The following is a 56489-nucleotide window of genomic DNA, read 5'->3' as shown; positions in this document are numbered from 1 at the left end:
GCTCGAGCACGCCCGCCGCCCCCACGACCGCCGTCGACGCCGCCCACGGGCCCGCCGACGTCGCGTTCGCGCAGGGCATGATCCCGCACCACCGGCAGGCCGTGGAGATGTCGCAGCTCGCCGCCACCCGCGCCGCGTCTTCGCAGGTCAAGGACCTGGCTACACGCATCGAGGCCGAACAGGCCCCGGAGATCGACCAGCTGACCGGCATGCTCGCGGCCTGGGGCGCCCCCGCTGATCAACCGATGAGCATGTCCGGCATGGCCGGGATGATGGGTCCCCAGCAGATGGCCGAGCTGGGCGCCCTGTCCGGGCCCGCGTTCGACCGGGCGTTCCTGACGATGATGATCGCCCACCACCAGGGCGCCGTGCAGATGGCCCAGACCGAGCTGGCGCAGGGCAGCAACCCGCAGGCCAGGCAGCTCGCCCAGGCGATCATCACCGCCCAGCAGGCGGAGATCGCCGAGATGCAGGGTCTGCTTCAGGCCTGACCCGGCGCCACCGTCACCTCGTCCTCGCCGCGTTCGTACGCGGCGAGGGCGGCGTGCACGACGACCTCCGGGGACTGCCAGCGCGCCGCGGGGAGGTGCCCGGAGTCCTCCCCGGCGCGGGCGTGGAACGCGGTCCGGGTCCGTCCCGGCCGCACCACCGTCAGCCCGATCCGCCGTCCGGCCGCCTCGTGTCGTGCGGCGCGGGAGAACGACTCCAGGTACGCCTTGCCCGCGGCGTAGGTGGCGAGCGCGGGGTCGTCCCGGCCTGCCGCGGTCGAGGAGACGTTGAGGATGCCGCTGCCCGGGACCATGACGCGCAGGGCCGCCGCCGTCAGCCGGGTCGGCGCCAGGACGTTGAGCAGCACCGACGCCTCGAGGTCGGCCGGCGTCTGCCCGCCGAGCCCCCCGAACGTCGTCGCGCCGGCGTTGTTGACGAGCAGCCCGACCCCGTCGAGCAGCGCCTCCACCCGCGCCAGGTCGGCGGGCACCGTCAGGTCGGCGACCACCACCCGAACCGGCACGGGCAGGGTCGCCGCGAGGCGGTGCAGCGCGGTCCGCGACCGGGCGACCAGCACCAGCGGACACCCCCGCGCGGCGAGCTCGCGGGCGAACGCGGCCCCGATCCCCGACGACGCCCCGGTGACCAGCGCCGTCGGACCGAGCGGGCGCACGGACGGCGGTGCCACGGGGAGCGGGGTCATCGTCATGATCACCACCGTGCGGCCGACGACGGGCCGGGGACCAGTGGACGATGGTCCCGGTACCCCGGTCCGCGGGCCCGAGCTGCGTAGTCTCGCCGTCGTGATCGGAGAGGTGGACGCGGCGCCCGCCCCCACGTCGACGCCGCCGCCGGCCCCCGTGCGCCGTCGCCTCTTCCGCGCCACGGCCCCTCGTCTGGTGGCCGGCTTCACCCTCGCGGGCGCGCTCGTGACGCTCGGGCTCGCCGTCGCGATCGCCCTGGTCGCCCGCGACCAGGCGACCGACGTGGCGATCGACCAGGTCACGCAGCTCGCCTCGGTGACCGCCCACGGGGTGGTGGAGCCGCGGCTCTCCGACCGGCTCCTCGACGGGGACCCGGAGGCGATCGACGCGGTCGACGACGCCGTGACGCGGGCCGTGCTCGGTGACTCCCTGATCCGCGTCCTCGTCTGGGACCGGGACGGGCGCATCGTCTACAGCGACGACCGCCGCGAGATCGGTGACCGCTACCCGCTCGCCACCGACGAGCGCCGCGTCCTCGACGCGAACGACGAGGCGGCCGGCGTCGCGGAGGACGGCTCCGGGGATGGCAAGGTGCTCGAGGTCTACCACGCGATCCGGACCCCCGGCGGCACGCCGCTGCTGTACGAGGCCTACTTCCGCTACGACGCCGTGGTCGACGCGGGATGGGACGCGTGGCGGTCCTTCGCCCCGCTCTCGGTCGGCGCCCTGCTGCTCCTGCAGCTGGTGCAGGTGCCGCTCGCCGTCGTGCTGGCCCGCAAGCTGCAGCGCCGGGAACGGCAGCGGGAGCGGCTGCTGCGGCACGCGGTGGAGGCGTCCACGGCGGAGCGGCGGCGGATCGCCCAGGACCTCCACGACGGCGTCGTCCAGGAGCTCACCGGGATCACCTACGGGCTGGACGCGAGCCGGCTGCGGGGCGGGTCCGGGTCCGCCGTGGTCTCCGAGTCGGCGACGCGGCTGCGGGAGAGCATCGGGTCGCTGCGCACGCTGCTCGTCGACATCTACCCGCCGAACCTCGCCCAGGAGGGCCTCGGTTCCGCCCTGGAGGACCTGGCGGGCGGTCTGCGGCGGCGGGGGGTCGCGGTGACGACGAGGCTGCAGGCCGTCGACGCGGTCGGGCCCGCCGAGGCGGCGCTGCTCTACCGGGCGGCGCAGGAGGCGGTGCGCAACGTCGTCACGCACGCCGGCGCGACCACCGCCGCGATCACGCTGGTCGCCGACCTCGGCCGGTGGCGGCTCACGGTGGCGGACGACGGGCGCGGGTTCGACCCGGCGGACGCCGCGGCCCGGGCGGCCGACGGCCACCTGGGGCTGCGGTCGCTGACGGATCTGGTCGACGACGCCGGCGGCACCGTCGAGGTCCGCTCCGTCCCGGGGGCAGGCACCACCGTCGGGGTCGAGGTGCCGCGCTCGTGACCCGTGTGCTCGTCGTGGACGACCACGCCGTCGTCCGGCAGGGACTGGTCGCCCTGATCTCCACCGTGGCCGACCTCGAGGTCGTCGGCGAGGCCCGTGACGGCGACGAGGCCGTGGAGCGCGTCGAGGCGCTGCGACCCGACGTCGTGCTCATGGACCTGTCGATGCCGGGCACCGACGGGGCGGTGGCGACCCGGCGCCTCCGCGCGGTCGCGCCCGACGTCCGGGTCCTCGTGCTCACGTCGTTCGCCGACCAGCGCCACGTCCTCGCGGCCCTCGACGCCGGCGCCGACGGCTACCTGCTCAAGCACGCCGAACCCGAGACGATCCTAGAGGGCCTGCGGCAGGTCGCCCGCGGGGAGGCACCGCTCGACGGCCGGGCCGCCCGCGTGCTCCTGAGCTCCCGGTCCGACCCGCCGCGCACCGTCGACCTCACCGACCGCGAGTCCGAGGTGCTCCTGCTCGTGGCCGACGGGCTGGGCAACAAGCAGATCGCCCGCCGCCTCGCGATCACCGAGCGGACCGTGAAGAACCACCTCACGCACATCTACCAGCGGCTCGGCGTCACCGACCGCACCCAGGCCGCGCTGTGGACGGAACGTCACCTGCGTTCGTGACCGTCCCCCGGCCGCACGGTGACCTCCTCCTCGCCGCGCTCGAGGGCGTCGAGCGCCGCCTCGGCCACGGTGTCCGGGGACTGCCAGCGCCACGACGGCAGATCCCCGGACTCCTCGCCCGAACCGTTCGTGGAACGCGGTGCACGTACGCCCCGGGCGGACCACGGTCACCCGGATCCCGTGCTGCCCGGCCTCCGGGCGTGCCGCCCGCGACAGGGTCTCCAGGTACGACTTGCCCGCCGCGTACGCGGCGATCGCCGGGTCGTCCCGACCGGCCGCGGTGCTCGACACGTTGACGATCCCGCTGCCCGGCGGCATCGCCCGCAACGCCGCGGCGGTGAGCCGGGTCGGGGCGAGCACGTTGAGCAGCACCGACTCGTCCAGGTCCTCCGGGGCCTGCTCGCCGAGGTCGCCGTAGGTCGCGGAGCCCGCGTTGTTGACGAGCAGGTCGACCCCGCCGAGCTCGGTCTCCACGCGCGCGAGGCCCTCCGAGGTCGTCAGGTCGGCGACCAGCACGCGCACGTCGACGTCCAGCTCCGCCGCCAGCTCGGCGAGCGGTTCGGCGGAGCGCGCGACGAGCAGCAGGGGGTGCCCGCGCGCCGCCAGGGCACGGGCGAAGGCGGCGCCGATCCCCGAGGAGGCACCCGTCACCAGCGCCCGATTCGTCACCCGACCGGGTGACCGTCAACGGCGGCCGTCAACCACCGCGCGCAGCACACCGCGGATGTCGTCGGCCATCTGCGCGCTGCTGTGGTGCTCGGTGACCCACGCCCGGGCCGCCTCCCCCATCGCGCGGGCCCGGTCCGGGTCGTCGAGCAGCGACCCGATCGCCTCGGCGAGGGCGTCCGGGTCCTCCGGCTCGACCAGGATCCCCCGCGACGGGTCGACGAGCGCCTCCATCGCCGCGGTCCGGGTGGCGACGACGGGCCGCCCGCTCGCCGCCGCCTCCAGCACCACCGTCGACCCGCTCCCCCGCGTCGTCGGGTGCAGCGCGAGCGCGACCACCGTCGAGCGGCCGTACATCGCCCGCACAGCGCCCTCCATGCGGCGGCGGTGCACGACGCCGAGCTCGTCCGGGACGTCGACCCCGGCCATCGTCGTGCCGATCTCCAGCCGGACCCGTCGTCGGGACGAGAGCCGGCGGACCGCCTCGACGAGCAGCGGGTGGTCGCGGGCCTCGTCGTCACCCACCCCCGCGACGAGCGGCGTCGCCTCCGACCACGGCCGGGGCGCGAAGAAGGTCGTGTCGATCCCGAGCCGGCACGGGTGCACGCGCGCGGGGTCGAGCCCCCACCCCTCGACGAGGTCGGTGTACATCCCGGGTCCGAGGGTCACGATCCCGGCGAAGCGCCGCAGGGCCGTCCCGACGACCGCCCGCGCGGCCCGGGTGTACGTCTCCGGACCCTGCACCCAGACCAGCCCGGACACCACGGGCGGCCCGCCGGGGAGCAGGACCGCGGGGAAGCCGGTGCGCTCGTCCATGGTGTAGACGACGTCGGCGTCCCGCCGGGCCTGCGCCCCGAGCAGCTCCGCCACCGGCTCGTACCCGTCGAGCCGGTTGCGGACCTTGCGGGCGACCCAGGCCGCCCGGCCGTGCAACGGACGGCGGAACCCGAGCTCCACGTCGTCGGCCTCGGCCAGGTGGTGCAGGCCGTAGGGCGTGCGGTCGGGGATCTCCCCGCGGGCGTTCGCCGCCGTGTGCGCCTCGACGTCCGACTGCTCCGGCAGCTCCACCCGTATCCGCATCGCGGTCGATCAGATCACGAGCCGATGGCGTCCAGCTCGGCCACGGCGTCGGCGGGCAGCTCGAGCCCCGCACCCGCGACGTTCTCGCGCAGGTGGTCCACCGACGACGTGCCCGGGATGAGCAGGATGTTCGGCGAGCGCTGCAGCAGCCACGCGAGCGCGACCGCGAGCCGCGACGCCCCGAGCCGCTGCGCCACGGCGTCCAGCTCGGCGGACTGCAGCGGCGAGAAGCCGCCCAGCGGGAAGTAGGGCACGTAAGCGATGCCCTGCTCGGCCAGCGAGGCGACGAGGTCGTCGTCGTGGCGGCGGGCGATGTTGTACGGGTTCTGCACGCAGACCACGGGTGCGATGCGCTGCGCGGCGGCGATCTGCTCGGCGTTCACCGTGGAGAGGCCGAGATGGCGGATCTTGCCCTGCTGCTGCAGCTCCGCCAGCGTGCCGAACCGCTCTTCGATGGGCTCCTGCGGCTGCGGGGTCATGGTGTCGTCGCCGCCGGGCATGCGGAGGTTGACGACGTCGAGGGTCTCCAGCCCGAGCCGCTGCAGGTTGTCGTCGACGGCCTGGCGCAGCTGGTGGGGCTCGAGCGCCTGCGGCCAGCCGCCCTGCTCGTCGCGGAAGGCACCGACCTTCGTGACGATGCGCAGGTCGTCGGGGTAGGGCGCGAGCGCCTCACGGAGGATCTCGTTGGTGACGTGCGGGCCGTAGAAGTCCGACGTGTCGATGTGGTTGATGCCGAGCGCGACGACCTCGCGCAGCACCGCGATCGCGGCGTCCCGGTCGGCCGGCGGACCGAAGACGTGCGGGCCGGCGAGCTGCATCGCCCCGTAGCCGACGCGGGTGACCTCGAGGTCGCCGAGGTGGTAGGTGCCGCCGGGCAGTTCCGTCGTGATGGACATGGCCCCAGGCTGCCCCGCGACGCGGGACCCTGCGAGAGGAACACGTGTCCTGGGACCGCGGGACCCACCCACCCGTCGGGACGGCGGTCCCGACGGCGGGTGGTGCGAGCCCTAGTTGACGGCGTCGATCGGCGCCGAGCAGGACTTGGCGCTCGTCGCGGCGTTGCCGTGCTTCGCGTCCGAGAAGATCGGCAGCGACAGGACGTTGTCCTGGACCGGCACCTGGACGCCCGCGGCGTTGACCGGGACGTTGTTGTTGCAGGCGTTGATCGGCGTGTTCGGCGCGAAGTCGCTCGAGTTGATCAGACCCTTCTGCACGGTGCCGTGGTGGCTGCCGTGGTGGTCACCGTGGTGGTGGCCGTGGTGGTCGCCGTGCGGGTTGTCGCCCGCGAACGCCATGCCGGCGCTCGAGAGCAGGCCGGTGGAGATGACAGCGGTGGCGAGCACGGTGCGACGCAGCGTCGACATAAGACCTGCACGTCCTTTCGGAGATGTTCGGAAGACGTGTCGACAACGGGTTGCGACATGTGTGGGACACGGTTTCCGGACGCGCTCCCGGCTATCGGGTGACCGTCGTCGACCCAGCGTCGACCGCTGGTCCGCACCGTCACCCGACGGTGCCGCGCCGGGGCGGGGGGCTGGTCACGCGTGGTGTGATGACGGTGTGCCCCACGTCTCCACGGTGGTCGCCCGTCCCTGGCGCGAGGTCTACGACTACGCCGCCGATCCCGCACACCTGCCCGCGTGGGCGGCGGGCCTCGCGTCGGCCGCGCTCGTGCCCGGCGACGACGGATGGTGGACCGCCTCCTCGCCCATGGGCACGGTCGGCGTCCGGTTCTGTGCGCGGAACGACTTCGGGGTGCTCGACCACGTCGTGCGCCTGCCCGACGGCACGGAGGTGCTCAACCCGATGCGCGTCGTCCCGTGGGGCGACGACGCGGAGGTGGTGTTCAGCGTCCGTCCGCGGGCGGGGATGAGCGAGGACGACGTCGCGGCCGACGTGGCGGCGGTGGCGGCGGACCTGGAGACGCTGCGGGGTCTGCTGGAGTCGTGACCGGTGCGCGCATCTCCGGCGCGTGCCACCGCTGACGCCGAGGTGCCCGCGCGTCGGTGGCCGATCCGTGTCACTCGACGCGTCGGAGGGGCCACCGACCCGTCGGGCGGCCGAGCATGATCCGGGCGCCCGCCGAGGACGGCCGTCGGCGGGGTGAGGAGCGACGTCCGGCGTCCGTCCTTCGGACTTCGTGAGCGTGTCGCAGCACGGCTTGCGCGTGTCGCGCACGAGCTGGCGATCATGGTCCGGGCGGACCACCGCCCCGGCCGTGGGGAGCACGACCGGGGCGGGGTGGCGGGAGGGTCAGCCCGCCGGTGCGGGGGCCGGAGCCTGCGGCGCCTGGCCGTTCGGCGCGGCCGGAGCCTGCGGCGCCTGGCCGTTCGGCGCGGCCGGAGCCTGCGGCGCCTGACCGTTCGGCGCGGCCGGGGCCTGCGGCGCCTGGCCGTTCGGCGCGGCCGGGGCCTGCGGCGCCTGGCCGTTCGGCGCGGCCGGGGCCTGCGGCGCCTGGCCGTTCGGCGCGGCCGGAGCCTGCGGCGCCTGCCCGTTCGGTGCCGCCGGAGCCTGCGGCGCCTGCCCGTTCGGCGGCGCGGGCGGCTGCGGGGCGCAGCGACCGGGACCACCGGCCGGCCCACCGGGGCCACCGGGTGCTGCCGGGCCGCCCTTCGGCCCACCGGGCCCACCCGGGCCGGGCGCACCGGGACCCCCCGGCCCACCCGGCCCACCCGGCCCACCCGGCCCACCCGGCCCACCCGGCCCACCCGGCCCACCGTCGGGTCCCTGCTGCGAGGCCATTGCCACCGGCCCGACGCCACCCGGACCACCGGGGCCCGACAACGAGGTGCCGAGCGGGGTCGCCAGGAGCACGACACCCGCCACCACGAGGCCGAGCACGAAGGCCCCGACCGTGCCGAGGATGCCGAGCGCCCGGCCCCGTGGCCGTCGCTCCCCCGCCGAGTCCCGGAACCGGGCCCAGCGCGACCGCTGCGGCACCGGCTCCACCGGCGCGGTCTCCGGGTCGTAGTCGCTCATCGCACGTCCTTCTCGTCTCGTTCGTCCCGCGATCCGCGGCTCGGCACCGACGATGGGGAGCGGACCTGAAGCCACCCTGAGGTCGTGGGGGCCGCCGCCGTTCCTCAGCCAGGCTTCAGCGACTTCAGGCGCACTTCAGTCGCGCCTGGTGGGATGGCGCACCATGGCTGGTCACACGGATCCGAACGCGCCACGGGTGCTCGTCGTCGAGGACGAGGCGACCATGCGCGAGTCGATCGTGCGGGCGCTCGGCCGTTCCGGGCACGTGACCCGCGGTCTCCCCGACGGCGGATCGCTCGAGGAGACCCTCGACGGCTTCCGACCCGACCTCGTGATCCTCGACGTGATGCTGCCGGGGCGCGACGGGTTCGACCTGCTGACCGTGGTCCGCGACCGGACCGACGCCGGCATCGTCATGGTCACCGCCCGCGACGCGCTCGACGACCGGCTGCGCGGGCTGGACACGGGGGCCGACGACTACGTCGTGAAGCCGTTCCTGCTGGAGGAGCTCACGAGCCGGGTGCGGGCGGTGCTGCGCCGGCGCGGCCGGACGCCGACCGCGCTCGTCGTCGGGGACCTCGTCATCGACGAGGAGGCGGGCGTCGCGACCCGCGCCGGGGTGCCGCTGAAGCTGACGGCGACCGAGCTGCGGCTGCTGCGCTACCTCGCCGAGCAGCGCGGGCGCACGGTGAGCAAGAACCAGATCCTCACCCAGGTGTGGGGCTACGACGCCTACGACCCGAACCTCGTCGAGGTCCACCTCTCCGCGCTGCGCCGCAAGCTCGAGGCGCACGGCCCGCGGATCGTGCACACCAGCCGGGGACTGGGTTACACGCTGCGCGCGAGCGACGCGACCGAGGCGGACCCGGCGGGAGCCGCACCGTGACCGGCCCGCTCGCACGCCTGCGTCGTCGGGACCCCTCGGCCGTCCCGGCGCGCTCCCTGCGGTTCCGGGTGACCGCCACCGTCGTCGCGGTGATGGTCGTGACGCTGCTGGTGGCGGGGATCGTGCTGGACCTCGTGCTCTCCGCGGCCCTCGAGCGCGACCAGCAGGACCGCCTGAGCGAGCGGGCGGCACGCGTCGACCAGCTGGTCGCGCAGCAGGTGCCCGCCGACGACCTCGTGGGCCTGCTCGACGGGCAGGGCGTCAACGCGGTGCGCCGGCAGGCCGACGGCGCCGTCCTCGAGGGCGTGCCCGCCCCGCCCGCCCCGCCCGGCGGCGGGCCGGGCGGTCCGCCCGGGGGCCCGCGGCCGGGACCACCCCCGGCGCGCTCCGGCCCGACGCTGACGATCACGAAGCCGCTCAGCGACGGCACGGTCATCGTGCTCTCGGCCGATCCCGGCGACGTCGAGGCGGTGGAGTACCGGCTGCGCGGGGTGATGGTCGGCGTCGGCATCGTCGGGGTGGTCGGGTCCGCCCTGCTGCTGTTCAGCGGCGTCACCGCGGCCCTGCGCCCGCTCGACGGCATGACCCGCGTGGCCCGCGCGATCGCCACCGGGGACCGGGGGCGCCGCCTGCACCCCTCGAGCGCCGACACCGAGATCGGCCGCACCGCGGCCGCGTTCGACGAGATGCTCGACGCCCTCGACGCCGCCCAGGCCCGCTCCGACGACGCCGCCCGGCGCGAGCGGGCGGCGGCCGAGGAGGCCCGCCGGTCCGAGGCGACGACCCGCCGCTTCCTCTCCGACGCGGCGCACGAGCTGCGCACCCCGCTCGCCGGGATGCAGACGCTCGCCGAGACGCTGGTCCGGGACTCCGACGAGGACCGCGAGGTCCGCGAGGAGCTCGCCATCGCCCTCGTGCGGGAGACGTCGCGGGCCTCGGCGCTCGTCACCGACATGCTCGACCTGGCCCGGATCGAGGGCGGCCAGGCGCTGCGGCGCGAGGACGTCGACCTCGTCGCCCTGGCCCGGGAGCAGGCCGACCACCTGCGGCTCGTGAGTCCCGACCTCGACGTCGAGGTGGCAGCCGACGGACCCGTCGTCGCGGCGATCGACGCCGCGAAGGTGCGCCGCGTCCTGGTCAACCTGCTCGACAACGCACGACGTCACGTGGCCGTGGACGGCGCGGTGCGGGTGGGGGTGTCGGCCCTGCGGGACGTGGGCGACGGCAGCGGGCCGGGAGGACGCATCGTGGTGCACAACGACGGCGAGGCCATCGCCGAGGAGGACCGGGACCGGGTCTTCGACCGGCTCGTCCGCCTGGACGAGGCCCGGGCGCGCGACGGGGGCGGGGCCGGGCTGGGCCTGTCGATCGCCCGTGCCCTCGTCCGCGCCCATGGTGGGGACCTCGTCTACCGCGCCGCCCCGGACGGCTCGGACTTCGTGGTGACGCTGCCGCTCGCGCCGGTGCCCGCGGGGGACCCGGTCGTCGTGGGGTGAGTGGGCGGTGAACCCGCTGGGCCACGTGCGTCCCGCTGTTGGTTGAAATGGGTCCTTCCCCCGATCGTGGCAGCGTCGTTACTCTTCGGTGACGTCCAACCAGATTGCCGTCGGGGGTGGGATGGACCGGATCGGCGAGTACACCTGGAGTCCCGGCGTCGACCGCTGGGAGTGGAACGACGCGATGTTCCACCTGCTCGGGTACGCCCCGGGCCAGGTCCGGCCCAGCCGCGCGCTCGTCGTCGCGCATAAGCACCCCGCCGACCGGGCGCAGGTCGAGCACGTGATGGCCGACGCCTGCAGCAACCGACTGGCGTACACCCACCGACATCGGATCGTGTCCGTCACCGGCGAGATCCACGAGGTGACCGCGATCGGCTACCCCGTGGGCGCCCGCTCCGAGGCGCTGCGGCTGCACGGCTACCTCGTCCACCTGGCCACGCACCAGCCCTCGGCCTCGGCCGCGCGGGCCGCCGGCGCCACCGCCCGCCCGCCGTTCCGCCCGGAGCCCCCGCGCACGGCGGGTCCGCCCACGGTGCCGTTCACGATGCCCGACCCGGCCGCCGCGGCGCCGTGGGCGCTGGACGTCTCCCGGGAGCACGACCGGCTGCTGGTGCGCGCCATCGACGTCCTCGCCGAGCTCACCGAACTGCCGCAGGGCGCCGCCGCCGCGCTGGTGGCCCACCTCGCCAACGCGACGGCGCTGCCGCTGATCGTGGTGGCCGAGCGGATCCTCGCGATGCGCCTCGACCCCGACGTCCGGGGGCTGGGCGACCTGCTCGAAGGTCTCGCCCTCCTGGACCTGCCCGACTGACCAGGCCGTGATCGTGATGGAGGTCGCATTCGATCTCCACGGCGTTTAGCGTGACCGTGAGCACATCGTCGTCGCTCGGAGGTCTTCTGATGCGAGCACCGCGCCACGTCCGCCTCACCACCCCGCTCGTCCGCGACGGCGGCGAGCTCCGGGAGGCGAGCTGGTCCGAGGCCCTCGACCGGGCCGCGGCCGGCTTCCGCGGGGTGCCCGGCGAGGCGTACGGGATGTTCTCGTGCTCGAAGGCGAGCAACGAGCTGAACTTCATGGCGCAGAAGTTCGCGCGGGTGGTGATGGGGTCCAACAACGTGGACTCCTGCAACCGCACTTGACACGCTCCCAGCGTCGTCGGTCTGACGGCGGTGTTCGGCGCCGGTGGTGGCACCAGCGCCTACCAGGAGGTCGAGGAGACCGACCTGGTGCTGCTCTGGGGCTCCAACGCGCGCGAGACCCACCCGATCTACTTCCACCACGTGCTGAAGGGGCTGCGGCGCGGGGCCGAGATGTACGTCGTCGACCCGCGGCGCACCTCGACCGCGCGGTGGGCGAAGGGCCACCTGCCGCTCGACGTCGGGACCGACATCGCGCTCGCCCACGGCATGGGCCGCGCGATCCTCGACGCCGGGCTGGAGAACCGCGCGTTCATCGAGCGGGCGACCACCGGGTTCGACGAGTACCTGCGGGCCGTGGAGCCGTGGACGGTCGAGCGCGCAGCGCAGGTGACGGGCGTCGACCCCGACCTCATCCGCGAGACCGCGCTGGCGTTCGCCCGCGCCGACCGGGCGCAGCTGTGCTGGACGCTCGGCATCACCGAGCACCACAACGCCGTCGACAACGTCCGCGCCCTGATCAACCTGGCCCTGCTCACCGGACACGTCGGTCGCTGGGGCTCGGGCCTGGTCCCGCTGCGCGGACAGAACAACGTGCAGGGCGGCGGCGACATGGGGGCGATCCCCAACAAGCTCCCCGGCGGCTACGACGTGGCCGACGACGCCCACCGCGCCCGCTTCGACGCGGCGTGGGGCAGCTCGATCCCGCCGGTCAAGGGTCTGCACCTGTCGCAGATGTTCGAGGCGATGGAGCGCGGCGAGATCCGCGCGGCCTACGTCGTCGGGGAGAACCCCGCGGAGTCCGAGGCCGACGTGGCGCACGCCCGGGCGCTGCTCTCGGGGCTCGACCACCTCGTCGTCCAGGACATCTTCCGCACCGCGACCGCCGAGCTCGCCGACGTGGTGCTGCCCAGCTGCGCCGACTGGTGCGAGTACGAGGGCACCGTCACCTCCTCCGAACGCCGGGTGCAGCGGGTGCGCAAGGCCCTCGACCCGCCCGGCCTGGCGCGGCCGGACACCGAGATCCTGTGCGACCTCGCCCGGCGCCTCGGCCACGACTGGGGCACGCCGAGCGCCGAGGAGGTCTGGGACGAGCTGCGCTCGCTCTCGCTCGACTGGCACGCCGGGATGTCCTACGCACGGCTCGAGGCCGAGGGCGGGCTGCAGTGGCCGTGCCCCTCGCTCGACCACCCGGGCACCCCGACGATGCACACCCGGCTCTGGGAGCGGGACCCCGCGCTGCGCGGCGCGCCGGCCCCGTTCGCGCCCGTGGAGCACGCGGGCCCGCTCGATGAGCTCTCGCCGGAGTTCCCGCTGCGGCTCACCACGGTGCGCCGGCTCGACTCGTACAACTCCGGGGTGCAGACCGGCGGCTACGCCTCCCCGCTGCGCCGCGACGAGGCGCTCTGCCTCGACGCGACCGACGGGGCGGCGCTGGGCCTGCACGACGGCGAGCGGGTGCGGGTCATCTCGCGGCGCGGTGCCGTGGAGGCGCCGGTCCGGTTCGACGACGCGGCCCGCCCGGGGCTCGCGTTCATCACGCCGCACTTCTCCGAGCAGGTCGACGTCAACCTGATCACCAACGAGGCGTGGGACCCGCAGTCGGGCACCTCGGAGTTCAAGGCGACCGCGATCCGCATCGAGAAGCTGTCCGTCACGGCCCGTGTGCCCGTGGCCGGCTCGTAGGAGGTACAGGTGGACCTGGTCCTGCTGCCCGACGCGGCGACCGAGGCCGAACGGGCGGCCGTGGACGTCGTCGTCGGGACGGTGTCGGAGCCGCGGCGGGACCTCCTGCTGCCGGCCTTCCACGCCGTCATGGACGAGATCGGCTGGATCAGTCGCGGCGCGCTGTCCTACGTCTGCGAGCGGCTGCACGTGCCGCCGGCCGAGGCGTACGGGGTCGCGACGTTCTACGCGCTGTTCTCGGTGACCCCCCGGGCGCCGCGGGTGGCGCACGTCTGCGACGACGTCGGGTGCGCCGCGTTCGGCGGCGAGGACCTCTGCCGCGCCATGGAGGAGCGCCTCGGCGCCCCGGGTGAGCGCGACGACGTGACCTGGACCCGGAGCCCCTGCCTGGGCCTGTGCGAGCGCGCCCCGGCGGTGTTCCTGCAGTGCGCCTCCCAGCGTGAGGGGCACCCTCAGGCCGGTGGAGCGCTCGGATCCTCCCCTCACGACGAGCGCGACGACGGCATCGAGCACCGCCAGATCGCCCCCGCCGACGTCGACACGGTGCTCCGCGCCCTCGACGGCGAGGACGTCGACGGCCCCGACCCCGTCGTCAGCACCCCGCAGGCCGGGGCGCCGGACCTCGAACTGCTCGCGCGCGTCGGGGTCGTCGACGCGGGCGACCTCGACTCCTACCGCGCCGCGGGCGGCTACACCGGGCTGCGCCGGGCGCTCGCGGTCGGACCGGCCCGCGTGGTCGACGAGATCACCGTCGCCTCCCTGACCGGCCGCGGCGGGGCGGCGTTCCCCACCGGCACGAAGTGGGCGGCCGTCGCGGGCTCCCCCGAGCCGGAGAAGTACCTGGTCTGCAACGCCGACGAGTCCGAGCCCGGCACCTTCAAGGACCGCGTCCTCATGGAGGCCGACCCGTTCGCGCTGGTCGAGGCGATGACGGTCGCCGGGATCGCGGTCGGCGCGCGCACCGGCTACCTCTACGTCCGCGGCGAGTACCCGGCCGCGGAGCGGGCCCTGCGGCGGGCGGTCGCCGAGGCCCGGCGGCACGGCTACCTCGGCGACGACGTCATGGGCTCGGGCCGGGTCTTCGACATCGAGATCCGGCGTGGCGCCGGCGCGTACATCTGCGGCGAGGAGACCGCACTGATGAACTCGCTCGAGGGCCGCCGCGGCGAGCCCCGGGCGAAGCCGCCGTTCCCCACGGTCGCCGGGCTGTTCGGGAAGCCGACGGTGATCAACAACGTCGAGACGCTGGTCAACGTGCTGCGGATCGTCGCCGAGGGCGGGCCCGCGTTCGCCTCGGTCGGCTCCGGGCGCTCCACCGGGACCAAGCTGTTCTGCCTCTCCGGGGTCGTGGCCCGGCCCGGCGTCTACGAGGTGCCGATGGGGACCACGCTGCGGGAGCTCCTCGAGCTCGCGGGCGGGGTGCCCCCGCGACTGCGGGCGATCCTCCTCGGCGGTGCCGCGGGCTCGTTCGTCACGCCCGACCAGCTCGACGTCCCGCTCACCCTCGAGGGCACGCGGGAGATCGGCGCGACGCTCGGCTCGGGCGTGGTGCTCTGCTTCGACGACGCGACGGACTTCGCTGCCGTGCTCCGGCGGATCGCCGGGTTCTTCCGCGACGAGTCGTGCGGGCAGTGCGTGCCCTGCCGGGTGGGCACGGTGCGCCAGGAGGAGGCGCTCGCACGCATCGTGCGCGGGCGGGAGATCGGCGGGCGCACCGTCGAGCTGCAGCTCCTGCGCGACGTCGACCGCGTCATGACCGACGCCTCCATCTGCGGGCTCGGCCAGACCGCGGCGTCCGCGGTTCGCTCGGCCCTGCAGCTCGGCCTGATCGGAGAAGGCTCGTGACCGTCGTCGACCTCGGCACCATCCGCCGCCTCGTCAGCGTCACCGTCGACGACGTCGAGCACCGCGTCCCCGAGGGCGCGACGATCATGGACGTCCTCGACGACGCGGGCGCGGACACGCCACGCCTCTGCCAGGCGCCGAACCTCACGCCGGTCAACGCCTGCCGGGTGTGCGTGGTCGAGGTCGAGGGCTCCCGGCCGCTCGTCCCGTCCTGCGCCCGGCGGGTCGAGGACGGCATGGTCGTCCGGACGGACACGGAGCGCGTCGCGCACAGCCGGAAGATGGTGCTGGAGCTGCTCGCGAGCGCCAACGACCTGTCCGAGGCCGGCGACGACGTCGCGCGCTGGCAGATCGAGTACGGCGCCGACCCGGAGCGCTACGGCCCGCCCGGTCCGCCCGCCGCGGCCGGCGAGCGCGGCAACCGGCACGCCGGGCACCACAGCATCCCCGACGGCGAGACGCGGGCGACGGTGGCGCAGCCGGTCACCGTCGACAACGACCTCTACGTGCGTGACTACGCGCGCTGCATCCTCTGCTACAAGTGCGTCGAGGCCTGCGGCACCGACGCGCAGAACACGTTCGCGATCGCCGTCGCGGGTCGCGGGTTCGACGCGACGATCTCGACGGAGTTCGCGGTCCCGCTGCCCGACTCGGCCTGCGTGTACTGCGGCAACTGCATCGGCGTGTGCCCCACCGGGGCGCTCAAGTCGGTCGCGGAGCACGAGCGGCGCGAGGCCGGGACGTGGGACCCCGAGGGCGAGACGGTCACGTCGACGATCTGCTCGTTCTGCGGCGTCGGCTGCACCCTGGAGCTGCACGTCCAGGACAACACGATCGTCAACGTGACCTCGCCGCACGACCACTCGGTGACCCACGGCCACCTGTGCATCAAGGGTCGGTTCGGGTTCCAGCACGTGCAGAACGTCGCAGGTCCTCCGCCCTGATCTTCGTCCCGTTCGTGCCGGACGTCGTCGGCATCTCGTCGATGACGTGCACGGCCGCGGGGACCTTGAACGCCGCCAGCGTCGCGGCGCACCAGTCGCGCAGGTCGTCGGGGGACGCCGGGGCGTCGAGGGTCACGAACCCGACCGCCACCGACCCGCCGTCGGGACCCTCGATCCCGACGACCTTCGCGGTGTGCACGGCCGGGTGCGCCCCGAGCCGCAGCTCGATCTCCGCCGGGTCGACGAGGAAGCCGCGCAGCCGCAGCGCGTCCCCGGCCCGGCAGACGTAGACGAACGCGCCCTCGTCGACGACGACGCCGAGGTCGCCGGAGCGGAACCAGCCGTCGTCGGTGAACACGTCCGGCGACGACCCGAGGTAGCCGTCCACCACGTTCGGGCCGCGGAACTCCAGCTCGCCCTCGACGCCCGGCCCCGCCTGCACACGGACCTCGATCCCCGGGTGCACCACGCGCCCGCCGCCCGCCCAGCGCTGCGGGGTGGGCTCGGACAACGGCCAGGTCGCCGCCAGCGCGAACAGCTCCGAGGAGCCGTACACCCCCGCCGTCGCGACCCCGAGCTCGTCGGCGAGCCACGCGGCCAGCTCCTGCGAGCGCCCCTGGAAGTCGGCCACGCCCCACCACCGCCACGACGACAGCTCGCGCGGCCGCGCCCGCTGCGCCTCGGTCAGCCGCAGCACCAGGTCGTCGCCGCTCGCGAGGTGCGTGACGCCGACGGCGGCCATGTCGTCGAGCGTCGCGTCGGCGTCGAAGACCGGCTCCAGCAGCGCCGCCCCGCCCGCGGCGAGCCCGGCCAGCACGGCGTTGTAGCCGAACACGCCGGACAGCGGCAGGGCGCCGAGCACGACGTCGTCCTCGGTCAGCCCGAGCGCCGCGGCGCCGGCGACGGCGTGGGTCAGCACGGCGGCGCCGGTGTGCGCCGCCAGCTTCGGGAGCCCGGTGGACCCCGACGTCGTGAAGGCGACGGCGAGCCGGTCCGGGTCGGAGGGCTCCGGCTCGGGCCCGTCGGTCCGCTCCGGCGTCCACGTCGTCAGGCCCCCGACGTCCGGTGTGGTCCCGTCGCCCCGCACGAGCGCCACCTGCGGCCGCACCCCCGAGCCCTCGACGGCGGCGCGCAGCCGGGCCGCGAGGTCGAGGCCGTGGAACCCGTGCGCGAGCGCGACGAGCACCGGCCGCGCCCGGGCCAGGACGTGCGTGGCCTCCTCGACGCCGTAGCGGGTGTTGATCCCGACGACGTGGGCGCCGCGGGCCGCGACGGCGCACTGCCAGACGAGCGCCTCGGTCCAGTTCGGCATCCACACGGCGACCGCGTCGCCGGCGGACACCCCGCGTCCGCGCAGCTCCTCGGCCAGCGCCCGGACCCGCTGCCACAGCTCGCCGCGGGTGACCGCGACGAGGCCGTCGTCGGTGCGCTCGTGGATCGCGACGCGGTCGGGGTCGCGCCGGGCGAGCCGACCGAGGAGGTCGGGCAGGTCCGCCGGGCGCGGACCCGGCGCCGGGAAGGGTGCGACGTCGCGCTGCTCGGTCATGCCGCCTCCGTGCCCGCCGTCAGGTCCCGCAGCCAGCCGTCGAGGACGGCGGCGAAGCCCGGGATCTCCTCCATGGGGTAGTGCCCCACCCCGTCCAGCACCGTGCACAGTGCGCCGGGGATGCGCGAGGCCGCCCACCGCACGCGCTCGACGTCGAGCCACAGGTCGTCGGCGCCCACCACCAGGTGCAGCGGGCAGGCGATGGCGCCGAGCTGGTCGCGGAGGTCGTGCGACGCCCACCCGAGCAGGTCGGAGTTCGAGACGACCGGGTCCTCCCGACGATGCATCGTCGCGATGAGGCGCGCCCGCTCCGGGTCGGTCGCGCGGCCCACGACGGCGAGCGTGCCGAGCTCGGTACGGTCCGCGCGGCTCGGGGCCGCCACGTCGACGAGTTCCCGACGGAGGCCGCGGGGGCTGGGCGAGCCCCCGGTCCAGGCGTCGGCGGCCATCGCGACGACCGCGGTGAGCCGGTCGGAGGCCCGCACCGCCAGATCCAGCGCGATCTTGCCGCCGATCGAGCAGCCGGCCACCGCGAAGCGGTCGAGGCCCAGCTCGTCGGCCAGGGCGAGCAGCCAGGCCGCGTAGGTCCCGAGGTCGTCGACCGGGCCGCCCGGCGCCGGTTCGGAGCGCCCGTGCCCCGGCAGGTCGGGGACGACGACGCGGTGGCCGGCCTCGACGAGGTCGGGGACGACGTGGCGCCACTGGCCGCCCGACTGGCCGGCGGTGTGCAGGCAGAGCACGGCGGGCGCGGTGGGCTCGCCGTGCTCCTCGACGAAGGCGAGGGTGCCGTCGACGGTCCGGTAGCCGGTCATGCGATCGCCCGCGCCGCGTCGACGACGAGGTGGAGCGCGCGGGTCAGGCGCAGGTACTCGTAGCCGTCGCCGGTGGCGGAGAGCCGACCCGTCATCGCGAGCCGCAGGAACGGGTTGTCCGGCGCCTCGACCAGCTCGAGCCAGGTGGACGCGTCGGCGACGAGGGTGAACGTGGCCCCGTGCGGTGCCCGTCGGCTCACGTCGATCACCGCGCCCCGGTAGACCCGCAGGTGCACCTCGTCGTCGTCGCAGCGCAGCCCGATCGTGCCGTCCCAGGTCTCCAGGACCGTGGCGACCTCCGGGTCGAGCGCGTCGACCAGGGCCCGGCCCCAGCCGACCGTGCCGAACGCGCGCCGGTCGTCGTCGGGACCCGGGGTGCGGGCCGTGACCAGCGCGGTCGTCGTGCCCTCCTGGCGGGTCACCCCGTCGTCGCCGACGAGGCGCATGTGGCGGGTGACGGTGCCGCGGGTGCCGGACCGGGTGCGCCGCACGCGCAGGATCGTGAGCTCGAGGTGGACGACGTCGCCGACCCGGATCGGGGCGCGGTAGCTCCAGTGCGTGTCGAGCAGGCCCGCCACCGCCTCGCCGTGCAGGCCGAGCGACTGCATGAGGCCCATCGCGACGGCGATCCCGAAGGGGCCCTGCAGCATCGCCGCGGGCCCGGTGTGCAGCGGGTGGTCGTCGCCGGAGAGGCGGGTGAAGGCGGCGAGGTCGTCGGCGGTGACCGTGCGGGTCGCGCTCGTGAAGCGCTCGCCGACGACGAAATCCTCGAGCCACCGGCCGGTGCCTGCTGCGGCCTGGACAGCGGTCACGCGCACTCCTCCTCGACAGCGACACACGAACGATCGTTCACCACCGAAGCATCGGGCCGATCCGCCGTCAAGACCGCTAGCCTCGTCGTCATGAACGCCCGTTCCCCCGCCACCCTCGTGGCGGACACCGGCCGCGGGAACGAGGCCGCGATCCTCAACGCCGCGCTCGACGCGTTCGGCGCCCAGGGCTTCCACGGGGCCTCGATGCGCGACGTCGCGAAGCGGGCCGGCACGAGCCTGTCGAACCTCTACAACTACGTGCCGAGCAAGTCCCGGCTGCTCGCCGAGGTGCTGCGCCGGGCCAACGACGAGCTGGCCGCCCGGCTGCGCGCCGCGCTCGAGGACGCGGGCGACGACGCGGCCTCCCGGATGCGGGAGGCGGTGCGGGCGTACGTGCGGTTCATCGTGGACCACCAGGTCGCGATGGTCGTCTCGACGAACGAGGTCCGGTACCTGACCGGCGCGGACCGGGCCGCGCTGGTGGCCGAGCGGGACGCCACGCAGGCCGTCTTCGAGGGCATCGTCGCGCAGGGCGTGGCCGACGGGACCTTCACGACGCCCTATCCGGACGACGCCGCCCGGACGGTGCTCACCGCGCTGTCCGCGGTCTCGGGCTGGTACCGGCCGGACGGCCGGCTCTCGCGCGGCCAGCTCGCCGAGCAGCAGGCGCGGTACGCCCTCGCCCTGCTGGAGGCCCCGCTCGCGCACTGACCCTTGCCTGACCGCGACCGCACTCCTACGTTACGAACGATCGTTCGTACCAAGACGGGTGGAGGCACGCCGTGACGGCAGGGACCGAGATCGCTCCCGCGAAGATGCGGCGGCTCGCGGCCGCGGCGGTCTTCGCGACGACCCTCGAGTGGTTCGACTTCCTCATCTACGCGACCGCGGCGGCGCTGGTGCTGGGGCCGCAGTTCTTCCCGTCGGCCGACCCGGTGGCCGGCACGCTGGCCTCGTTCGCCACCTTCGCGGTCGGCTTCGTCGCACGGCCGGTCGGCGGGATCATCGCGGGCCACGTCGGCGACCGGTTCGGGCGCAAGCCCCCGCTCGTCGCCGCGATGCTCGTGATGGGTGTCGCGACCTTCGCGGTCGGCATCCTGCCGCCCTACTCCAGCATCGGTGTCTGGGCGCCGATCCTGCTCGTCGTCGCCCGACTGGTGCAGGGCCTCGGCGTCGGCGCCCAGTGGGGCGGGGCGGCGCTGCTGCTCGTCGAGCACGCGCCGGAGAGGCACCGGGGCTACTACGGCAGCCTCGTCCAGACCGGTGCGGTCGCCGGCGCGGTCCTGGGCAATCTGTTCTTCCTGATCCTCACCGCCACCATGGCGCCCGCCGCCTTCGACGCGTACGGCTGGCGCATCCCGTTCCTGTCCGGGCTGGTGCTCATCGGCATCGGGGTCTACGTGCAGCTGAAGATCGAGGACACCCCGGTGTTCCACGAACTGCGCGAGCGCTCGGCCGCCGCGGCGCGGGAGGCCGGCGTCCGCAAGGCGCCGCTGGTGCAGGCGGTGCGCCACCACGGGCTCGCCATCGTGCAGGCGGCCGGCGCGTTCTTCGTGGTCAACGCGGTCTTCTACATCCTGATCTCCGGCATCCTCGGGTACGCGACGACCGAGGTCGGCATGTCGCGGACGTCGATCCTCGTGTGCGTCATGGTCGCCGGGCTGTCCCAGCTGATCACGATGCCGTTCTTCGGGGCGCTGACCGACCGGATGGGATCGCGCAAGAAGCTCTACCTCGTCGGCTGCGTCTCGATGGCGGTGTTCGCGTTCCCGCTGTTCTGGCTGATCGACACCGGCTCGGTGCCGCTGGTGCTGCTCGCGCTGCTGATCGCGTTCACCATCCACGCCACGATGTACGGGCCGCAGGCCACGCTCTACGCCGAGATGTTCCCCGCCGACGTGCGCTTCTCCGGCGCCTCCCTCGGCTACCAGGTCGCCTCGGTGCTCGCCGGCGGGCTCGCGCCGTTCATCATGACGGCGCTGCTGGCCGCCACGGGTGCGTCCTGGTCGGTCGCGGTGTACATCATCGCCTGCGCGGCGATCACGTTCGTCGCCGTCGCGTCGATCCGTGAGCGCTTCCGGCGGAACCTCTACGACGTCTCGGAGACCGAGCGCGCCTCCGTGCCGCGGTAGGAGGGGTACTCCTCTCCCGAACGGACCAGCTCCTCACGTCCGCATAACGTGCCGTGTCCGCCGTCGTTTCCCGGTGCATGACGAACGCAACGACCCGGGCGGCGGCGTTCGTCGCCGTCGTCGTCACCGGGCTGGCCCTGCTCTTCTCCGGCGTCGCCAACGCGTGGGAGCACGGCAACGGCAACGGCACCGGGGGCTGCAGCTCCGGCAGGGCCGTCGGCAACGGTGCGACGCTGCTGAACACCTTCGAGTTCAGCCTCTGCCAACGGAGTGCGGACAACCGCGACGTGACCGGCTACTTCCAGGCCGCCGCACCGCTGACGGCGAACATCGTCGCGCCGCGGGGCCCGATCACCTGCGCCGACGTGCAGGGCAGCGACGTGTCCTTCTACTACCCCTTCGGCGCCGGCAGCGTGCCGCCGCCGAACCCGGCCCTGACCGGCATCGTCATCTACGCGCACGACGGCGGGGCGACCGGCGACACGATCGCCTTCGCGCCGGTCAACGCGGGCCTGATCCCCGACTGCTCCTTGACGAGCCCGCTCGTCACCGGCCTGAAGCTGACGGCCCTCCCCGTGGCCACCGGCGGGATCACGGTCACCCCGCGCGCCTGACCCCGCACGACCGACCGGAGCCTCGGGGACGCCACGTCCCCGGGGCTCCGGCACGTCGTCACCCCGACGCACTGACCGCCCGCAGGCGCCGGTTCTCCCGCTCGAGCTCCTCGATGCGCGCCTGCAGGCCCGCGACGCCCTGCTCGATCTCCTCCACGGTGAAGCGCGGCGTGATGTGCTGCGGGCAGTTCCAGGCGAGGCCCTCGACGTCGACGACCAGCAGGCGCTCGACCGCGCCGTCGGTGCGCAGGTCGGCGAGGCGGGCGGCGAGCTCGGGTGCCTCGTCGATCCGCACCGATCGGGCCCGTCCGAGGACCTTGAGTCGGGTGCGCGTGGCGTAGCGCATGAAGAACAGCGCCACCCGGTCGTCGGTCCGCAGGTTCCCGGCGGAGAGGTACTGCCGGTTGCCGCGGACGTCGGCGAGCGCCAGCGTGTGCTCGTCGAGCACGTGCACGAACCCGGGCGGGCCGCCCTTGTACTGGATGTAGGGCCAGCCGTCGGCGTTCACGGTGCCGAGGTAGAAGCCGTCGAGACCGGTGACGAACTCCGTCTCGACCGGCCCCAGCGCGTCGGGGCCGGTGTCGCCCCCGGCCAGCCGGCGGTCGTTGGCGGCGAGGCTCCCGTGCTCGTCCTGGACCTCACGGACGGGGGCCGTGCACGTCAGGTGTGCGTACCGACTCATCGGACTCCTCCTGTACATACCGGTCGTTACAGAGGCGACTGTACATACCACTCGGTACAGTCGGGGACGTGAGTACGCGTGAGGACCTCGTCGAGGCGACCGCCGACCTGCTCTGGGAGCGCGGCTACTCCGCCACCAGCCCGGCGATGATCCTCGCCCGCTCGGGGGCCGGCCAGGGCAGCATGTACCACCACTTCCGCGGCAAGGCCGACCTCGCGCGCACCGCGATGGAGCACGTCGCGGCGGAGATGACCGCCGCAGTGGAGGGCGCCGACGACCCGTCACGGCCGGCGCTCGAGCGGGTCGAGGGCTTCCTCGGCCGGTTCCGCGACCCGCTGCGCGGCTGCCGCATCGGCCGGCTGGTCCAGGACGCGGAGGTGGTCGGGGACGACGAGCTGCGCGCGGTGGCCGACCGCTACTTCCGGCACCTGCAGGGCTGGCTCACCGACGTGCTCGAGGCCGGGCGCGCCACTGGCGAACTGCGGCCCGACGCCGACGTCGAGGCCGCCGCGGCGATGGTCGTCGCCGTGGTTCAGGGCGGCTTCGTCCTCGCCCGCGCCCAGCAGGACCCCGCCCCGCAGCAGGCGGCGATCCGCGGGGCGCGGGCCGCGCTGGGTGCACTGCGCGCCCGGTGAGAGTCGCTAGCGCCCTGTGAGCGCGGCGAACACCTCCGCCGGGTCGTCGGGCACCGTCGTGAACCGCGCCGCCACGTGGTGGTCCGGGCGCACCAGCACCCCGCCGGCGTCGCCGATCCCCTCGGTCTCGAGCAGCCGCGCCCAGTCGCCGTAGGGGTCCTCGACCTCCTGGCCCGGACCCACGACGATCACCCGCAGCTGCTCCGACGACGGCCACACCGTCCCGCCCGGCCCCGCGAACAGCGTGAACCGCCCGTGACCCGCCAGGTCGATCGTCGACACGTCCCCGTCCGGCCCGGCCAGCCACACGTGCGGCACCCGCGCGCCCGGCGTCGTCGTCGCGACGTAGGTCAGCTCCGGGTCCTCGACGGTGGCCAGCGGATCCGGCGCGACCGAGTCGGGCACCACCGCCGACGAGACGTAGCGCTGGTTGAGCTCCACGCCGTGCGCGTCGAACTCGTAGGCCTTGAACGCGATCGCCTCGCGCAGCGCCCGGCGCTGCTTCTCCGCCCCGGGTTCCCGACGACGAGCCATGTTCTCCCGCATCACGGAGGCGTCGGTCGTGTCGCTCAGACCGAGCGCGTCGAAGATGCGGCCGGTCTCGCCGATCGACTGGTTCGCCCGGTCGACCACCTGCCGGCCGATCGGCGCGCGCTCGGCGCTGTAGGTGTCGAGCAGGGTCGAGTCCGCCCAGCCGCGCAGCACCCAGGCGAGCTTCCAGGCGAGGTTGAACGAGTCCTGGATCGAGGTGTTCGACCCGAGCCCGTTCGACGGCGGGTGGCGGTGCACCGCGTCCCCGCCGCAGAACACCCGGCCGGAGCCGTAGTGCTCGGCCGCCATGTGGTTCACCGTCCACGCCGAGCTGCCGACGATCTCCACCTCGAGGTCGTCGACGCCCACGAGCTGCCGCACGAGCCCCGTCGTGAACTCCTCGGAGAGGTCGGGCGGGCCGTCGGCGACGTCGTAGCCCCAGATCGTCAGCCACTCGTTCCACGGGCGGACCATCCGGACGACGCCCATGCCGATGCCGCCGATGTCCGACCCCGGCTGCAGCACCCAGTACAGGACGCTGGGCCGGTGGGCGACCCACGGCGAGAGGTCGGCGCGGAACACGATGTTGAGCGAGCCGGCCACACCCATCTCCCCGCGCATGGGCAGGCCGGCGTCCTCCGCGACGCGCGAACGCCCGCCGTCGGCGCCGTAGAGGTACTTCGCGCGGATCTCGTACTCGTCGTCACGGAGGCGGTCGCGGACCCGGACGGTCACCCCGTCGTCGTCGACCGCGTGCGACAGGTACTCGGTGGAGAACCGGATGCGCGAGCCGGCAGCCTGCGCGCCCTGCACCAGGATCGGCTCCATGAGGCTCTGCGGCATGTCGCAGATGCCCGCGGGGCTCGCGAGCCGGTGCGCGGCACGGCTGCGCGGGTCGGTGCCCCACGAGCGGACCCGGCCGAGCTCCTCGCCCGCCAGGGCGGTGCAGAACGTCGTCGTGCCGATGAGGTCCTGCGGCGTGGCCAGGGCCTCCACCTGCGCGGCGACGCCGAGGTCGCGCAGCACCTCCATCGTGCGCTGGTTGGTGATGTGGGCGCGGGGCTCGGCCGCGAGGGTCTCGTAGCGCGTCACCACGATGTGGTCCACGCCCAGGCGGGCGAGCGCGAGCGCCATCGACGCCCCGGCCGGACCGCTTCCCACGACGACGACGTCGGTGGTCACCATGGACCGGAATCCTGCGGCTTCCCGACGTCGGGTCGCAAGACGTGCCGTTGAAAATTCTACGACCGGCGCGGCGAGCGGGCCTGGAAGTCCTGCGCGATCTCGTCGAAGGTCACCCAGCGGACGCCCTCGTGGCCCGAGATGTACTCGATGAGCCGCTCGTGGGCGAGCAGCACCTGGGGCCGCCCGGAGACGTCCGGGTGGATCGTCATGGTGAACACCGCGTAGTCCATCTCGCGGTACACCCAGTCGAACTGGTCGCGCCAGAGCTGTTCGATGTCGTGTGGGTTGACGAAGCCGTGCGAGTTCGGGCTGCCCTTGATGAACATCATCGGCGGCAGGTCGTCGAGGTACCAGTTGGCCGGGATCTCGACGAGGTCGGTCTCCTGGCCGCGCACCAGCGGCTTCATCCAGTCCGCGGCGTCGCGCTCCAGGTCGATCTTCGTCCACGAGTCGCCGACGCGGACGTAGTAGGGCGTGAAGTCGTCGTGCATGAGCGAGTGGTCGTAGCGCAGCCCGCGGTCGAGCACGAGCTCGTTGGTGATCTCGGAGAACTCCCACCACGGCGCGACGTAGCCGGTGGGCCGGGTGCCCGAGCGCGACTCGATCAGCGCGATGCAGTGGTCGAGGACGTCGGACTCCTGCTGCCGCGACATCGCGATCGGGTTCTCGTGGCTGTAGCCGTGGACCCCGATCTCGTGGCCCGCGGCGACGCAGGCCTCGAACGGCTCCGGGAACGTCTCGATCGAGTGGCCGGGCCAGAAGAACGTCTGCCGCAGCCCGTACCGGCGGAACAGCTCGAGCACCCGCGGCACCCCGACGTCGCCGGCGAACAGCCCCCGGGAGATGTCCCCGGGCGAGTTCTCCCCGCCGTAGGACCCGAGCCACCCCCCGACGGCATCGATGTCGACTCCGTAGCTGACCAGGATCTCCTTCGCCATGCGAGCAGGACTACCCCGGCAGGCCCGCCCAGAACTCGGTCAGCGCCGCCGCGCCCCGCGCCGGGTCCTGGCACATCCACCAGTGCCCGAGCCCGTCGAGCACCGTGACCTGCGCGCCCGCGCGAGCCGCCGCGCGGCGCCGCATGGCCTCGTCGCCGACGAAGGTGTCCTCGGTCGCGAGGATGCCGAGCCCGGGCCGGGCGGCGAGCCGCTCGAGGGACTCCCCGCGCCGGGCCATCGCGGGCTGGGCGGCGTCGCGGTAGAGCGTGAGCACGCAGGCCTGCATGGTCTCGTCCTGCGCGGCCGCCATCGTCGCGGCGACCGGCCCGGGGATCCCGAACGCCGTCATCCGGGCGGCCTTCGTCTCCGTCGGCCCGCCGAGCATGCCGGCGACGTGCTCCTCCCCCACGCCCGGCGTCTGCCAGGCCTGCGCGAGGTCGTGCCACACGTACTCCGGCTCGAAGGCGCCGAGGATGTCGCTGGCCCAGCTGCGCACCAGGTCCGGGCGGGCCAGCACCGCGTTGACCACGTGGCCGCCGCCCCAGTCGTGCCCGACGAGGTCGACGGGCCCGTCCAGGCGCTCCAGCTCGGCGATCAGCCAGTCGCGGTAGCCGTCGACCGTCGCGGTGAACCCGGCCGGCACCGGCGCGCCGAAGCCGGGCGGCGCGAGCCGCACGACGTCGTCGCGGCGGAGCTCGGCGAGGAGCGGGTCCCAGACGGCGGGGGTCTCGGGGTTGCCGTGGACGAGGACGACGGTCATGCGACGGATTCTGGCGTGCTCCCCACCGTCGGGCGCACCCGGACGAACGACGCCGCGACGAGCGCCACGAGGCCGATCACGCCGGCGACGACGAACGCGACCTGCAGCCCGTCCGCGTCGGGAGCCGCCGCGCCGACCGCACTGCCGAGCGCGGCCACCGTCACGAAGACCGCGGTCCCGAGGGCGCCCGCCACCTGCTGCAGGGTGGAGAGCACGGCGCTGCCGTGGGAGTAGAGGTGGTCGGGCAGCGACCCGAGGGCCTCCGTCATGAGCGGCGTCATCATCAGGCCGAGACCCGCCATGAGCAGGACGTGGATGCCGATCACGGCGGCCAGCGGCGAGCCCTCGCCGAGGGTCGCGAACAGCCAGAGCGCACCCGCCGTCATGACCGCGCCGGGGAGCACGAGCGGACGCGCGCCGAACCGGTCGAACAGCGATCCGACGGGGCGGCCGAGCAGGCCCAGCACCAGGCCACCGGGCAGCACCGCGAGCCCGCTGACGAACGTGGAGACGCCGAGCACGGTCTGCAGGTAGAGCGGCAGCAGGATCGCCGAGGCGCCGATGAGGCACATGAAGAGCGGGACGCTGGTGGCCACCGCGACCGTGAAGGGGCGACGCGTGAACACCCGCAGGTCGAGCAGGGCGGCGTCGGCGCGCTGCAGGTGCAGCTGGCGGGCGACGAACACCCCGAGCGCGGCGAGCCCGACGACGACGGGCGCCCACGGCGGCACCGGGTGCGCGCCCCCGGACTCCCCGATCGCGGACAGGCCGTAGAGCAGACCACCGAAGCCGACCGCGGAGAGCAGCACCGACCCGACGTCGAGCGGGACCCGGCGCGTGGTCGACGACAGGCGCAGGTACCGCGCGCCCACGAGCAGCGCGACGATCGCGAGCGGGAACACCAGGCCGAACATCCAGCGCCAGCCGAGGCCGGCCAGGACCGCGCCGCCGATCGTCGGGCCGAGGGCGGGCGCGACGGCGATGACGATCGTGATCGTGCCCATCGTCGCGCCGCGGCGCTCCGCGGGGACGAGCCGCATGATCGTCGTCATGAGCAGCGGCACCATCACCGCCGTGCCCGCGGCCTGCACCACCCGACCGGCGAGCAGCACCCCGAAGCCGGGGGCGAGGGCGGCGAGCAGCGTGCCGGTGCTGAACAGCGAGAGCGACGTGAGGAACACCGCGCGCGGGGTGAAGCGCTCGAGCAGGAAGCCGGTGATCGGGATGACCACGGCCATCGTCAGGAGGAACCCGCTGGTCAGCCACTGCACGGTGGTCGCGGGGACGCCGAGGTCGACGGTCAGGTCGCGCAGCGCGACCGACAGGATCGTCTCGTTCAGGATCATCACGAACGCCGACCCGACGAGGACGGCGATCAGCAGGCCCGCGCGCGGGGGCGCGGCGGACTCGGGGCGCAGCTCGGCATGCGCGGTCATGGGGTCCTCCGGACGACGGGTGGGGCGGAGTCAGGTGGGCAGGTCACCGAGCACGCCGTGGGTGGCGGCGCGGACCGCGGCGGAGAGGCGGGCGAGCCCCTCCTCGCGCGGACGTTCGCGGCCGGCGGCGCAGTCGTCGGCCAGGTCCTCGGTGGCGATGCGCAGCGCTGCGGCGAGGGTCGCGGCCTGGACGCGGACGGCGAGCTCGTCGGGCGCGAGGCCGAGCCGCTCGGCGACGACCTCGGCGAGCACGGCCTCCGCCCGCTCGTAGACCACGAGCCAGATCGCACGCAACGCCGGCTCGTGGCGGGACATCGCGACGACCGCGAGCGTGGCCGCGCCGTCCTCGGCGGTGGCCGGGTCGGGCAGGTGGTGGTCGGCGACCAGGTGGTCCTCGAGCGGGGTGTCCGCCGGCCAGCGCCGCAGCGTGTCGACGAACGCGTCGGTGGTCAGCGAGAGCACCGGCTCGACACAGCTCTCCTTGCTGCGGAAGTAGCGCCAGAGCGTGCGGGAGGACAGCCCGACGAGCTCGGCGATCTGCTCGCCGGTGGTGTCGTGGACGCCGTGCTCGACGAACAGCCGGATGGCCGCCCGGGAGATCTCCAGACGCTGGAGCCGGCGGCGTCGGTCCGACATCGGGCGACGGCCACGCGTGGGTGCCGACATCGCCGCCCTCCTCGTGTCGCTGACCGACGTTCTGTCACTCACTGACAGAAATACCCGCGCTCCACCGGTCCGACAACGAGAGCTGCGTCTCCGCACGACTTTCTGGCGGTCCGTGCCATTATTGCCGGGTCCGCCGTGTCGAGGGAGTTCCGTGACCACCACCGCAACCGAGCCCCGCGCGAAGTCGCCGGCCTTCGTCGCCGTCCTCGCCCTCGCGGGCATCACGGTGTCGCTGCAGCAGACCCTCGTCGTCCCGCTGGTGCCGCAGTTCCCGCGTCTGTTGGGTGCCGCCCCGGCCGACACGGCCTGGATCGTCACCTCGACGCTGCTCACCGCGGCCGTCGCGGTGCCGATCGTCGGGCGCCTCGCCGACATGATCGGCAAGCGGCGCATGCTGCTGTTCTGCCTGGTCATGCTGATCGCGGGCTCGGTGGTGGCGGCGTTGTCGACCTCGCTGGTGCCGCTGATCGTCGGCCGTGCGCTGCAGGGGCTGTCGACCGGACTGATCCCGCTCGGCATCTCGTTGATGCGCGACGAGCTGCCGGCGGAGCGCCTCGGGTCGGCGGTGGCGTTGATGAGCGCGTCGCTCGGGGTGGGCGGCTCGCTCGGTCTCCCCCTCGCCGCGCTGATCGCCCAGACCACCGACTGGCACGTGCTGTTCTGGGCGGCGGGCGGGCTCGGCGTGCTCGTCCTGGTGCTCGTCCTCGCGCTCGTGCCGGAGTCCTCGCAACGGGCGGGCGGGCGCTTCGACCTCGTCGGCGCGGTCGGGCTCGCCGTCGCACTGGTGAGCCTGCTGCTCGCGGTGTCGAAGGGCTCGTCGTGGGGCTGGGGCAGCACGACGACCGTGACCCTGTTCGTCGTGGCCGTCGTCGTGCTGCTCGCGTGGGCGTTCTGGGAGCTGCGCACGCCGCAGCCGCTCGTCGACCTGCGGGTGAGCGCCCGACGCCAGGTCCTGCTGACCAACGCCGCGTCGATCGTCTTCGGGTTCGCGATGTTCGCGATGTCGCTGGTCTACCCGCAGCTGCTGCAGCTGCCCGTCGAGACCGGCTACGGCCTGGGCCAGTCGATCCTCGTCGCGGGCCTCGTCCTCGCGCCGGGCGGGCTCTGCATGATGGCGATGTCGCCCGTGTCGGCGCGGATCAGCGCCGCCTCCGGGCCGCGGACGACGCTGATGATCGGCGCCGTCGTCATCGCCGTCGGGTACGGGATCGGGGCGGCGTTCCACGCCGAGGTGTGGCAGCTGATGATCAGCTCGGTCACCATCGCCTGCGGGATCGGTCTGGCGTACGGGGCGATGCCGGCCCTGATCATGGCGGCCGTGCCGATCACCCAGACCGCGGCGGCGAACAGCCTGAACAACCTCATGCGCGCGCTCGGCACGTCGTTCGCCAGCGCGATCGCCGGGGTGCTGCTGGCGTCGCTCGTCTCGGCCTCGGGTGCGCCGACCGAGGGCGCGTTCGTGCTCGTGATGCTGCTCGGCGCCGGGGGTGCCGTGGTGGCGCTGGTGATCATGGCGTTCGTGCCGAAGCGGCCGGCGTCGGACGCGGCGGCCGTGGTTCCCGACGTCGGGTCGGAGCCGGAGCTCGAGTCGGAACGTGGGCCCGAGCCCGAGCCCGAGCCGCTGACCGCGCCGGTGGCCCGGCCGCTCGTGTCGGGTGTGGTGCGCCGCGGGAGTGCCCCGGTGGCGGGGGCGACCGTCACCGTCGTCAGCGACGCCGGCCGCCAGCTCGGCCGCGGGGTGTCGGGAGCCGACGGGCACTACGTCGTGGCCGCGGACGGTCCCGGACGGCCGCACCTGCTCGTCGTGCGGGCGGACGGGGCGTCGCACGCCGAGCATCTGGGCGGGACCGGCCCGGTCTCGCGCGACGTGCACCTGCGCGCGCCGGCCGCCGTGCCCACCCCCGCCCCCGTCGCCTGAGGAGGATCGCCGTGAGCACCACCGAGATCACCACCCGCCGGGAGGGCTTCGGCCCCGCACCGGACGTCGTCGCGGTCCGCGAGGCCGAGGGGGTCGTGCGCGTGCCGACTCCCTTCGGGCCCGCGGCCTGGCTCCTCACCCGCCACGAGGACGTCCGCCGCATGCTCGGCGACGCCGACGGGTTCGCCAACGGTTGGACCCCCGCCGACCTCGGCGAGTCCGGCCGCGACCCGCGCCAGCTCTCCGGGGACCGCGCCGGCAACCTGCTCGCGCTCGACCCGCCGGACCACACCCGCCTGCGCCGGCTGCTCACCCCCGAGTTCACGGTGCGGCGGATGCGCCGGCTGGAGCCGCGCATCGTCGAGATCGTGGACGCCCACCTCGATGCGATGGCGGCGGCGGGCGCCCCGGCCGACCTGGTGTCGACCTTCGCGCTGCCGATCCCGTCGCTCGTGATCTGCGAGCTGCTCGGGGTGCCGACCGGCGACCAGGAGGAGTTCCAGGAGCGCACCTCCCGCCAGCTCGACACGACCCTGCCCGAGGCCGAGAAGGTCGCGCTCGCGGCGGAGGCACTGGCCTACATGCAGAGCCGCGTCGCCACCGCGCGACGTGACCCGGGCGAGGACCTCCTCGGCATGCTGATCCGGGAGCACGCGGACGCGATCGCCGACGACGAGCTGGTGGGGGTCGCGAACCTGCTCCTCGTCGCCGGGCACGAGACCACCTCGAACATGCTCGCGCTCGGCACCCTCGCGCTCCTCCGCCACCCGCAGCAACTCGCCCGGGTGCGCGACGACGACGACGCGGTACCGGCGGCGGTCGAGGAGCTCCTGCGCTGGCTCGCGATCGTCAACTCCGGCTCGCCACGCCTGGCGAGGACGGACGTCGAGATCGGCGGCGCCACGATCCGGGCCGGCGACCTCGTCTCGTTCAACCTGCCCACCGCCAACCGCGACCCGGCGCTGGTCGACGACCCGGAGACCCTCGACGTCACCCGCCCGCCGACGAGCCACCTCGCCTTCGGCCACGGCATCCACCACTGCCTCGGCGCACCGCTCGCCCGGCTGGAGATGCGCGTCGCCTTCCCCGCGCTGCTGCGGCGCTTCCCGGGGCTGCGGCTCGCCGTTCCCGACGAGGAGATCCGCTTCGCCTCGCACCGCGCCATCCACGGTCTGGTGGAGCTGCCCGTCGCGTGGTGACCTGACCAGGTGGACGTCGACGAACTCCGTTCCCTGCTCGCCGCCTACCCCGGCACTCGCATGCTCGAGGCGAACGGCGACCACTTCGCCGTGTACGACCCCGACGGCACGATCCCGCCCGAGAAGCAGCGCCCCTGGGCCACGATCGTCACCTCGAACGCCTACGACGACGGGTCCGACCTCGACCGACCCGGCGTGTACCGCCTCAACCTGGGCCTGCCGAGGGACCTGGCCGCCGAGGTGGCCGATCCCGACGCGGACCTGACGACGCTCGACGTCGTCATGCCGCACCCGGACTACGGCCGCCTCGGGTTCGTCTGCGTGCTCAACCCGTCGTCGTCGTGGCTGCGGGTGCAGGAACTGATCGACGCGGCCTACGCGAAGGCCCGGTCCTGAGCGAGCGGCCCGTTCGCAGCATCTATGCGCGCGAGAGTGCCGTTCGCTCGGCCGGGGCCTGGGTGCGCGCCGCCCGGAACCCCAGCACCACGACCACCAGCACCTCCGCCAGCGACAGCACCCGCTCGATCAGCCCCAGCGGCACGGCCCGGTACCAGGGCGTCGCGAGGACCGGGTTGAGGGCGATCGCCCCGATGATCGCCCCGATGATCGGCAGGAACGAGGCGAGGGCGACCAGCGAGGACACCGTGACCCACCGCGCCCACGCCTCGCCCCGGTGCCGGCGCGCCGTGAGCAGGCCCGCCGCCGGGAGGGCGAAGAACGCGGCGAGGCTCGCGTAGCGGTGGATCGACCCCGACAGGCTCGGGCCGACCGACCAGTTCGTCTTCTCGAACACCACGACGAGCACCAGCCCGACGCACCAGACGCCGAACAGCACCACGGCCGTCGTCGGGACGAGGCCGCGCGCGACGAGGGCCGCGACCACCGCCACCGTCGCGGCGACCAGACCGAGGACGGCGACGTCGAACAGCCACCCGCCCGACCCGACCGCGTACTCGCTGATGGTGCGGCGCACCGGATCGTGCCGCGACCACGGGGCGACGAGGTGCATCAGGCCGACCACGGCGACCACCGCCAGGGCGACGACCGCCCCGGCGGTCCCGAGCAGGGAGGGTCGGAGCCGGGTCGCGGTCGTCGTCACCCCACCAGGATGACCCGGGCCCCCGTCAGTCCACCGTCAGACGGAGCACCACGCGCTCCCGGGCGGGCCCGCCACGGCGGACGGCACGCTCGGCGGCCTGCAGCAGCCGGATACCGCCGAACTCCCAGCCGTACTTGGCCCGCAGGAGGTCCTCGGCGTCGTCGACCGCACCGTCCGCGTCGTCGACGACGGCCGTGGCCTCGACGATGGGCGTCCCGGGTGCGACGCGGCCGCGACGGTCGCAGGCCCGCAGTTCGACGTGCGGGTCGTGACGCAGCCGCTTGACCTTGCCGCTCTCCGCCGCGGTGTAGACGACGAGCCCGTCGCCGTCGCGCGCGACCCAGACCGGGGTGGACACGGGGTCGCCCGAGCGCCGGAAGGTCGTCAGGGACACGAAGCGCTCGTCGCCGAGCGTCACGAGCGAGGCAGTCACGGGTCCAGGCTTACCCCCCACCACCCGCCTTGGATCGATCCAGCCGGGATCGCGTCACAGTGCAACGGCAATCACAACGACCCGTCGTCACACGAACGACACGTGCCCGGTTCCGTCCCGCCCGACCGATCGGGCACCCTCGGCGGGCATGACGATCCGGGCCAGGACGAGCGACCCCGCAGGCACCGACGGCCGACCCCGGGTGGTGATCGTCGGCAGCGGGTTCGCCGGTTACCACACCGCGAAGTCCCTGGCCCGTCGCACGCGGGGCGAGATCGAGATCGTCGTCGTCAGCCCCACCAACTACTTCCTCTACCTGCCGCTGCTGCCGGAGGTCGCGGGCGGCATCCTCGAGCCGCGCCGGATCGCGGTGGCGCTGTCCGACACGCTCCCGCCGTGCGTGCGGCACGCCCCCGGTGAGGTCGACGCCATCGACCTCGAGGCGCGCGAGATCGGGTGGCTCGACCCGGAGGGCGTCGCACACCGCACGTCCTACGACCGGCTGGTGCTCGCCGCCGGGAGCGTCCACAAGGTCATGCCGGTCCCGGGGGTCAACGAGTACGCGGTCGGCTTCCGCGGGGTCCCCGAGGCGTTCTACCTCCGCGACCACCTCGTCCGTCAGATCGACCTCGCGGCGATGAGCGACGACCCGGAGGAGGTCGCCGCCCGCTGCACCTTCGTCGTCGTCGGCGCGGGCTACACCGGCACCGAGGTGGCCGCGCAGGGCCAGTTGTTCACCCGGGCGCTGGCCCGCAGCCGCGGGCTGGACCCGGACGCGATGCGCTGGGTCCTGGTCAGCCGGGGGCGGGTGCTCGCCGGGCTCGACGAGCACCTCTCGGCCACCGCCGACGCGGTCCTGCGCCGCCGCGGGGTGGAGGTGCACACCGACACGACGATGGACGAGGCGGCCGAGGACGGCGTGCTGCTCTCGTCGGGCGAGCGCATCGCGACCCGCACGCTGCTCTGGTGCGTCGGCGTCCGGGTGGACCCGCTCATCGAGGACCTCGACATCGAGATCGACGGCGGCCGGGTGGTGGTGGAGCCGACACTGCAGGTGCCGGGCCGTCCGGAGCTCTACGCGTGCGGGGACGCGGCCGCCGTGCCCGACCCCAGCCGCCCCGGCGAGGCGACCCCGATGACCGCGCAGCACGCCGTGCGACAGGGGACGCTGGCGGGCCGCAACATCGCCGCGTCCCTCGGCTACGGCACGGTGCGCGGGTACCGGCACCGCGACCTCGGCTTCGTCGTCGACCTCGGCGGGCTGGAGGCCGCGGCCGCGCCGCTGAACGTCCCGCTCACCGGCCTGGCCGCGAAGGTCGTCGCCCGCGGCTACCACCTGGCCGCGATGCCGGGCAACCGGCTCCGAACCGCGACGGACTGGCTGATCGAGGCCGTGCAGCCCCGGCAGAGCGCCCAGCTCGGCCTCGTCCGCTCCCCCGCGATCCCGCTCGACACGGCCTCCCCCGAGGTCCCGCAGCACCACCTCGGCTTCCCGCACGCGACCCCGCGCTCGTGAGCGGTCCGCTCTCCGGAACTCGCCCGGTGCTGCCGAATACATGCACCAGGGACCATGGGTGCCGCATTGTTCACGGTGGGAACACTTCGATCGTGCGCCGTGGATCCGCAATTCCGCCCATTTCGCGTGGTCCGCGCGCCGACCTGGCGTGACCTGCGCGTGAGCAGGGTGTTCCCTCCGCGTGCGGTCCGTGAGATCCTTCCGCTGCGGACGATCAGGGCCGACCGCCCGGTTTTGCGCGCGCGGGATTTCACTCCTTGTTGTCGACCTTAGAACGGATTACGGTGGCGTCCGTAGCCGGGCAGCAACGTCTCCCCCCGACGAAATCCGGGTCACCCCCCCAGACCCGGAGGTGTGCTGCCCGGCTACCACACGTCCCGGGCCGGACCTCCTCGCACCGGAGCCCGGTCGACAGGGTCGAGCGGCCGCCGGGCGGGGTATCAGCGAGGATGGAGGGCCCGGCGCCGTCGGCGCCGCCCTCCGAGCCAGTCGCCCGACTCCCCAATCCGACGAGGTGCAGCACATGCCCCTGATGCGTCGCGTGGCCGCCCTCGGTGCCGCCGTGGCCGCGGCCCGCCAGTACGCCCGCCAGAACCCCGAGAAGGTGAACCGCTACGCCGACCAGGCGGCCGCGTTCATCGACCAGCGCACGAACGGGAAGTTCCGCCGCCAGATCGACGGCGCGCTGCGCCAGGTGCGCAAGGAGACCAGCGTCCCGGGCCGCACGGTCCCCGGGCCGAGCCAGGCCGGGCAGTACGGGCCGCAGCAGTTCCGTCACGACCCCTACCAGGGCGGGACGCAGCGCTACCCGAGCGAGCGCACCGACCGCTGAACCCGGGAGGGTCCGGGCGGGTCGGCCGGGCGCCGGTTAGCGTCGGCGACCATGCAGCCGGCCGACATCGCCCGACTCGTCAGCCCCGGGGATCCGCGGGTCTCGCCCGACGGGGCGCGGGTCGCGCTCGTCGTCAGCCGCGTCGACCTCGACGCCGACCGCTACCGCTCCGCGATCTGGCTCGCGCCGGCGGACCCGTCCGACGGCCCGCCGCGTCCGCTGACCTCCGGGGACGGCGACGCGAACCCGCGGTGGTCGCCCGACGGCACGCGGCTCGCCCTCACGCGCAGCGTCGAGGGCAAGCACCGCCTGGTGGTGCTGCCGGTCGACGGTCCCGGCGAGCCGGTGACCCTCGTCGAGCGCGACGCACCGATCGGGGAGCCCGTCTGGTCCCCCGACGGCACCGCGATCGCCTTCACCTCGCGCGAGCCCCGGCCGGACGCGCCGCCGTTCACCGTCGTCGGCACCCCGGAGCGCACGACGCTGCCGCGGCGGATCGACCGTCTGTTCCCCAAGCTCGACGGCGAGGGCTGGATCGTCGACCGGCCACGCGCACTCTTCGTCGTCCCGGCCGACACCCCCGCGCCGCCGCGTGTCCTCGCCCACCACCGCTACGACATCAGCGCCCCGGCCTGGTCACCGGACGGCCGCGAGCTCGCCGTCACGACGGTCCGCGACGAACCGGACGCCGACCTGACGATGGTCGAGGCCCTGCACCTCGTCGCCGTCGACACCGGCGAGATCCGCCCCCTCACCTCCTCGTCGTCGATCTCGGTCTCCCGCCCGTCCTGGTCCCCCGACGGCCGGACGATCGCCGTGCTGGCCGAGGACGTCGCGCTGGTGCCGTCGTTCGGTCGGGTCGCGACGGTCCCGACGACCGGCGGGGAGCCGACGGTGCTCACCGCGGGTCTGGACCGTCAGGCCGCCCCGTTCGTCGGCGGCCGGGCACCGCTGTGGCGCGGGTCGGACCTGGTGTTCGCGGTCGAGGACCACGGCACGCAGCCGTTGTACTCCGTGCCCGCGGACGGGTCGGGCACGCCGACGGAGCTGCTCGGCGGGACGCGGGCGATCGTCGGGTACGACGCCGTCGGGGACACCCTCGCGATCCTGACGACGACCCCGACCTCCCGTCCCGAACTCGCCGTCGTCCACGGGGGCCGCGAGACGACGCTCTCGTCGTTCTCCGCCGCCTTCCACCGCGACCTGCCGCTCGACGCGCCGGAGCACCTGCGGGTGCCGTCGTCGGGCGGGGGCGAGATCGACGCGTGGCTGCTCCGGCCGCGGACGCCCGCCCTCGCCGACACCGACGGTCGGCTCCCGCTGCTCGTGTCGGTGCACGGCGGGCCGATGACGCAGTACCCGACGGCCTGGTTCGACGAGTTCGCGATGTGGTCCGGCGCCGGGTACGCCGTGCTCTGGTGCAACCCGCACGGCTCGACCGGCGACACCGAGGCCGCGCTGCGCTCGATCCGGTCGCCCGAGTCCGCCGAGGTGCCCGGCACCGGCTGGGGCGGGGTCGACGTGGACGACGTCCTCGCCGCTCTCGACGCCGCCCTCGCGCACGAGGCGACGCTCGACCCGGCGCGGGTCGGGGTCCTCGGCGGCTCGTACGGCGGGTTCATGACGACGTGGCTCGTCGGCCACACCGACCGCTTCGCCGCCGCCTGCTCGGAGCGCGCCGCGAACAACCTGCTCTCGCTGGAGTGGGGCGGGTCGGACGCGGCGGGCTACTTCCGGTTCGAGCTGGGTGTCGACCATCTCGCCCGGCCGGACGTCTACCGCCGCATGTCCCCGACCTCGTCCGTCGAGCACATCCACACGCCGCTGCTGATCCTGCACGCGGACGACGACCTGCGCTGCCCGCCCGAGCAGGCCGACCAGCTCTACCTCGCGCTGCGCCTGCTGGGTCGCGAGGTGGAGTACTGGCGCTTCCCCGACGAGGGCCACGAACTCTCGCGCAGTGGCTCACCCCGACGACGCGTGCAGCGCGCCGAGATCATCCTCGACTTCTTCGCGAGGTGGCTCCGCCCTGTGAGTACTAATCCGCCCCCTGGCACGGATTAGTACTCACGCGGCGGCAGCCACCTGACCCACGGAGGCCAGCTCGGTGGCGACCGCACGCTGGATCGCCGCCGAGGTCAGCTGGGCGATGTGGCCGCCCGGCACGACGACGTTGCGGGCGTAGGGGTCGTGGCTGGAGCGCCACGGCACCGCACCGTCGGTCCGGCTGTAGATGCTGGTGAACGGGACGTCGGCGGGCCACGGGGCGCGCAGCGTGTCGCGGAAGTCCGCGCAGCAGCGACCGATCATGCAACCCAGGCCGAACAGGCCCGGCATCCCGGCGCTTCCGACGGCGGCCATGCCCCAGGCGACGGCGGCCATCTGCGGGGTCAGGCCACCCCAGCGGTCGAACGGCGTGCCGATGGTGATCAGCTGCGACACCGACTCCGGGGTCGCGGCGCCGACCGCGCGGGCGAACTGGCCGCCGCGGCTGTGCCCGACGATCCGGACGGGCTCGCCGGCCTCGTCGGCGATCGCCCGGACCCGGCGGGTCAGCGAGTCGACGGTGCGCTGCGCGCAGCCCATGCCCGAGCCGAGCGTGAACGGGTGCACGTCGTAGCCCAGCCGGGTCAGCCAGCGGGCCATCGGCTCGAGGCAGGGACCGGTCTCGCAGAGGCCGCCGAGCAGGACGACGGGACCGCGACCGGGGTGCGTGACCTGCTCGGTCGGCGCGACGGAACGGTGCCGCAGGCCGGTGACGCCGATGGCCGCCCGCCCCACCGTGGTGAGGCCGAACCCGACCATGACATCCCATCCGGGGGGACTCCACCGCATGGCACTCCTCCGATCCCCGACGATCAGTGGTGAGTTACCCGTGCGTCAGATCGCAGGAAACCAGGTCATCGCCTCGGCGACCAGACCCCGATCGCCGACGTCGTCACCGTGGGTGATCGCGTAGCAGGGCCCGACGTCGAGCCAGGCCCGCGCCCGCGTCGCGAGCTCGTCGGTGACGCCGTAGGCCGCGGCGACCTCCCGGGCCACCTCCGGCCCCGCCTGGTGCAGCGGCCAGACCAGGTCCTTCGCCGGATCGCCGGCCCGCGCGTCGCCCCAGTCGATGACGCCTGCGACTCCCCCGTCGTGGACGAGGACGTGCTCGGCCGAGAGGTCGCCGTGCACCACGACGGACGCGGGGGCGTCCCGGAGCAGTGCGAGCCGGTCGCGCAACCAGGCTCCGGTCGCGATCGGGAGGCGCGGCACAACGTCAGTCTCGAAGCGGTCGAAGTGTGCATCCCGCAGTGCCGACGTGCGCTCCGGCGGCGGCAATCCCCGGCTGGTCGCCTCGTCGAGGTCCACGGCGTGCAGGGCGGCCACGAACTCCCCCACCGCGGTGCCGAGCCCGGGTTCGTCGTCGGCCGGCCTTCCGGCGATCAGCCGGTGCCGCACCGTCAGCGGATGCTCCTTCCCGACGACGGGGCGGGGCACCTCGAGCGGGAGCTGCGGGGCGAGCCACGGCAGCAGCGTCGTCTCCGTGCGCAGCCACGGCTCGACGTCGGGCCGCTTCGCGGTGCGCTCCACCCACGTGCCGTCGACGAGCCAGGCGTCGCTGTCCCATCCGGAGCCGAGGTACTGGCGGGTAGTCACGTCCGCTACTGTCGCGCGGTCCCTCACCCTGTGACGAGCGTCGCGGAGAGCAATCCGATGAGCACGCAGGACACCGAGGCCGACGAGCAGGACGTCCAGGAACGCCTGGAGTCCTCCACGGCCGGACGGGCCGCGATCAGCGTCCTGATCGTCGTGCTGCTCGGGATCGCGGCGATCGTCAACATGCCGGAGTCGATCACCAAGAACGCGCTGGCGCCGGTGGTGGGTCGGGCGGCCAACCTGATCGGGCTTGACCAGGGCTGGGCCGTCTACGCGCCGACACCGCGAGGGCTGTCCACCTACCTCGAGGCCAGGGTGCTCGACCGGGACGGGACCACGACCTCGGTGCCCATCCCCACCACCACCGGCGTGTCCGAGTACTGGGACTATCGCTGGCAACGTTACGGGGACACGCTGCTCAACGGGCCGGACAACAAGCCGCGGTGGGCTCCCTACGCCCGGTGGGTGGCGGACCAGCAGCGAGCGCAGGGGCGCCATCCCGTCGTCGTGTCGCTGGTCAACATCTCGGCGCAGTCGCAACCCCCAGGTTCGCCCGTACCTCGGACGGCCTGGGTCGAGCGGCAGTTCTTCTCGATCGGGGTCGGATCGTGATTCGCGCTCGCCAATTCGGGCTCATGGCATGGAGCGGCTGGGAACGTTTCTTCTTCACGCCGACCTCGACGGCTCCGCTGGCCGTCTTCCGGATCGCATTCGGGCTGACCGTCACAGCGTGGACCGCGACGCAGGTGCCGTACCTGTTCACGTTCTACGGGCCGGACGGTCTGCTCCCGGAGCCGCCGGCGATCGGTCCGTGGCAGTGGGGCCTTCTGACGACGAACAACACGGTGATCGTCCTGTCGGTGGTCTTCCTGGCCACGCTGCTGGCCGGGATCGCGCTGACGGTCGGGTCATGGCCGCGGGTCGCCGCAGTGGTCGTCCTGCTCGGGCTCATGGCCTTCGAACGCCGCAACCCCTTCGTCCTGAACTCCGGTGACGTCCTCTTACGCGTCATGGCGGTGTACCTGGTGTTCGCGCCGTCCGGGGAGTCACTGTCATGGGACCGGTGGCGGCGTGACCGCGAGCACTTCTGGGAGTTCCCGCGCCGCGCGCCGTGGGCGCTCCGCATGTTGCAGATCCAGACGTCGATCATCTATCTCGCCGCCGTATGGGCGAAGTTGCAGGGTGATGTGTGGCGAGAGGGGACGGCACTCTCCTTCACCCTCCGCATGCTCGATCAGCTCCGCGCTCCGTCTCCGGACTTCGTGGCCCAGAGCGGCCTGCTGACGGAGTGGCTGACGTTCGGCACCTTGCTGCTCGAGCTCTCGATCGCAGTTCTGGTCTGGCACCGCAGGCTTCGCCCTTGGGTACTGGCTGCGGGCGTGACCTTCCACCTCGCGATCGAGGTGTTCATCATGGTCGGCTTCTTCAGCATCGGGATGTGGGTCCTCTACCTGGTCTTCCTCTCCCCGGACTGGACGGAGCGGACCGTGCTCCGACTGCGGGATCGACGGCATGCACGTCAGGTCCCGGTGACCGAGGAGGCTCCGGACACGGCCCGCGAGCCTGCTGTGTCCGAATCGTGACGGAACCGAGCGGCGGACAGGTCGTTACGTGTAACGCCACGAACGTGTACGCCGACGTCCCGGTGTATCGGGATCGGATGAATTTCTTGATCAATTCGAGGGGAAGAGGGTCGAGATGAGCCCAGGACGGCGTACGACCGTCAAGCGGATGGCCGCGGTCGCAGCCGGGATGATGCTCGTGGGCATGGTCTGGCAGGGCGTCGCGACCGCGGAGGTGCGGTCTGCCGACGAGCCTGGCACGAGCAGCTCCTCGTCCGGGTCCGGTTCCAACCCCGTGACGGACATCGTCGATGGCGTCGCGGACGCGATCGACACCAGCTCGTCCAGCAGTTCGTCCAGCAGCGGCTCGTCCAGCAGCGGCTCGTCCTCGAGCTCCTCCTCGAGCGGCAGCGGCTCCTGCACGGTGATCAGCGTCGGTGGCACCTGCATCGGGATCCCGGGATCGACGTCGTCGACGTCCACGGCTTCCACCTCGTCCACCAGCTCGACGAGCGGCGCCAACACGCAGGTCATCTACTCGCCGTACCCGGTCCCCGTCTTCGGCGATTACGGGAAGCGCTACTACGGCCGGTACTACGACCACGGCTGCGGCTGTGACCGCTACGCGGCGCCGACCTACGTCGCCCCGACCTACGTCGCCGCGACCCAGGTCTCGTCCGTGCCCAACGGTGGCGTCGACACCGGGGACGGCTCCTTCCAGTGAGTGCCGAGACCGAGACCGAGACCCCGCCGACCCGGGAGCCGTCCAAGATCGACGGCGTCACAGGGAAGATCGGGATCGGCCTGGTCGTGATCGTGGCGCTCATCGGTCTGGTGGTCGCCGGCACGTCGGGGTCGAAGTCGTCCGGGTCGTCGGGTGATTCGGGAGTGCAGCTCATGGCTGCCTCCACCCCGACCTCGGTGTCCATCCCGTCGATCGGGGCGGACTCCTCGTTGATCGAGACCGGCCAGAAGCCGGACGGCGAGCTCGAGGTCCCGCCGCTCTCGAACCCGATGCAGGCGAGCTGGTACGACAAGAGCCCGTCGCCGGGCACCCTCGGCCCGGCGGTGATCCTCGGTCACGTCAACGGGGACGGGAAGGCCGGCATCTTCTACCGGCTCAAGGACGTCAAGGCGGGCGACCAGGTCCTGGTCAAGCGCCAGGACGGGCAGACCGCGGTGTTCACCGTGTCGAACATCGACACCGTGCCGAAGGCGGCCTTCCCGGCCGAGCAGGTCTACGCCGACACCCCGGACTCGCAGCTCCGGCTCATCACCTGTGGCGGCATCTTCGACCCCGCCGCCCGCAGCTACGAGGCGAACGTGATCGTGTACGCGAACCTCACCGAGGTCCGCCCGGCCTGAGCTAACCAGCACGACCGACGGCAACTGCGGCCGCCGCCCCTTCGGGCGGCGGCCGCAGTGCGTCCGGGCACGTCCAGGACGTCGGACCTGCCGCGGCGGACCGGGTCGCCACGCTGTCCATGAGCGTGGTGGACGAGCGGGCTGCGGCCTGCAACACCGCCTCGGACGGCACGACATCGCGTCGTACCCAGGTCCGCGCATCTCGCGGACCGATCCACAGCGGCACGTAGTCGCGTATGAGACGTGGGTCATCGACGATCCCCGTCGGCCCAGCGATCCCGTTGGACGCGGCCAATCGCATGAACGTCGGCCGGACGACGTCGAAGACGTGGTCACGCAGTCCGCTCATGTCGTTTGATCTCCAGAACCGCGCGATGACCGGATCAGTAAGCCCTGCGAGGTCGACGAAACTGAGTCTGCTGGCCAGAGCCATCCCGCCGGCGTCCACTCCCAGGTACGAGCCTGATCGAAGACCGAGGGCATCGGCGTCTGCGCTGCCGACGAGAGCGTTGGTGAGGGTTACACCGCAGAGAGACACGGTCGGGCGAAGGCGGAAGGACACTGCGCTCGTCACCCAGGTCACTCCGCTGACGACGAGCGCGAGAGCAAGCAGAGCGGCGACCGGACGACGGCTCCCACCGCCCAGTTGAGCGAGCACCTGCGAGACGACCAGAACCGCCGTGATCGCCGCGAGCGGCCAGATCGGTGTGGCGAAGCGCGCTTGCGCCATCCAGTCCGGTGCCAGCATGGAGTACGCGAGCAACGCGAGCCCGAAGGCGATAAGCAACGCCGAGATCGCCTTGAACCATGAAGCCGATGCCTCCGCCCTCTTCGAGATGACGACGGCCAAGGCACCTACGCCGATGGCACAGGCCGGCCAACCGATGAGTGCGACGAGTTCGACGGGGCGTCCGAGGTCCAACGCGAGACCCTGCCGCTTCGCGATCGCAGTCGTCGGGAGGAGTTCGCCGAACGTCGCGATGCGCCAGACCTCGTAGACCACCGCCGGAACGACGCCGACCCCTACGCCGAGCGCAGCCGACCGCCACCTCGCGGTCCCGGTGGCCAGCACCCAGACGGCCAGCGGATACGCGGCGAGGTAGACGGCGCCGTCCGGGCGGGTCAACGACGCCAGCGCGGCCAGACCTGCACACTGCAGCGCCACCCGCGTCGAGAGCAGGTCGCCGTCGATGGCGGCGGTGGCCAGCCGTGCGGCCAGCAGGACCGCGGCGAGCGCCAGGAGTGGGTTCTCCAGTCCACTGCCGATCCAGACGACGAACGACGGGATCGCCGCTGTGATCGTCCCCGCCACCATCGTCGTCGTCAGCGGGTTCGGTGAGACGCGCAGCGCCACGCGGTGGAACGCGAGGAACATGCCGGCGGCGCAGAGCACGGCGACGACCTTGGGGAAGGCGACGAGGTCCGGGACCCCGAACCACGCGCCGTGGTCGAGCAGACCCAGCCAGCGGGCGACGACGAAGACTGCGAGCCACGCGGGGTCCGACCAGCCCTCGGAGATCGGCGCCCCAGGCTGCAGCACGGGACCGAACCCATTCGAGATCGACCGGGCGTAGGCCATGGTGATCCCGGCATCGTCGACGATCCACCGGCCGTAGACCCAGAGATGGACGGCGACGAGGACGGTCGGCACAGCGACGGCCGTCGCGGTGTCCGTGCGACGGCCGGCGGGGACCGGTGCGGGATCGGTGGGCGGCGCCTCGGCGGTCGTCGTCACCCGGTGTGCCTACAGGCCCACGCCGACGATCGCCAGGCTGCGCCGACCACACGACCCGTGGGCGCGGTCAGCGGCTGGGTCCGCGCATCATGCAGAGCCGAGCGCACCCGTCGTCGGGAAGGGAAGATGGTCTTCGACCCGGAGAGACCACCCCGAGGAGCGCACCGATGCCCAGCACCCCGACTCCCGTCGGCGTCACCACCGAGGCGCAGGAGCAGCTGCGCACGGAGGTGCGGGAGCTGTGTGCCCGGTTCCCCGACGAGTACTGGCGCGAGCGCGACCGCAACCGCGAGTACCCCGACGCCTTCGTCGACGCGCTGACCGAGTCCGGCTACCTCGCGGTGCTGATCCCCACCGAGTACGGCGGCAGCGGGCTCGGCATCACCGAGGGCTCGATCGTGCTCGAGGAGATCAACCGCTCCGGCGGGCACTCCGCGGGCTGCCACGCCCAGATGTACACGATGGGCGCGCTGCTCAAGCACGGGTCGGAGCAGCAGAAGAAGGCCTACCTGCCGGGGATCGCGGACGGGTCGATCCGGCTGCAGGCCTTCTCGATCACCGAGCCCGAGGCTGGGTCGAACACCACCGACATCCGCACGACGGCGATCCGTGACGGCGACGACTACGTCATCTCCGGGCACAAGAACTGGACGAGTCGGCTCGAGCAGTCCGACCTCGCGCTCGTCCTCGCGCGCACGTCGCCGCGCGCCGAGGATCCGAAGGACCGCACGAAGGGCATCAGCCTCTTCCTCGTCGACCTGCGCGCGGTGCGCTCCGACGCCCCGGACACGCTGAAGGTCACCCCGGTGCGCACGATGTTCAACTACGCCACCAACGAGGTGCACTACAACGACATGCGGGTGCCCGCGAGCGCCCTCATCGGCGAGGAGGGGCAGGGGTTCCGCTACGTCATCGACGGCTGGAACGCCGAGCGCATCCTGCTCGCGGCCGAGGCGGTCGGCGACGGGTACTGGTTCATCGACCGCGCGACCTCCTATGCGAACCAGCGGGAGGTGTTCGGCCGACCCATCGGCGCCAACCAGGGCGTCCAGTTCCCCATCGCGCGCGCCTACGCGCAGGTCGGCGCGGCGGACCTCATGCGCTACCGCGCCGCCGCCCTCTTCGACGCCGGGGAGAAGTGCGGCGAGCAGGCCAACCTCGCCAAGTTCCTGGCCAGCGAGGCGAGCTGGCAGGCCGGCAACGCCTGCCTCGACACGCACGGCGGCTACGGCTTCGTCGACAGCTGGGACGTCGAGCGGAAGTTCCGGGAGACGCGGCTCTACCAGGTCGCGCCGGTGAACAACAACCTCGTGCTGGCCTACGTCGGCCAGCACGTGCTGGGCATGCCGCGCAGCTACTGAGCCCGCAGCCGCGTCAGGGCCGACCAGCCCGCCGTCGCCAGGACCGCGAGCGCGCCGAGCACCACGGCGAGCGCCACGTCCCACGACGGCGGGTCGCCCGCCTCGTGCACGGCCCCGACGAGCCACGGCCCGAGCGCGCCCAGCAGGTAGCCGCCGCCCTGCACGAACGCGGCGAGGCGGCGGTTCTCGGTCGACGTGCGCGTGGCGGCCAGCACCGCCGAGAAGATGACGGTGAAGCCGCCGCCCTGCGCCGCCCCGGCGAGCGAGCACCACAGCGGCCAGAGCGCGGGCGCGACCAGCAGACCACCCGGTAGGGCCAGGAAGGCCGCCGCAACCGGCACGAACGCGAGCCGCAGGCCCATCCGCCGCGCGACCAGCGGCGTCGCCAGGGCCCCGACCACCGCCAGGATCTGGAAGAGCGACGACGCCACACCCGCACTCGCGGCGTCGAGACCGCGGAGGTCCCGCAGGACCTCGGGGAGCCACGCGGTGAGGCCGTAGTAGGAGAACGACTGGGCGCCGAACGCGAGGAGCAGCAACCACCCGACGGGCCGCGACGTGGGTGCGCGGGCGGGCTCGGTCTCCTCCTCCGTCCGGGCCCGGGGCGCGCCGTCCCGACGACGGGTCGCGAGACTCCACACCACGGCGGCGGCCAGCGCGACCAGCAGGTACGTGCACAGCGCGAGCCGCCAGCCGACGCCGTCGGCGATCGGCACCGTGAGCGACAGCGTGAGCATCGACCCGATGTTCATCGTCGCGGTGTAGACCCCGAACACGGTGCCGGAGCGGTGCGGGAAGTCCCGGCCCACCACCACGGGCACCACGATGTTGCCGACGGTGATCCCCGCACCGATCAGCGCGGTGCCCAGCAGGGCCCCGACGACGCCGTCGGTGGAGCGCAGGACAGTGCCCGCCGACAGCACCGCGAGCCCGACGAGCATCGCCCGCTCCGGCCCGATCCGACCGACGAGCCACGACGCGGGCGGTGATGCGAGGGCGAAGGCGAGGACCGGCAGGCTCGTCAGCAGCCCGGCGACGGCGGCGGACACGCCGAGATCCGCTCGGATGGCGTCGACCACCGGGCTGACGGCGACGATCGGCCCGCGCAGGTTGAGCGCCACGAGCACGATCGCCGCCACGAGGAGCGGGGTGCCGAGGGCCACGGCGGAGCGGCTCGGGGCGGCGGTGGTCACGTGGACCCAGTCTGGATGCTTCGCTCGCGAAAGGACATCGGGTGTGAAGAAGGACGCGGGCCGGGCAGCTGCGGGGATGACCGATCGAGACGACATCCGCGTCCGCAAGGCACTGCAGGGAGCCGACTTCCCCGCGGCGCGCAACGACCTGGTCGCCTACGCGACCGACCGCGGGGAGGTCGACGAGAGGACGCTGGCGGCCTTGGCCGACCTGCCTGAGGGCACGTACGGCTCGGTCGACGAGGTCGTGGACGCGGTGCCGCACCGGCCCGGGTCGGTGGCGGATCGCTGAGCACCCTCCGGGTGCAAGCAATGCGTCACTGCTTGCGCCCAGTGCCAGGAAACCCGGCTTCGTCGGTGACGTTGTCGGGGGTCGCTGCTAGACCTCACCGCATGACGACGTGGAGCGAGGTCGAGGCGGCGGCGCCCGAGCTGGCCGCCGCGGTGCGGGCGTGCTTCGAGCGCGGCAAGCACAAGACGATGGCGACGCTGCGGGCCGACGGGTCACCGCGGATCAGCGGGATCGAGAACGAGTTCGCCGACGGCGAGCTGACGTTCGGCATGATGCCGGGCTCGGTGAAGCTGGCGGACGTGCAGCGCGACCCCCGGGTGGCGCTGCACTCGCCGTCGGTCGACCCGCCGGAGGACCCCTCGGCCTGGCCGGGCGAGGCGAAGGTGGCGGGGCGGGCGGTACCCGGGAACGGGGACGCGTTCACGCTCGACGTCTCCGAGGTGGTGCTGACCCGCATCAACGCCGCGGGCGACCGACTGGTGATCGAGTCGTGGCGCCCGGGTGGTCAGGTCCGCCGGGTGGAGCGGACCTGATCGGCCGGGTCAGCCGGTGCTGACGTCGTCGGCGACCTCGGGCTTCCGGTCGAGACGCAGGAGGTCGGCGAGTATGGCTCCGAGAAGGGCGAAACCGAAAGCGTCGTAGACGGTACGGACGCGCGGGTCGCCGAGCACCAGGACCGCCACGACGACGACACACGCCAGGTTGGCGAGGAGGAAAACCTCGCCCCCCATGATCCGGCTCCCCCGTCGATGGCGTCTGACGAGCACGAGCGACCCGATGGCGATCACTGGCAGGAGCACCGAGTAGACGAGGTTCGCGATCTGGACGACCGACCTCGTCCAGTCACGGCTCTCCGACTGCGGCCAGAGCGTGGTGGTCGCGGTCATGTCCAGGACGTTCCGTCCGAGCCGGGGGATGTGCTCGACGCCGTCCGACTCGATGCATGCGCGGCCCACCTGCACGAAGTAGTCCTCGTCCCAAATGTCGTGTCCTCGCACCAGGATGTCGCCCGTGCGGCCCGCCTGCGCGGGCACCGGATGCTGGATGGCGAAAGTTCGTCGATCCGCGGCGTCGACGGTGGTCACGGAGCGGGCGTCGCAGTGCCCGAACCAGAAGTTCACCCCTCCGTTCCGCGCCAGGCCCACCAGGTGTCCCGAAGCGATGCTGTTGTGGGCGACGACCAGCGCGAGAACGACGAACAGGCCGGCCGCGAGCCCCGCCGCCGCACCAGCGCTCGCTCGCCTGCTGAGCAGCGCCACGCCCAGCAGGATCAGGGCATTGATCAACAATTGTGGTCGCGTTGCCGCTGCGAGCCCTCCGGCAATGCCGGCGCACAGCGCGAGGACGACGGCGGCTCGGCCGTCGCGGCGGATCGCCTCGACTCCCAGCCAGACCGCCGTCATCAGGGCTGCGAGCGCCGGTGTCTCCGAGGTGAAGTAGCCGCCATAGGTGATGAACAGCGGCCAGACGGCACACAAGACGGCGGTGATGGCTGCTGCGGCGGGCGTGAGCAGGAGTCGGGCCGCCCGCCAGGAGACGTACACGGTCGCCACCGAGAGCAGGAACCACAGCGCCGTCGCGACCCAGATACCGACGGCCACACCGAACACAGCGACAGGAAGCGCGAGTAGGAGGTGTGTTCCGGGCGGGAAGAAGGCGTCGATGGGCGAGAGCGGTTCGCCGGCGGCGAGCTCGGCCGCCCGCTGGACGTAGCCCAGCATGTCCGAGTAGACGAATCGCGCGGGCGGATGGATGACGAGGATCCAGACCGCCCGCAGGCAGCCTCCGAGAACGATCGCCGCGACCGCGATGCGGTCCCAGTCGCCCGCCGCCCACCGACCTCGGGCTCCCGGACCGGCGACCGACGTCGACGCATCAGTCATCAGGTCCTCGTTCGCGGGTGCTCCGGTCCAGCGGCGTGGCCGGGAGCATGGCACAGCCTCGACGGGCGACAGTGACCGGCGCCCGGGCGGTCAGGTCCGCCGGGTGGAGCGGACCTGACCGGTGCCGCTCACCGTGCGATGAGCTGCCCGAGCCGCTTCGTCAGCTTCACGTTCTCCCGGTAGTCGACCGGGATCACGATGACCGAGGGCCGGTCCCGCTGGTCGAACGCCTCCTTGAGGGCCGGGCGCAGGTCGTCGGCGCTCTCGAGCCGGCGGGCGTGGCAGCCGAGCCCCTCGGAGATCTTGACCAGGTCCGGCGAGGGGAAGTCCGTGCCGAAGTGGCGGCCGAACTCGACCTCCTGCTTCCAGGAGATCAGGCCGTACCCGTTGTCCTCCCACACGAGGTTGACCGGGGCGACGCCGAGGCGCACCGCGGTCGCGAGCTCCGGGCCGTTCATGAGGAAGCCGCCGTCGCCGGAGATCGCCACGACCCTCAGCTCCGGGTGCAGCAGCGCGGCCGAGACCCCGCCCGGCACCGCGATCCCCATCGAGCAGAAGCCGTTGGAGATGATGCAGCTGTTCGGCGTGTACGTCGGGTAGTGCCGCGCGACCCACATCTTGTGGGCCCCGACGTCGGAGATCAGGATGTCGTCGTCGTCCATCTCGGCCCGCAGGTCGGCCAGGATGCGCTGCGGCTTCATCGGGAAGTCGCCGGTCTCGGCCTCCGACGACGCCCCACCCTCGGTGATCTCCTCGGTGAGGTTCGCGCGCGCCCGGGCGTGGGCGTCGATGTCGGGGAAGCGGTGCCGCTCGGTGAGCCCCTCGTTGATCGCCCAGAGCGTGGCGGCGATGTCCCCGACGATCTCCACGGTCGGGCGGTAGGCGCCGTCCACCTCGGCCGGGTCGAAGTCGATGTGCAGGAGGCGCTTGGTGCGGCCGATGTTCCAGCGCGACGGCGGCCACTCGACCATGTCGTAGCCGACCGCGATGACGAGGTCGGCGGCCTCGAAGACCTCGGTGACGTGGTCGCGCGAGCCGAGCCCGACGGCGTAGAGGCTGCGCTCGTGGCGGTCGGAGAGCGCGCCCTTCCCCATGAACGTCATGCCGGCGTAGATGCCGGTCTCCTCGACGAACCGCTGCAGTTGCCGGCTCACCCGGGTCCGGACGCAGCCCTGCCCGACGAGCAGCACCGGCCGCTCGGCGCGGGCGATCAGGTCGAGAGCGGCCTGCACCGACTTCTCGTCGGGCACCGGGCGCCGCACCTTCTCCGGCGGGACGATCGGCGCGCTGTCGACCTCGTGCTTCGCGATGTCCTCGGGCAGCTCGACGTGCGTGGCACCCGGCTTCTCCGCGACGGCGAGCTTGAACGCCTTGCGGATCACCTCGGGGATCGTCGTCTCGTCCCGCAGTGAGGTGGTCCACTTCGTGATCGGCGTGAACATCTCGACGACGTTCATCGCCTGGTGGGACTCCTTGTGCAGGCGCGTCGTGGCGCCCTGCCCGGTGATCGCCACGACCGGGGAGTTGTCCATGTTCGCGTTCGCGACGCCCGTGACCAGGTTCGACGCCCCCGGCCCGAGGGTCGACAGACACACGCCCGGCCGCCCGGAGAGCCGACCGTAGACATCGGCCATGAAGGCGGCGCCGGACTCGTGGTGGGTCGGGACGAAGCGGATCGCCGAGTCGCGCATGGACATGAGGAGGTCGGCGTTCTCCTCGCCGGGCACCCCGAAGACGTACTCCACGCCCTCGGCCTCCAGACACCGCACGAACAGATCGCTCGCCCTCACGGCCACGCTCCCCTTCGGTCGTCGATGCCCGGAGCAGTACCCGGTGTCGGGGTCCGCTCACCCACCCCCGTAGATCACGTCGAACCTCGTCAGGGCCATCCCGGGTCCTCCGGTCCACGGTTCGAAGCCCGCCTGGATGTTCGTGAGGAAGTCCGTGGCCTGCACCGAGCCCTGCTCCACGGCGTCGTTCACGAAGTCGGTCAGGGGTAGGTCGTCGGCCCGGTCGACGTAGCCCTGGCGCACGTAGGAGATGACGGGGACCCCGCCGTTCTCGCCCTTCCACACGTCCCAGGTGGCGCCGCCGATCGACGCCGTGCCCGCCTGCTGCCCGATCGGCTTGATGCCGCCGGTCTCCTTCAGCCAGATCATCAGCTCGACGGCGTCGTTGTGGCCGTCCTTCCTCGGGGTGCTGTCGGCCCAGAGGTCGTAGGCGAGGTTGGACGTCGTGCCGGCCGGGATCTCGCCGGCGACGCTCGAGCTGATCGGGCCGAGCTCGCTGATCCGGTGCGGGAGGGTGGTGCCCTCGGTGCAGGTGCCCATCCAGCAGCCGGACATGATCGACGGGTAGGAGGCCGGCGCGTCGTCCTTGTCGTGGTCCCCGGAGTCGACGGTGAAGCCCTGCGTGGTGGCGGTGATGCACTGCCCGTCCGCCGCGCCCCACTCGTTGTTCTGGACCATGAACGCACCACCCGCGATCTCGGTGGATCCGAACTTGTCGCACACCTGGCGTCCGCGCACGTCCGCCGTCTGCGCCGAGCGCTCCGACGACCTGGCTGGAGCGGCCACGGGCCGGGCACTCGCCGCGCTGCGGGTGGTCGGCGGTGCGGTCGCGCCCGACGCGCGGGCACCGGTCGTGGGGGCGGCGCCCTCGTCGGCGCCGGCTCCGCCCGCGGACCGCGCTCCGGACCCCGATCCCGCCCCGGCGAGGCCGGAGACCGACTCCAGGTCGTCGCCGATCTTCAGGTCGTTGAGGAAGAGCGTGCTGTCCTCGCCGATCGACTCGTCGCGGTAGATACCGGTCTTGAGATAGGCACTGCCCTTCACGTTCGACTCCGGCGTGCGGTAGCCCGAAAGCGTCTGCCGACCGTTGCAGTAGGCGTCGATCGCACCGCCGAACGTGATGCCGAGCTGGAAGGAGAACGCGCCCGGGCCGACGGGACAGAAGTCCTTCTGGTTGCCGCCGTTGTTCGCCAGCCGCAGCTGACCGTTCCCGACCTCCACCGCCAACGGCGGGCTCCCCGTCCCCGGCTGCTTGAACTGCATGATCAGCTGCCACGTGCCGGTGTCGGTGGGGAACCCCTGGTCGAAGAACCCGGAGTAGCCGACGAATGTCGTCTCCCCGTCCTGGAACTCGGGGATGTCGGGCTCGGCCTCGGTGCGCTTGCCGCCGCCCGGCATCTCGAACTTGACCGCCTCACGACCCGGCACGTTCGGTGACTCGGCGTCGGAGGGGTCGGTGGCGTTCTGGTTGTTCCACGGCGTGGACTTGAAGCCCTCGAGGCCGTTGGTCAGCGAGAAGGCCGCCTTGGTCTGCCGCCCCTGCCCGTCGTCCCCCGTTCCCGACGACGGGTCCGCCTCCTCCCCCGCGTCCGAGCTCGGGGGGCTCGAGCGCCGGGTCGTGGTGGTGCTGCCCGGAGCGTCCTCGCCGGCGCCGTCTCCCGGGGAACGTGTGGTGGTGACCGCCCCCGGTGCCCGGGTGCCGGTGACCCCGGTGCCGTCGGTGTCACCGGAGGCGTCGCCGTCGTCGGCCGGTGCGCGGGTGGAGGTCGCGCCGCCACCGGCGGTGCCCGAGCTCGGGGCGCGCGTCGCGGTGGCGCCACCCGAGCCGCTGTCCGCCGAGCCCGGCGCGCGCGTCGCGGTGGCCCCACCCGAACCGGTGTCCGCCGAGCCCGGCGCGCGCGTCGCGGTGGCCCCACCCGAACCGGTGTCCGCCGAGCTCGGGGCGCGCGTCGCGGTGGCGCCACCCGAACCGGTGTCCGCCGAGCCCGGCGCGCGCGTGGCCGTGGCCGCATCCGAGCCGGGGACCCCCGTCGTCGCGGCGTCATCAGCCCCGGGGATACGGGTGGTCGTGACGTCGCCCGGCTCCTCCTCGTACCCGGGGCCGGGCTCGGTGGTGGCTGCCCCGGCCCCGCCGGCGACCGTCGTCGTGGTGGGCGCGGTGCTGCTCGGGGCAGGGCCCGCGTCGGTCGGCACCGCCGCGACGACCTTGCCGAGCGACGCGACGGCCCACTGCGGGGCGGAGGTGCCCTGGGCGATCGGGAGCTCGGAGTAGGTGCCGTGGACGGGTGAGGCCAGAGCCTGCTCGAGGGAGGCGTCGCCGGCGGTCGGCGGGCTGTCGCACACCGGGTCTCCGGGCGCGCAGATCTGGATGGTGCGGGCGTCGAGGGTGCCGAACCCGACCGCGCGCGGCGGGAGCACGCCCTGCCCGGTGCTGCCCTCGGGCACCGCCCGGGTGGCGGGGCTGCGCGCCGGGTCGCCGAACAGGCCCACCGCGCGCACGAGGTCGGCCGGGATGCGGGGTTCGAGCCCGGTGCCGATGCGCGAGGCGAGGTCGCCGGCGACCTGCGCGCCCGCGGAGTAGCCGAAGAGCATGATCGAGCCGGTCGGGCAGCCCTCGACGTGGTCGCCGACCGCGTCCGACAGCGCCCCGACCGCGGCCGACTCGGCCGCCGCGTACGCGCCCCCGGTCGCCGGCGGCGGCACGGTGACCACGGAGACCTTCTCGCCGAACTGCTGGGCGAGCGGGTCGGTGACGGCGGTGAGCACGTCCGACCCGCCGCCCGCCCCGCCGACGGCGTAGAGCGTCACCGGACGGCACGAGTCGGGCAGGGCCTGCGAGGAGGCGAGGGTCGCGACGCCGGTACCGACCGCGCCGACCAGCACCGCGACCGCCACCAGGGCCGCGGCGACGAGGGATCCGACCGGGCGGCGCGCCTGCGGCACGACCGGTGGGGGGCGGCGCCACCGGGAGGCGGGCGACTCCGAGGCGGACACCACGGCGGGGACCGCAGGCGCCGGTGCAGGGGCGACCGGACCCGTCGTCGGGAACGCCTCGACCAGACCGGCGGGCCGGACCGACAGCCGAGTGACCGCGCCGTCGACCAGCTCGACCTGCAGGACGCGCCCGTGCCGCGCGGCATGCCGCCGGGCGGCCGCGAGGGCGACCGCACGGGGGTCTCCGCCCGGGGGCACGGGCAGGGGCCGCCCGTCGGCGAGCACCACCACCCCGCCGGGGGCGCGCACCACCTCCAGCCGCACGTCCGCCGCGCCCACCCGAGTCCTCCACCGTCCGCCGTGACCCCGATCCGGACATCAGGGTCGGCGGTCGTCGGGACGCGTGGGTGCCGTTTGGAGAAACTCGTGCCCCGGATTTCTCCGGGGCCTGATCGACGATGCGGCATGACTGCCACTGGATGACAGCAACGACGCTTCGCTGCCACCGGGGTGAGGTCAGACCCCCAGCGACTCCTTCAGGAACGCGACCTGCAGCCGCAGCAGGTTCTCGGCCACGACCTCCTGCGGCGTCATGTGCGTGACCCCCGACAGCGGCAGCACCCGGTGCGGCCGTCCGGCCGCCAGCAGCGCCGAGGAGATGCGCAGCGTGTGCGCGGCCACGACGTTGTCGTCGGCCAGCCCGTGGATCAGCAGCAGCGGGCGGTTCGGCGCGGCGTCGGTCGCGGGCCGGGCGGCGTCGGAAACGATCGACGAGCGCTCGTAGGCGTCCGGCCGGTCCTGCGGGGTGCCGAGGTAGCGCTCGGTGTAGTGCGTGTCGTAGAGCGCCCAGTCGGTGACCGGCGCGCCTGCGATCGCCGCGTGCACCGCGTCCGGTCGCCGCAGCACCGCCAGCGCCGCCAGGTAGCCGCCGAACGACCACCCGCGCAGCGCCACCCGCGACAGGTCGAGGTCCTCCACCTCGTCCGCCGCCGCCGCGAGCGCCGCGAGCTGGTCGTCGAGCACGGGGCCCGCGAGATCGCCGTCGACGGCCCGCTCGAACGCGGGCCCGCGACCCGGCGTCCCGCGACCGTCCGCCACGACCACGGCGAAGCCCTGGTCGGCGAACCACTGGCTCGTCAGGAACGCACCGCGCGCGTCCAGGACGCGCTGCGCGTGCGGGCCGCCGTAGGGGTCGAGCAGCACCGGGAGCCGCTCGGAGCCCGGGATGTGGTGGCGGGGCAGCAGCACGGCCGTCGCGAGCCCCCGCTCCCCCGCCGCGAACAGGTGCACGCGCGGTTCGAGGCCCGGCGACTCCGCGAACGACCGGATCACCGTGGACGTCCCGGGGCCGCGCACCGTCGTCACCGACCCGTCGTGCTCGAGCGAGGCCTGGGAGACGACGAGCGTCCCGCCGGCGAGCCGGCCCGACGCGATCCCGCGCTCGGCGCTCACCACCGACACGCCCGCCTCCCGCGACCACACGGCGAGCACCGTCGAGGTCGGTGTCCCCGTCCGCGACGCCGTCAGCAGCACCGTCCCGCCGTCGACCGCGGCCACCCCGCGGACCTGCCACTCGGGACCGGTGACCACGGAACCGTCCACCACGAGCCGCCGCGCGTCGTCCGCGTCGGCGCACCAGACCAGCGACCCGTCGTCGAGGTGGGCCGGGACACCGGGCACCAGGTCGACCCACGCGTCGTCGGTGTCGGTGCGCACCACCGAGCTCGTTCCCGACGACGGGTCCACCCGGCGGAGGGTGATCGCCTCCTGATCGCGGGTGGAGGTGGTGAGCAGCAGGTCGTGGGTGTCCCAGTGCACGTCGGCGAGGTACTCGTCGAGCTGGGACACGTCGACGCGCGACCCGTCGAGGCCGATCACGTGCAGCGTCACGGTGGCGTTCGTGGTGCCCGCGGCCGGGTAGGCGACGACGGTCGGCTCGCGGTCGGGATTGGCCGGGTCGGCGATGTGCCAGCGGGTGACGGCGGAGTCGTCCACGCGCGCGACCGCGAGCGAGGAGCCGTCGGGGGCCCACCAGAAGCCCCGGTAGCGGTTCATCTCCTCGGCCGCGACGAAGTCGGCGAGGCCGTAGGTGACGTGCTCGGCCTCGGGCGTCGCCAGGGTGCGCTCGGCGCCCCCGGCGAGCACGTGCAGCGCCCCGCCGCGCACGAAGGCGACGGCGCCGCCCTCGGGTGCGGGCCGGGGGTCGACGACCGGGCCCTCGACGGGCAGCGGCTGCGGCGTCGCACCCGGGTGCAGGGACACGGTGAACGCGCGCCCGGAGAGCACGAAGGCGGCGAGGTCGACGGCGCGGTCGGTCGCGTAGTCCACGACCCCGCCGGACTGCTCGCGCACCCGCTCGCGGCGGGCCTTCTCCTCCGGCGGCAGGTCCTCCTCGCCGGGCACGTCGAGGGTCAGCGGGTCGACGAGCAGGTGCTCCTCACCGGTCGCGACGTCGAGCACCCACAGGCACGTCACGGGATCGTCGCCGGCCCGGCTGCGCAGGAAGACCACGCGGGACCCGTCCGGGGCGACGGTCGCGCCGCGCGGCGCGCCGAGGGTGAAGCGCCGGGTCGCGGCCTGACGGCGGGGGAAGGAACCGCCGGATCCGGCCCCGCGTTCGGGGAGCGGCGTCGGGTCCTGGTCGCGTCGGGAGGAGTCGGGTGCTGCCACGGCCGGTCATCCTGCCTGGTCGACCTCCGCGAGGAGCGCCTCGATCGCCGCGACGAGCACGTCCGGGCCCTCGCGCAGCACGTTGTGGGTGGTCGGGAGGTCGGTGACGGTCCACGCGGGATCGGTGCGCAGCCGGTCGGCGATCGCGGGGAAGGGCGAGTGGGGGGTCCACGTCGGGTCGGCGGCCAGGGCGTAGTGCCGGACCCCGCGGTAGGCGCCGGTGAGCCGGATCCGCTGCACGAGGGAGGCCAGCGGGTGCGGCGTGGTGCGGGGGTCGAACTGGGGCATCGGGTCGACGCCGGTGCCGCTGCGCCCGGAGGCCTCGACGTACCAGGCCCGCATCGCGTCGT

The 56489-nt window shown here is 73.6% G+C and carries 52 protein-coding genes and 1 pseudogene (2 of these 53 running past the window's edge); 26 read left to right on the top strand and 27 right to left on the bottom strand.

What is annotated here, in order from left to right; genetic code table 11:
- On the top strand, window positions 1-491 hold the 3' portion of the coding sequence (locus tag ACQPYX_RS06630) for a DUF305 domain-containing protein (protein WP_433802108.1). The gene continues 61 nt to the left of window position 1, outside the view; only the last 491 of its 552 coding nucleotides appear in the window; its start codon lies beyond the left edge, outside the window; the stop codon is at window positions 489-491.
- Here the strand turns inward: ACQPYX_RS06630 and ACQPYX_RS06625 are convergent.
- Window positions 482-1198 (bottom strand): SDR family NAD(P)-dependent oxidoreductase, encoded by a 717-nt coding sequence (locus tag ACQPYX_RS06625; protein WP_433802107.1) that lies wholly within the window; start codon window positions 1196-1198, stop codon window positions 482-484. The two genes, ACQPYX_RS06630 and ACQPYX_RS06625, sit on opposite strands and share 10 nt — an antisense overlap.
- A 94-nt stretch (window positions 1199-1292) precedes the next feature.
- Here ACQPYX_RS06625 and ACQPYX_RS06620 point away from each other — a divergent pair, with 94 nt between their 5' ends.
- The gene (locus tag ACQPYX_RS06620; protein ID WP_433802106.1) at window positions 1293-2627 is read left to right on the top strand and encodes a sensor histidine kinase; all 1335 of its coding nucleotides are present in this window, start codon (window positions 1293-1295) and stop codon (window positions 2625-2627) included.
- Window positions 2624-3244, top strand: coding sequence for a response regulator (locus ACQPYX_RS06615; protein WP_433802105.1), 621 nt, complete (start codon window positions 2624-2626; stop codon window positions 3242-3244). Before ACQPYX_RS06620 ends, ACQPYX_RS06615 begins: the two co-directional genes overlap by 4 nt.
- Window positions 3245-3427: 183 nt before the next feature.
- Here the strand turns inward: ACQPYX_RS06615 and ACQPYX_RS06610 are convergent.
- From ACQPYX_RS06610 to ACQPYX_RS06595, 4 genes and pseudogenes are all read right to left on the bottom strand, one after another.
- Window positions 3428-3895: pseudogene (locus tag ACQPYX_RS06610) on the bottom strand (SDR family NAD(P)-dependent oxidoreductase); the annotation flags it as partial.
- 33 nt (window positions 3896-3928) lie between these two features.
- Window positions 3929-4990 (bottom strand): glycosyltransferase family 4 protein, encoded by a 1062-nt coding sequence (locus ACQPYX_RS06605; RefSeq protein WP_433802104.1) that lies wholly within the window; start codon window positions 4988-4990, stop codon window positions 3929-3931.
- 14 nt (window positions 4991-5004) lie between these two features.
- The gene (locus tag ACQPYX_RS06600) at window positions 5005-5886 is read right to left on the bottom strand and encodes an oxidoreductase (RefSeq protein WP_433802103.1); all 882 of its coding nucleotides are present in this window, start codon (window positions 5884-5886) and stop codon (window positions 5005-5007) included.
- Between the two features lie 111 nt (window positions 5887-5997).
- Entirely contained in the window at window positions 5998-6354 is a 357-nt protein-coding gene (locus tag ACQPYX_RS06595; protein ID WP_433802102.1) for a hypothetical protein, read from the bottom strand.
- A gap of 196 nt (window positions 6355-6550) precedes the next feature.
- Here ACQPYX_RS06595 and ACQPYX_RS06590 point away from each other — a divergent pair, with 196 nt between their 5' ends.
- The gene (locus tag ACQPYX_RS06590) at window positions 6551-6940 is read left to right on the top strand and encodes an SRPBCC family protein (protein ID WP_433802101.1); all 390 of its coding nucleotides are present in this window, start codon (window positions 6551-6553) and stop codon (window positions 6938-6940) included.
- A gap of 303 nt (window positions 6941-7243) precedes the next feature.
- On the opposite strand, the gene ACQPYX_RS06585 is transcribed toward ACQPYX_RS06590, so the two are convergent.
- Window positions 7244-7969 (bottom strand): hypothetical protein, encoded by a 726-nt coding sequence (locus ACQPYX_RS06585; protein WP_433802100.1) that lies wholly within the window; start codon window positions 7967-7969, stop codon window positions 7244-7246.
- Window positions 7970-8132: 163 nt separating this feature from the next.
- Here ACQPYX_RS06585 and ACQPYX_RS06580 point away from each other — a divergent pair, with 163 nt between their 5' ends.
- From ACQPYX_RS06580 to ACQPYX_RS06555, 6 genes are all read left to right on the top strand, one after another.
- Window positions 8133-8855 (top strand): response regulator transcription factor, encoded by a 723-nt coding sequence (locus ACQPYX_RS06580; protein ID WP_433802099.1) that lies wholly within the window; start codon window positions 8133-8135, stop codon window positions 8853-8855.
- A complete protein-coding gene (locus ACQPYX_RS06575; protein ID WP_433802098.1) occupies window positions 8852-10351 on the top strand; it encodes a HAMP domain-containing sensor histidine kinase in 1500 nt (499 codons plus the stop codon). Before ACQPYX_RS06580 ends, ACQPYX_RS06575 begins: the two co-directional genes overlap by 4 nt.
- A 121-nt stretch (window positions 10352-10472) precedes the next feature.
- Window positions 10473-11165, top strand: a complete 693-nt coding sequence (locus ACQPYX_RS06570; RefSeq protein ID WP_433802097.1) for a PAS domain-containing protein — start codon at window positions 10473-10475, stop codon at window positions 11163-11165.
- Between the two features lie 89 nt (window positions 11166-11254).
- Complete coding sequence (locus tag ACQPYX_RS06565; RefSeq protein ID WP_433802096.1) at window positions 11255-13177, top strand: molybdopterin oxidoreductase family protein; 1923 nt, start codon at window positions 11255-11257, stop codon at window positions 13175-13177.
- A gap of 9 nt (window positions 13178-13186) precedes the next feature.
- Window positions 13187-15022, top strand: coding sequence for an NAD(P)H-dependent oxidoreductase subunit E (locus tag ACQPYX_RS06560; RefSeq protein ID WP_433802095.1), 1836 nt, complete (start codon window positions 13187-13189; stop codon window positions 15020-15022).
- A complete protein-coding gene (locus tag ACQPYX_RS06555; RefSeq protein ID WP_433802094.1) occupies window positions 15019-15966 on the top strand; it encodes a 2Fe-2S iron-sulfur cluster-binding protein in 948 nt (315 codons plus the stop codon). The genes ACQPYX_RS06560 and ACQPYX_RS06555 overlap by 4 nt, the downstream gene beginning before the upstream one ends.
- Here the strand turns inward: ACQPYX_RS06555 and ACQPYX_RS06550 are convergent.
- The 3 genes from ACQPYX_RS06550 to ACQPYX_RS06540 are packed head-to-tail and all read right to left on the bottom strand — an operon-like array spanning window position 15911 to window position 19136.
- On the bottom strand, window positions 15911-17512 hold the full coding sequence (locus ACQPYX_RS06550) for an AMP-binding protein (RefSeq protein ID WP_433802093.1): 1602 nt from the start codon (window positions 17510-17512) through the stop codon (window positions 15911-15913). The genes ACQPYX_RS06555 and ACQPYX_RS06550 overlap by 56 nt on opposite strands.
- Window positions 17509-18324, bottom strand: coding sequence for an alpha/beta fold hydrolase (locus ACQPYX_RS06545; protein ID WP_433802092.1), 816 nt, complete (start codon window positions 18322-18324; stop codon window positions 17509-17511). The genes ACQPYX_RS06550 and ACQPYX_RS06545 overlap by 4 nt, the downstream gene beginning before the upstream one ends.
- Window positions 18321-19136, bottom strand: coding sequence for a MaoC/PaaZ C-terminal domain-containing protein (locus ACQPYX_RS06540; protein WP_433802091.1), 816 nt, complete (start codon window positions 19134-19136; stop codon window positions 18321-18323). Before ACQPYX_RS06540 ends, ACQPYX_RS06545 begins: the two co-directional genes overlap by 4 nt.
- Before the next feature lie 90 nt (window positions 19137-19226).
- Between ACQPYX_RS06540 and ACQPYX_RS06535 the strand changes: the two genes are divergently transcribed.
- From ACQPYX_RS06535 to ACQPYX_RS06525, 3 genes are all read left to right on the top strand, one after another.
- Window positions 19227-19847 (top strand): TetR family transcriptional regulator, encoded by a 621-nt coding sequence (locus ACQPYX_RS06535; RefSeq protein ID WP_433802090.1) that lies wholly within the window; start codon window positions 19227-19229, stop codon window positions 19845-19847.
- Window positions 19848-19918: 71 nt separating this feature from the next.
- A complete protein-coding gene (locus ACQPYX_RS06530; RefSeq protein ID WP_433802089.1) occupies window positions 19919-21268 on the top strand; it encodes an MFS transporter in 1350 nt (449 codons plus the stop codon).
- Window positions 21269-21345: 77 nt separating this feature from the next.
- Complete coding sequence (locus ACQPYX_RS06525) at window positions 21346-21882, top strand: hypothetical protein (protein WP_433802088.1); 537 nt, start codon at window positions 21346-21348, stop codon at window positions 21880-21882.
- A gap of 58 nt (window positions 21883-21940) precedes the next feature.
- Here ACQPYX_RS06525 and ACQPYX_RS06520 read toward each other — a convergent pair whose 3' ends face one another.
- Window positions 21941-22564: a pyridoxamine 5'-phosphate oxidase family protein gene (locus ACQPYX_RS06520; RefSeq protein WP_433802087.1), complete on the bottom strand. Its 624-nt coding sequence runs from the start codon at window positions 22562-22564 to the stop codon at window positions 21941-21943.
- A gap of 68 nt (window positions 22565-22632) precedes the next feature.
- Between ACQPYX_RS06520 and ACQPYX_RS06515 the strand changes: the two genes are divergently transcribed.
- Complete coding sequence (locus tag ACQPYX_RS06515) at window positions 22633-23199, top strand: TetR/AcrR family transcriptional regulator (RefSeq protein WP_433802086.1); 567 nt, start codon at window positions 22633-22635, stop codon at window positions 23197-23199.
- A 6-nt stretch (window positions 23200-23205) separates the two neighbouring features.
- Here the strand turns inward: ACQPYX_RS06515 and ACQPYX_RS06510 are convergent, their stop codons facing one another.
- From ACQPYX_RS06510 to ACQPYX_RS06490, 5 genes are read right to left on the bottom strand one after another with little or no spacing between them, the layout of a single operon-like run.
- Window positions 23206-24915 carry an FAD-dependent oxidoreductase gene (locus tag ACQPYX_RS06510; protein ID WP_433802085.1) on the bottom strand — a complete coding sequence of 570 codons (1710 nt, stop codon included), beginning with the start codon at window positions 24913-24915 and terminating at the stop codon, window positions 23206-23208.
- A 56-nt stretch (window positions 24916-24971) separates the two neighbouring features.
- Window positions 24972-25853, bottom strand: a complete 882-nt coding sequence (locus ACQPYX_RS06505) for a polysaccharide deacetylase family protein (protein ID WP_433802084.1) — start codon at window positions 25851-25853, stop codon at window positions 24972-24974.
- Window positions 25854-25863: 10 nt separating this feature from the next.
- Window positions 25864-26613, bottom strand: a complete 750-nt coding sequence (locus ACQPYX_RS06500; RefSeq protein WP_433802083.1) for an alpha/beta fold hydrolase — start codon at window positions 26611-26613, stop codon at window positions 25864-25866.
- Window positions 26610-28049 carry an MDR family MFS transporter gene (locus ACQPYX_RS06495; protein WP_433802082.1) on the bottom strand — a complete coding sequence of 480 codons (1440 nt, stop codon included), beginning with the start codon at window positions 28047-28049 and terminating at the stop codon, window positions 26610-26612. Before ACQPYX_RS06495 ends, ACQPYX_RS06500 begins: the two co-directional genes overlap by 4 nt.
- Window positions 28050-28079: 30 nt before the next feature.
- Window positions 28080-28715 carry a TetR/AcrR family transcriptional regulator gene (locus tag ACQPYX_RS06490; RefSeq protein WP_433802081.1) on the bottom strand — a complete coding sequence of 212 codons (636 nt, stop codon included), beginning with the start codon at window positions 28713-28715 and terminating at the stop codon, window positions 28080-28082.
- 151 nt (window positions 28716-28866) lie between these two features.
- Between ACQPYX_RS06490 and ACQPYX_RS06485 the strand changes: the two genes are divergently transcribed.
- Genes ACQPYX_RS06485 through ACQPYX_RS06475 form a run of 3 tightly spaced genes read left to right on the top strand, consistent with a single transcriptional unit; the run spans window position 28867 to window position 32228 of the window.
- On the top strand, window positions 28867-30633 hold the full coding sequence (locus ACQPYX_RS06485; protein WP_433802080.1) for an MFS transporter: 1767 nt from the start codon (window positions 28867-28869) through the stop codon (window positions 30631-30633).
- Between the two features lie 11 nt (window positions 30634-30644).
- Window positions 30645-31832, top strand: a complete 1188-nt coding sequence (locus ACQPYX_RS06480) for a cytochrome P450 (protein WP_433802079.1) — start codon at window positions 30645-30647, stop codon at window positions 31830-31832.
- A gap of 9 nt (window positions 31833-31841) precedes the next feature.
- Window positions 31842-32228: a DUF6194 family protein gene (locus tag ACQPYX_RS06475; RefSeq protein WP_433802078.1), complete on the top strand. Its 387-nt coding sequence runs from the start codon at window positions 31842-31844 to the stop codon at window positions 32226-32228.
- A 22-nt stretch (window positions 32229-32250) separates the two neighbouring features.
- On the opposite strand, the gene ACQPYX_RS06470 is transcribed toward ACQPYX_RS06475, so the two are convergent.
- Both ACQPYX_RS06470 and ACQPYX_RS06465 read right to left on the bottom strand, forming a co-directional pair.
- The gene (locus ACQPYX_RS06470) at window positions 32251-32931 is read right to left on the bottom strand and encodes a DUF998 domain-containing protein (protein WP_433802077.1); all 681 of its coding nucleotides are present in this window, start codon (window positions 32929-32931) and stop codon (window positions 32251-32253) included.
- Window positions 32932-32956: 25 nt separating this feature from the next.
- Window positions 32957-33364, bottom strand: coding sequence for a PPOX class F420-dependent oxidoreductase (locus tag ACQPYX_RS06465; protein WP_433802076.1), 408 nt, complete (start codon window positions 33362-33364; stop codon window positions 32957-32959).
- Window positions 33365-33512: 148 nt separating this feature from the next.
- Between ACQPYX_RS06465 and ACQPYX_RS06460 the strand changes: the two genes are divergently transcribed.
- The 3 genes from ACQPYX_RS06460 to ACQPYX_RS06450 all read left to right on the top strand — a co-directional run bounded on the left by ACQPYX_RS06460 (window position 33513) and on the right by ACQPYX_RS06450 (window position 37776).
- Window positions 33513-34880, top strand: a complete 1368-nt coding sequence (locus ACQPYX_RS06460) for an NAD(P)/FAD-dependent oxidoreductase (RefSeq protein WP_433802075.1) — start codon at window positions 33513-33515, stop codon at window positions 34878-34880.
- A 523-nt stretch (window positions 34881-35403) separates the two neighbouring features.
- A complete protein-coding gene (locus ACQPYX_RS06455; RefSeq protein WP_433802074.1) occupies window positions 35404-35712 on the top strand; it encodes an antitoxin in 309 nt (102 codons plus the stop codon).
- Between the two features lie 51 nt (window positions 35713-35763).
- Window positions 35764-37776, top strand: coding sequence for a S9 family peptidase (locus tag ACQPYX_RS06450; protein ID WP_433802073.1), 2013 nt, complete (start codon window positions 35764-35766; stop codon window positions 37774-37776).
- Between the two features lie 3 nt (window positions 37777-37779).
- Here ACQPYX_RS06450 and ACQPYX_RS06445 read toward each other — a convergent pair whose 3' ends face one another.
- Window positions 37780-38517: an esterase/lipase family protein gene (locus ACQPYX_RS06445; protein WP_433802072.1), complete on the bottom strand. Its 738-nt coding sequence runs from the start codon at window positions 38515-38517 to the stop codon at window positions 37780-37782.
- A gap of 75 nt (window positions 38518-38592) precedes the next feature.
- Window positions 38593-39354, bottom strand: a complete 762-nt coding sequence (locus tag ACQPYX_RS06440) for a phosphotransferase (protein WP_433802071.1) — start codon at window positions 39352-39354, stop codon at window positions 38593-38595.
- Between the two features lie 57 nt (window positions 39355-39411).
- Here ACQPYX_RS06440 and ACQPYX_RS06435 point away from each other — a divergent pair, with 57 nt between their 5' ends.
- The gene (locus ACQPYX_RS06435) at window positions 39412-39966 is read left to right on the top strand and encodes a hypothetical protein (protein WP_433802070.1); all 555 of its coding nucleotides are present in this window, start codon (window positions 39412-39414) and stop codon (window positions 39964-39966) included.
- Window positions 39963-40937 carry an HTTM domain-containing protein gene (locus ACQPYX_RS06430; protein ID WP_433802069.1) on the top strand — a complete coding sequence of 325 codons (975 nt, stop codon included), beginning with the start codon at window positions 39963-39965 and terminating at the stop codon, window positions 40935-40937. The genes ACQPYX_RS06435 and ACQPYX_RS06430 overlap by 4 nt, the downstream gene beginning before the upstream one ends.
- A gap of 90 nt (window positions 40938-41027) precedes the next feature.
- On the opposite strand, the gene ACQPYX_RS06425 is transcribed toward ACQPYX_RS06430, so the two are convergent.
- Window positions 41028-41441, bottom strand: a complete 414-nt coding sequence (locus ACQPYX_RS06425) for a hypothetical protein (protein ID WP_433802068.1) — start codon at window positions 41439-41441, stop codon at window positions 41028-41030.
- Between the two features lie 195 nt (window positions 41442-41636).
- Between ACQPYX_RS06425 and ACQPYX_RS06420 the strand changes: the two genes are divergently transcribed.
- Window positions 41637-42281, top strand: a complete 645-nt coding sequence (locus ACQPYX_RS06420; protein ID WP_433802067.1) for a class F sortase — start codon at window positions 41637-41639, stop codon at window positions 42279-42281.
- A 1-nt stretch (window position 42282) separates the two neighbouring features.
- On the opposite strand, the gene ACQPYX_RS06415 is transcribed toward ACQPYX_RS06420, so the two are convergent.
- Window positions 42283-44016, bottom strand: a complete 1734-nt coding sequence (locus ACQPYX_RS06415) for a hypothetical protein (RefSeq protein WP_433802066.1) — start codon at window positions 44014-44016, stop codon at window positions 42283-42285.
- Window positions 44017-44183: 167 nt separating this feature from the next.
- Here ACQPYX_RS06415 and ACQPYX_RS06410 point away from each other — a divergent pair, with 167 nt between their 5' ends.
- Window positions 44184-45377 (top strand): acyl-CoA dehydrogenase family protein, encoded by a 1194-nt coding sequence (locus ACQPYX_RS06410; RefSeq protein WP_433802065.1) that lies wholly within the window; start codon window positions 44184-44186, stop codon window positions 45375-45377.
- Here ACQPYX_RS06410 and ACQPYX_RS06405 read toward each other — a convergent pair.
- Window positions 45371-46570, bottom strand: coding sequence for an MFS transporter (locus ACQPYX_RS06405; RefSeq protein WP_433802064.1), 1200 nt, complete (start codon window positions 46568-46570; stop codon window positions 45371-45373). The genes ACQPYX_RS06410 and ACQPYX_RS06405 overlap by 7 nt on opposite strands.
- Before the next feature lie 76 nt (window positions 46571-46646).
- Between ACQPYX_RS06405 and ACQPYX_RS06400 the strand changes: the two genes are divergently transcribed.
- Together ACQPYX_RS06400 and ACQPYX_RS06395 are read left to right on the top strand one after the other, a co-directional pair.
- Entirely contained in the window at window positions 46647-46862 is a 216-nt protein-coding gene (locus ACQPYX_RS06400) for a DUF2795 domain-containing protein (RefSeq protein ID WP_433802063.1), read from the top strand.
- Between the two features lie 101 nt (window positions 46863-46963).
- Entirely contained in the window at window positions 46964-47395 is a 432-nt protein-coding gene (locus ACQPYX_RS06395; protein WP_433802062.1) for a pyridoxamine 5'-phosphate oxidase family protein, read from the top strand.
- A gap of 9 nt (window positions 47396-47404) precedes the next feature.
- Here ACQPYX_RS06395 and ACQPYX_RS06390 read toward each other — a convergent pair whose 3' ends face one another.
- From ACQPYX_RS06390 to ACQPYX_RS06370, 5 genes are all read right to left on the bottom strand, one after another.
- On the bottom strand, window positions 47405-48745 hold the full coding sequence (locus ACQPYX_RS06390; RefSeq protein WP_433802061.1) for an ArnT family glycosyltransferase: 1341 nt from the start codon (window positions 48743-48745) through the stop codon (window positions 47405-47407).
- A 128-nt stretch (window positions 48746-48873) separates the two neighbouring features.
- The gene (locus ACQPYX_RS06385; protein ID WP_433802060.1) at window positions 48874-50535 is read right to left on the bottom strand and encodes an acetolactate synthase large subunit; all 1662 of its coding nucleotides are present in this window, start codon (window positions 50533-50535) and stop codon (window positions 48874-48876) included.
- Between the two features lie 57 nt (window positions 50536-50592).
- A complete protein-coding gene (locus tag ACQPYX_RS06380; RefSeq protein ID WP_433802059.1) occupies window positions 50593-53808 on the bottom strand; it encodes a GH12 family glycosyl hydrolase domain-containing protein in 3216 nt (1071 codons plus the stop codon).
- Window positions 53809-53985: 177 nt separating this feature from the next.
- A complete protein-coding gene (locus ACQPYX_RS06375; RefSeq protein ID WP_433802058.1) occupies window positions 53986-56139 on the bottom strand; it encodes a prolyl oligopeptidase family serine peptidase in 2154 nt (717 codons plus the stop codon).
- 6 nt (window positions 56140-56145) lie between these two features.
- On the bottom strand, window positions 56146-56489 hold the 3' portion of the coding sequence (locus ACQPYX_RS06370; protein ID WP_433802057.1) for an alpha/beta fold hydrolase. 334 nt of this gene lie beyond the right edge of the window; 344 of the gene's 678 nt are visible here — the last part of the coding sequence; its start codon lies beyond the right edge, outside the window; its stop codon occupies window positions 56146-56148.

Source organism: Actinomycetospora sp. CA-084318 (assembly GCF_050955885.1).
Taxonomy (GTDB): Bacteria; Actinomycetota; Actinomycetes; order Mycobacteriales; family Pseudonocardiaceae; genus Actinomycetospora.
Note: the sequence above shows the minus strand (reverse complement) of the source record. Positions and strands in the feature narration are given on the sequence as shown.

What these genes read in the sequence shown, in the direction of transcription:
- ACQPYX_RS06550 (WP_433802093.1), bottom strand. Translation starts at nt 17,512, where the DNA reads ATGACCGAGCAGCGCGACGTCGCACCCTTCCCGGCGCCGGGTCCGCGC.
- ACQPYX_RS06400 (WP_433802063.1), top strand. Translation starts at nt 46,647, where the DNA reads ATGACCGATCGAGACGACATCCGCGTCCGCAAGGCACTGCAGGGAGCC.
- ACQPYX_RS06595 (WP_433802102.1), bottom strand. Translation starts at nt 6,354, where the DNA reads ATGTCGACGCTGCGTCGCACCGTGCTCGCCACCGCTGTCATCTCCACC.
- ACQPYX_RS06490 (WP_433802081.1), bottom strand. Translation starts at nt 28,715, where the DNA reads ATGTCGGCACCCACGCGTGGCCGTCGCCCGATGTCGGACCGACGCCGC.
- ACQPYX_RS06535 (WP_433802090.1), top strand. Translation starts at nt 19,227, where the DNA reads ATGAACGCCCGTTCCCCCGCCACCCTCGTGGCGGACACCGGCCGCGGG.
- ACQPYX_RS06390 (WP_433802061.1), bottom strand. Translation starts at nt 48,745, where the DNA reads ATGACTGATGCGTCGACGTCGGTCGCCGGTCCGGGAGCCCGAGGTCGG.
- ACQPYX_RS06520 (WP_433802087.1), bottom strand. Translation starts at nt 22,564, where the DNA reads ATGAGTCGGTACGCACACCTGACGTGCACGGCCCCCGTCCGTGAGGTC.
- ACQPYX_RS06605 (WP_433802104.1), bottom strand. Translation starts at nt 4,990, where the DNA reads ATGCGGATACGGGTGGAGCTGCCGGAGCAGTCGGACGTCGAGGCGCAC.
- ACQPYX_RS06500 (WP_433802083.1), bottom strand. Translation starts at nt 26,613, where the DNA reads ATGACCGTCGTCCTCGTCCACGGCAACCCCGAGACCCCCGCCGTCTGG.
- ACQPYX_RS06510 (WP_433802085.1), bottom strand. Translation starts at nt 24,915, where the DNA reads ATGGTGACCACCGACGTCGTCGTCGTGGGAAGCGGTCCGGCCGGGGCG.
- ACQPYX_RS06445 (WP_433802072.1), bottom strand. Translation starts at nt 38,517, where the DNA reads ATGGTCGGGTTCGGCCTCACCACGGTGGGGCGGGCGGCCATCGGCGTC.
- ACQPYX_RS06505 (WP_433802084.1), bottom strand. Translation starts at nt 25,853, where the DNA reads ATGGCGAAGGAGATCCTGGTCAGCTACGGAGTCGACATCGATGCCGTC.
- ACQPYX_RS06545 (WP_433802092.1), bottom strand. Translation starts at nt 18,324, where the DNA reads ATGACCGGCTACCGGACCGTCGACGGCACCCTCGCCTTCGTCGAGGAG.
- ACQPYX_RS06625 (WP_433802107.1), bottom strand. Translation starts at nt 1,198, where the DNA reads ATGACGATGACCCCGCTCCCCGTGGCACCGCCGTCCGTGCGCCCGCTC.
- ACQPYX_RS06435 (WP_433802070.1), top strand. Translation starts at nt 39,412, where the DNA reads ATGAGCACGCAGGACACCGAGGCCGACGAGCAGGACGTCCAGGAACGC.
- ACQPYX_RS06460 (WP_433802075.1), top strand. Translation starts at nt 33,513, where the DNA reads ATGACGATCCGGGCCAGGACGAGCGACCCCGCAGGCACCGACGGCCGA.
- ACQPYX_RS06410 (WP_433802065.1), top strand. Translation starts at nt 44,184, where the DNA reads ATGCCCAGCACCCCGACTCCCGTCGGCGTCACCACCGAGGCGCAGGAG.
- ACQPYX_RS06525 (WP_433802088.1), top strand. Translation starts at nt 21,346, where the DNA reads ATGACGAACGCAACGACCCGGGCGGCGGCGTTCGTCGCCGTCGTCGTC.
- ACQPYX_RS06600 (WP_433802103.1), bottom strand. Translation starts at nt 5,886, where the DNA reads ATGTCCATCACGACGGAACTGCCCGGCGGCACCTACCACCTCGGCGAC.
- ACQPYX_RS06570 (WP_433802097.1), top strand. Translation starts at nt 10,473, where the DNA reads ATGGACCGGATCGGCGAGTACACCTGGAGTCCCGGCGTCGACCGCTGG.
- ACQPYX_RS06395 (WP_433802062.1), top strand. Translation starts at nt 46,964, where the DNA reads ATGACGACGTGGAGCGAGGTCGAGGCGGCGGCGCCCGAGCTGGCCGCC.
- ACQPYX_RS06455 (WP_433802074.1), top strand. Translation starts at nt 35,404, where the DNA reads ATGCCCCTGATGCGTCGCGTGGCCGCCCTCGGTGCCGCCGTGGCCGCG.
- ACQPYX_RS06580 (WP_433802099.1), top strand. Translation starts at nt 8,133, where the DNA reads ATGGCTGGTCACACGGATCCGAACGCGCCACGGGTGCTCGTCGTCGAG.
- ACQPYX_RS06585 (WP_433802100.1), bottom strand. Translation starts at nt 7,969, where the DNA reads ATGAGCGACTACGACCCGGAGACCGCGCCGGTGGAGCCGGTGCCGCAG.
- ACQPYX_RS06450 (WP_433802073.1), top strand. Translation starts at nt 35,764, where the DNA reads ATGCAGCCGGCCGACATCGCCCGACTCGTCAGCCCCGGGGATCCGCGG.
- ACQPYX_RS06495 (WP_433802082.1), bottom strand. Translation starts at nt 28,049, where the DNA reads ATGACCGCGCATGCCGAGCTGCGCCCCGAGTCCGCCGCGCCCCCGCGC.